This window comes from Paraplanobispora takensis, assembly GCF_016863195.1.
GTDB classification, from domain to species: Bacteria; Actinomycetota; Actinomycetes; order Streptosporangiales; family Streptosporangiaceae; genus Planobispora; species Planobispora takensis.
In genome coordinates, this window is sequence record NZ_BOOK01000031.1 from 55915 (window position 1) to 111693 (window position 55779).

Consider the following 55779-nt stretch of genomic DNA (forward strand, 5'->3'; position numbering starts at 1 on the left):
GCGCGTCTCCGCCACCGGGCGGCCCGACCGCTTCGCCGGCCTCGGCACCGAGGACAACCCGGCCTTCACCGGGGTGCACGAGGCCTCGGCGCTCATCGCCGGCGCCACGCTGGCCGCCGCCCGCACGGTGTGGACGGGCGAGGCCGAGCACGCGGCGAACGTGGCCGGCGGGCTCCACCACGCCATGGCGGCCACCGCGAGCGGCTTCTGCGTCTACAACGACCCGGCGGTGGCCATCGCGTGGATGCTGTCCCAGGGAGCCGAGAGGATCGCCTACGTGGACGTGGACGTGCACCACGGCGACGGGGTCCAGGCGCTGTTCTACGACGACCCCCGGGTGCTGACCGTCAGCCTCCACGAGAGTCCCAGGACCCTCTTCCCGGGCACGGGCTTCCCCAGCGAGACCGGGGCGGAGGGCACCGCGGCCAACGTCGCCCTGCCCGCCGGCTGCGGCGACGGCGGCTGGCTGAGGGCCTTCCACGCGGTGGTGCCGCCGCTGCTGCGGGAGTTCGCCCCGCAGGTCCTGGTCACCCAGCACGGCTGCGACAGCCACGCGCTGGACCCGCTGGCCCACCTGATGCTCAGCCTGGACGGCCAGCGCACCGCCTACGCCGCGCTGCACGAGCTGGCCCACGAGACCGCGGGCGGGCGGTGGATCGCGACCGGCGGCGGCGGGTACGAGCTGGTCCAGGTGGTGCCCCGGGCGTGGACCCACCTGCTGGCCGAGGTCTCCGGGCACCCGCTGGACCCGGCCACCGCCACCCCGCAGGCGTGGCGGCAGCTGGTCAGGGAGCGGACCGGCCAGACGCCGCCGCTGTCGATGACCGACGGCAGGAACCCGGAATTTCAGGACTTCGCCGATGGTTATGATCCAGCGGACCCCATCGACCGGGCCATCCTGGCGACCAGGAAGGCCGTGTTCCCCTTCCACGGACTGGACCCACTGCCGTGACGCCGTCGCCATCCCACGAAGACCTCAGACGACATCTGATCCGTACGCGGATCGCCGGTGACGTGGCGACCGGCAGAGAGAACAACCTGGACCACTACCGGTCGCTGGCCAACCGGGATCCCCACCACATGTTCGGCCTGAGCATGGGCGAGGGCTGGTCCTACCGGGACGTGCTGGAGCTGATGGCCAAGTCCGCCGGCGTCGTGGCCGACCCGGCGCACCGCGGGGGACAGGACACGATCGACCCGGATCGCACGATCGAGGCGACAGAGGCGATGGGCGACGTGATCGCCGAGGTGCTCCGGAGCGGGAGCCCGAGGATCCTGCTGGCCACCGGGCACCCCACCGGCCTGCTCACCGTCCACCTGGCGCTGGCCAGGCTGCTGCGGGAGCGGGGGGCGAGGCTGATGAGCCCGGCCGAGGGCTGGTCCTACTGGGGATCGGGGTTCGGCCGCAGGCGCAAGATCCGCTATCTGGACGACGTGGCCATGCTGGACGACAAGGGGGCCTTCGTCCACACCCACGACCCGGCCCCGATGGAGGCCATGATCGCCGAGATGGGCGGCGACCGGCCCGATCTGGTGATCGCCGACCACGGGTGGGCGGGGGCCGCGGGCGAGGCGGGGATCCTCACCGTCGGGTTCGCCGACAGTAACGACCCGGCTCTCTTCGTCGGGGAGGCGGAGGGGAAGATCGCTGTCACCGTGCCCCTCGATGACAACGTCTTGCCCAGGCATTACCTCCCCCTCACCCAGCACCTGGTCGAGAGGGTCCTGAGCGGCCTCTGAGACGGGGGTGGCGCCGATATGGGCGTCCCTATAGAGGGGTTTCGCGCCTGCATTCAAGGAGCCCCGACTACTGTTTGCCAACTTTTTGGCGATTAGAAGCGACTCTAATGGGAGACGGCTGGTCCGTTCCAAGATCAAGGCGAGGGGTAGGCTCAGGCTGCTGGCCAGCAAGTTTTCACGTTTTGCTGACATGGGACTGCGAAGACTGAGAAACTAGGGGGTTTGCGCGCTCGGAGTCCCGCCTTACGCTGACGACAGTAGACGTGCGTGAGCGATGGCACCAGTGGGGATAACCCGGAAACACGTGCGGAAGAGGCGTCCGATGGGTGCAGGCGAAAGACCTCTCAGCGAGGTGAAGTTCCTGACGGTGGCCGAAGTGGCCACGGTCATGAGGGTGTCCAAGATGACGGTGTACCGGCTCGTGCACTCGGGCGAGTTGCCGGCCATCAGGGTCGGCCGGTCCTTCAGAGTGCCGGAGCAGGCGGTTCACGACTATCTCCGGGATGCCTACATCGAGGCGGGTTGAAGCGATCCCTGAGTTCGGGCTCTCCGGTCAGGACCGGCGTGCGGCGGGCTCGCGCTTCACAGGAGTAGCGGCGTGAACACCACGCCGTGAGTTGGGATGCCCGGGGTCCCCCGGGGGCGATCCACAGTGGATCGCCGGTAGTCTGTTGAACCGGTGTGCGTTCGCGCTACCGGTTCGGCAATCCGCTACCAGCTAACCTGGGGGTCCCGTGGGCTCTGTGATCAAGAAGCGCCGTAAGCGCATGGCGAAGAAGAAGCACCGCAAGCTTCTCAAGAAGACCCGTATCCAGCGGCGTAACAAGAAGTAGCAACGCGGATCTGCGAGGCGTCGATGACCCATACCGTGCTTGTCACCGGGGTCTCGCGCCACATCGGCGCCCGAGTGGCGAGCGTTCTCGCGGCTGACCCGGACATCGACCGGGTCATCGGAGTCGACACGGTGCCGCCGCCCTCGCTATCACGTGATGGCGGCGTACCTCTCGGTCGAGTGGAGTTCGTCCGTGTCGATCTGCGCAGTCCCGACATCGCCCAGGTGATCGCGGCCGCCGACATCGACACCGTGGTCCACATGAGCCTGGTCAGCGCTCCCCCCCGGAGCGGCGGCCGCGCGCTCATGAAGGAGCACAACGTCATCGGCACCATGCAACTGCTCGGTGCCTGTCAGCGGTCCGCGACGGTCCGCCGTGTCGTCGTGCGTTCCACCAGCGCGGTCTACGGCTCCTCGCCGCGTGACCCGGCCGTCTTCGTCGAGGACGCCGAGCCCGGCGAGCCCCCGAGCCACGGCTACGCCAAGGACGCCGCGGAGGTGGAGGGCTACGTCCGCGGGTTCGCCCGCAGACGCCGCGACGTGAGCGTCTCGACGCTCAGGTTCGCCAACTTCATGGGACCGGGCGTCGACTCGCCGTTGACGCGTTACTTCTCCCAGCCGGTGCTCCCCACCGTGCTCGGCTTCGATCCCCGGCTGCAGTTCGTCCACGAGGACGACGCGGTCGAGGTGCTGCGCCGGATGGCGATGGAGGACCACCCCGGCACGTTCAACGTGGCCGGGGACGGCGTGCTGCTGCTGTCGCAGTGCATACGGCGGGCGGGCCTCACCTCGCTGCCGATCCCCTCGCCCGCCTTCCGCTTCCTGGGCGACTTCGCCCGGAGCGTGGGCGTGGTCGACTTCTCGCCCGAGCAGCTGCGCCTGATGTGCCACGGGCGCGCGGTCGACACCGGCCGTCTGGTGGCCGCTCTGGGATGGAAGCCCAAGTTCTCCACCGGCGCGGCATTCGAGGACTTCCTGCGCTCCCGGGGCATGCACGGCGGGCTCTCCGGCGCCGTGCTGGACGTTCTGTCCCATATGGTGACCAGATGAGCGAGACGGCAGGAGAGCGCGAGTCGCACGACGCCCAGGTGATCCCGATCTCCCGGGCCGGTTCCGCCTACGAGCCGGCCTTCGACTTCGACCTCGGCCCCGAGGACGACCGCCGGCTGGCCGAGTTCTTCGCCTTCCTGCGGCGTCGCCTGACCGGGGAGTACGAGGTCGACGAGTTCGGCTTCGACGCCGAGCTCACCGACAAGGTGCTCCTGGAGCTCATCCGCCCGCTCTACCGCCACTGGTTCCGCGTCGAGACCGTCGGCATCAAGAACGTGCCCGGCGACACCGGGGCCCTCGTCGTCGCCAACCACTCGGGCACCGTCCCGGTGGACGCGCTCATGCTCCAGGTCGCCCTGCACGACGACCACCCCGACCGCCGTGCCCTGCGTCTGCTCGGCGCCGACCTGGTCTACCAGCTCCCGCTGCTCGGCCACCTGTCGCGCAAGACCGGCCACACCCTGGCCTGCCGGGCCGACGCCGACCGGCTCATGCGCAAGGGCGAACTCGTCGGGGTCTTCCCCGAGGGGTTCAAGGGCGTCGGCAAGCCGTTCTCCGAGCGCTACAAGCTGCAGAGGTTCGGCCGCGGGGGTTTCGTCGCCTCGGCGATCCGGGCCGGGGCGCCCATCGTCCCGTGCGCGATCGTGGGGGCGGAGGAGATCTACCCCAAGATCGGTGACCTGCGCTTCCTCGCCCGGGCGCTGGGCCTGCCGTACCTGCCGGTCACCCCGCTGTTCCCCTGGCTCGGGCCGCTCGGGCTGATCCCGCTGCCGTCCAAGTGGCTGATCGGCTTCGGCGAGCCCATCCGGACCGACGAGTACGACCCGTCCGACGCCGACGATCCGATGCTGGTCTTCAACCTCACCGACCAGGTCCGCGAGGTCATCCAGCAGCTGCTGAACGAGCTGCGCCTGCAGCGGGGCCACGCCTTCCCGCCGTTCTTCTGAGCACGCCGTTCTTCTGAGTCACCGTTCTTCCGAGCACGCCGTTCTTCTGGGCGCGCAGGTCTTCTGAGTCGCCGACCTTTCGAGCCGCCCTTCCCGGGATCCGCTTTTCCTCCGCGCCCGCCGTCTTCTCGGTCACGGCGGGATCTGTCCGCGTCGCCGTACCGGGGGACGATTTTTTATTAGCTTCGGAGTCTAACAACGGGTGCTTTCGACCGATATGGTGTACTCGGCAGGGACTTCTGAGCACAGGGAGTGATCATGGGCGTACGCCGTACCGCGACGGGGGCGGCCATCGCCGGACTGGCACTGGGGGCGGCGCTGGGAGCCGCGACCCGGCGGCGCGGGAAGCGCGACTCCGAGGTACGGCTCGGCGGGCACCGGGGGCGGCCGGTCACCGTCGTCACCGACGACGGCGTCCAGCTGGCGGTGGACGTCGAGGAGGCCGAGGCGCCCGAGTTCGCCGTGGTGTTCGCGCACGGCTGGGTGATGAACCGCCACTGCTGGCACTTCCAGCGGGAGGCGTTCAAGGGCGGGGCCACCCTGGTCTTCTACGACCAGCGGGGGCACGGCGGCTCGTCGGCGGGGGTCTTCGACGCGTGCACGATCGACCGGCTGGGCGACGACCTGGCCGCGGTGATCGACCAGGCCGTGCCGGAGGGACTGCCGGTGGTGCTGGTCGGGCACTCCATGGGCGGAATGACGATCATGGCCTTCGCCGGGCGGCACCCCGGGAAGCTGGCCGCGAGGGTGGCGGGCGTGGCCCTGCTGAGCACCTCGTCGGGGCAGCTGGGGGAGAGCACGTTCGGGCTCCCGGGTCCCGTCGGACGGCTCGCGCCCGTCGTCACCTCGGCGATGTTCGAGCGCATGCGCGCCCGCGCCGCGCTCATCGACCGCAACGTCGCGCTCAAGACGCGCACCAACCTGCCGGTGACCCGCTATGTCGCCTTCGGCCCCGGCGCCCGCCGCGAGCACGTGCGGTTCGTCAACGCCATGGCCGCGGCCACGCCGACCGAGGTCATGGTCGGCTTCTACAACGACTTCCGCCTCCACGACAAGCTCAAGGCGCTGGCGGCGTTCGAGCCGGTGGAGACCCTGATCATGGTCGGCTCACGCGACCGCCTGACGCCGAAGGTCCACAGCCACCGCATCGCCGAGGCCCTGCCGGGCGCGCGCCTGCACGTCATCCCGGGCGCCGGTCACATGATCGGCCTGGAACGCCCCGAGATCGTGAACGAGGCCCTGTCCGAGCTGTTCCACCGCGCCTCCCGCCGTACGGCGGCGCCGGAATCCGCCTGACCGCTCCTCCGGGGTGGTCAGGTCGAGCGGTAGTGGCGGCGCAGGGCGATGGCGGCGGCGACGCCGCCGGCCACGGCTCCGGCTCCGGCGGCGATGGGGACGCCGATCATCGTGGCCTTGCGGCCGGTGCGGAAGTCGCGGATCTCCCACTTGTTCTCCCTGGCGTGCTCGCGCAGCTCGGAGTCGGGGTTGATCGCGGTGGGGTGGCCGACCAGGGACAGCAGCGGCAGGTCGTTGGCCGAGTCGCTGTAGGCCGAGCACCGGGTCAGGTCCAGGCCCTCCCGACGGGCCAGGGCCCGTACGGCCTCCGCCTTGGCCGGGCCGTGCAGCAGGTCGCCGACGAGACGGCCGGTGTAGACGCCGTCCACGGTCTCGGAGACGGTGCCCAGGGCGCCGGTGAGGCCGAGGCGCTGGGCGATCACGCGGGCGAGCTCGACCGGGGTGGCGGTGACCAGCCAGACGCGCTGACCGGCGTCCAGGTGGCCCTGGGCCAGCGCCCGGGTGCCCGCCCAGATGCGGTCGGCCATGGCCTCGTCGTAGATCTCCTCGCCGAGACGAACGATGTCCTCCACCTTGCTGCCCGCGACGAACGCCAGGGCGGTCTCCCTCGCCTCGGCGATGTGCTCGGGGTTCTCGTCGCCCCGGACCCGGAAGATCACCTGACCGACGGCGAACTTGACCAGGTCCTTGGTGGTGAACAGGCCACGGGAGGCGAGCCCGCGGGCGAAGTGGTAGATGGAGGCGCCGCGCATCATGGTGTTGTCGACGTCGAAGAAGGCGGCGGCGGTGGGGTCGGGATCGGCCATCGGCATGGCGACGGCCGCCGCGGCTGCCACCTCTCCGGCTGCCTGTGCCTCGCTTCGCCTTCGCATCAGCCGCTTCATAACATCTCAGCTTAACCGGCACAGGTGGCGGAAATCGGTATACATCACGTTAGTGGAGTGTGACGTTTAGCAAACCCCATCACCCAAGGATCCTTCCGTCACCCGGGTGGCGCCAGCCCCTCGATGTAGTTGAGGTAACCGTTGGCCCGGCGCTGGTCCTCCTCGTCCATCCTGGGGAGCATGCCCTCGATCTGGTTGCGCTGCTTCTGGACGAACCGCTTGAGGGTCCCGGCGGACTTCGAGTCGCGGCGCCGTACCCGGGTCAGAGACGTCACCGCGGACCTGGTGGTCTCCTCCATCGCCTTCAGGGTCTCGCCGACCAGGTTGCCGCCGGCCCGGCCGGAGGAGCCGAGCAGTTCCTCGACCTCGTCGGCCCGGGTGGAGGCGGACCGCAGCTCCCGGGTGGCCCGCTCGGTGTCGTCGGTGCTCAGCCGCAGGAGGGTGCTCTCGGCGGCCCGCTTGAGCGGATAGAGCGTGTCCCCGGGCACCGACTCGTAGGTGGCCAGGCCCGTGGCCAGCATGGAGACGGCCATCGTCAGGCTCAGTAGCCGGGGGAACAGCATGGACCGCGCGCGGTGGCGCGCCCGGGGCCTGCGGACGGTGACGGGCGGGGCGTCCCCGTCCGGGCCGTTCATGAGGCGCTCGCGCAGATCCTGGCGGAACTGCGGCCGGGGGGCTGCGGGCATGTGGACGCCGAGTCGCGACACGCGGTGCTGCGCACGCGCCCGCGACCTGCGCGAGATTCCGGGCAGCCACTTACCCATGAACGCTCCCTGCTGCCCCCGGAGGATGATCCATCGGTGCTATCTGCCTAACGACAGGCCGCCATGCGAGGTTACGCGACACCCCGATCCGCCACCCTGGCTTCGCCGTCGCGTCGCGCAGGGTCACCGGCGGCACGGTCAGCCCAGGTCGGAGGGGAGTGCACGGGCCAGCGCCCGGATCGCCCGGAACTGCAGGGCCTTGATGGCGCCGCTCTTCTTGCCCATGATGAGCGCGGTCTCGGCCAGGGACATCCCGTGCAGGAAGCGCAGGACCACGCACTCCTGCTGCTCGGGCCGGAGCGCGCGCACGGCGCTGAGCACCCGGTGGTTCACCATCGCGGTGACGACCGCGTTCTCGGGGATGTGCGGGCCGTCCAGCGGGACCTCGAACACCTCGGCGGTCGACACCTCCAGCCGGTAGCGCCCGGACTTGAAGTGATCGGTGACGAGGTTCCTGGCGATGGTCACGAGCCAGGCCCCGAAGTCACGTCCTTGCCAAGTGAAGTCGGCTATTCGGCGAAGCGCCCGGAGGAAGGTCTCGCTCGTGAGATCCTCGGCGAGGGGATGGGAGCCGACCCGGAGATAGATGTAACGGTAGACCAGGTCGAGATACCGGTCGTAGAGCGTGCCGAACGCCTCCGTGTCCCCCGTCTTGGCGCGGAGGACGAGCTTGCGCAGTTCATCCGAGACGTCTTCGTGGACGAGGATCTCTTTACTGCGGACGGTGTGGGTCACTCCGGTGGCGGAAGGGAGCGGCCCGGCGAACGGCCACGTGTCTGGCATCCGGTATCCCTGGGGAGGAAGGGTGCGGCGTGCCCGCCCACTCTAGAAATCATCAGGAAATTCCACAATCCACTTGGCGCTGTCGTGACTGCCGGTAGTCGGCGTATACGGTGTGGGGCCGGATGTCTCCGGGACCGTTCCGCGGAGCCGTCCCACCGGTTCGGCTACCGGTCGGAGGGCAAAGTCCGGCAGCATTGGAGACACCATGGAAGTCCTCGTCGCTGTTATCGCGTCCGCCGGAGCTCTGCTCGCCGCCATCGCCACGGTCGCTCTGGTCAACAGGCTCCGCAGCGAGCCCAAAGGCTGGCTGGTCGCCTGGAGCGTCACAACGGCGGCGCTGGGCGTGTCACTGGGCGTAGTCGCCGCAGGTCATCTCCTCGGATTCGGGACGACCACATTCCGGCTTTATCAGCTGGCCGGTTCGTTCCTGGCTCCGTTGTGGCTGGCGGTCGGGGTGATCCAGCTGCTGGCGCGCAAGCCCACGGCCAAGCTGGCCTCGTGGCTGCTGGGCGGTGGCCTCACCGTCATCGCCCTGGTGATCATCATGGTCGACCCGATCCTGCAGGCGGAGGACTTCACCAAGAGCCTTCCGGACGACGGCCTGAAGATAGGGCTCCCGCCCGCCTCCACGCACTGGGGCCTTCCGCCGACCACCCTCCTGCTGGTCGCCCACCTGATCGTCGCGCTGATCCTGGTGGCCGGCATCGGGCTCGCCTTCATGCGCTGGCGCGACGGTGACGACTACGACACCGACAACATGCACGCCCTCCTGGTCGTCGGCCCCACGGGTCTCGCCCTGGCCGTGGCCTTCACCTTCGGCGTCCCGGGGATGTTCACCGCGCTGCTGCTGACGGCCACCGCCGCCGCGGTCTGGTACGCCGTGCTGCGCCCCCTGGCGCCGTACGAGGACGACGAGGACGACGAGGACTTCGACGACGACTACGACGACTACGAGGAGCGCCGCCCGAGCCGTCCGGTGCCCGACCCGCCGCGGGACGTGCAGGTCGCCGGCCGCCGCGTCACGCCGGGACCGTCCGCGGCCGCGCTGCCCGAGCAGTCGTCGCGCCGCTCGGGCCTGGGCGATCTCGTGGCCGAATACCGCGCCGGCGAGCAGAACGTCGACTACGGGGCCCGCATGCAGCGGGGCGGCCCCGCCCTCGACGACCCGTTCGGCGGCCCCGCCTCCGACGACCCGTTCGGCGGCCCCGCCACCGGCACCTTCATGGCCGGCGAGTACGGCATGCCGCCGGCCGCCCGTCCCGCCGGCGACGACGACCGCGACCGCAACTTCCCGAGGACCGGGCAGTTCGGGATGCCGCCCGCCGGCAACGACCCGGGCGCCCCGGCGACCGGGCAGTTCGGCATGCCGCCCCTGGGCTACGACTCCGGCGGCCCGGCGACCGGCGAGTACAGCATCCCCCTCAACGAGTACGGCGAGCCCGACCCCTCCCGCGGCCGCCCCGGCCGTCCCCCCGAGGCTCTGCCGGACACCAGCCTGCGCCCCATGCCCGCCGACCAGGCGTTCGGCGGCGCCGCCCCGGCCGGGCGGACCGGCGGCGCGAACGGCTCCAGCCGCCCGTCACCGAGCATCTTCGGCCTGCTGACGGTGTTCACCCTGGTCGACGGGACCGGCGAGATGTTCGACCGGCTGGCCGAGGAGACGGTCGAGGCCGTGCGCACGAACGAGCCGGACACGCTGATCTACACCTGCCACTCGGTGAAGTCCGCCCCGCTCCAGCGCATCATCTACGCGATCTACCGCGACCAGGTCGCCTACGCCGAGCACCAGCGCCGGCCCCACGTGGAGCGGTTCGTCGCCCAGCGGCAGAACATGGTGCTCGCCACGAACGTCATCGAGCTCAACGTGAACGCGGCGAAGGTGCTGCCGTTGCCGACGGCGTTCATGATCTGAGCGCGGCGCGCAGGCGGTTCTCGTCGACGCGCCAGAAGTCGTGCTGGACGCCGTCGACGAGGGTGACCGGGATCATCTCCCAGTACTTCGCGTAGTCCTCCTCGGAGGCGGTGATGTCGCGTTCCTCCCAGGGGACGCCCAGCTCCGTGGCGACCCGCTCGATCACGGCCCGCGCGTCGTCGCACAGATGGCAGCCGGGCTTGCCGAGCAGTGTTATGCGGTGGTCCTGCGGTGACATGCCCGCAACGCTAGCCGTTCGCGCACACGGGGAGGTGCGGTGAAGACCCACTTTGTGCATCGGTTCACAAAGGGACTAACCTGGATGACAGTGACCTCACCTCGCCATCCGTCGCGTCCGGGCCGAGCCGGTCGCCTGTCCCCCTGGAGCTCCGGCACGTGATCCGCCGTCTGTCCCAAGCTCGTGAACGTGGTATCCCCGAGGCGACCGTCGCCCGGCTGCCGCTCTATCTGCGAGCACTGAACGGCATGTCCGAGCGGGGTCTGGCGACGGTGAGCTCGGAGGACCTGGCCCTGGCGGCGGGCGTGAACTCGGCCAAGCTCCGCAAGGACCTCTCGCATCTCGGCTCCTACGGCACGCGCGGGGTCGGCTACGACGTCGAATACCTCATCTACCAGATCTCCCGTGAGCTGGGTCTCACCCAGGATTGGGCCGTGGCGATCGTCGGAGTGGGTAATCTCGGTCGTGCGCTCGCCAACTACGGAGGCTTCGTCTCCCGCGGTTTCAGGGTCGCCGCGTTGCTCGACGCCGACCCCGAAGTGGTGGGCGACCGCATCGCGGGATTGAATGTGGAGCACATCGACGAGCTGGAAGCCGTGATAAGGCGGCGGGGTGTGTCGATCGTGGTGCTCGCGACGCCGGCCGCGGCGGCCCAGCAGGTGGCCGACCGGGTCATCGCCGAGGGGATCACCAGCATCTTGAACTTCGCCCCCGTCGTGCTTTCCGTGCCCGAAGGCGTCGATATCCGTAAGGTCGACCTATCGATCGAACTGCAGATCCTCGCGTTCCACGAGCAGCGCAAGACGGATCGGATGACTGGGGGGCCCGCGATGGCCGAGGAATGGCCCGAGGCGGTGGATCTGTGATCCCGCCGAGGACGACTGAGAGCCGCCGCGAGCCGGACGGGAACGACGGGCAGGCGGAGCCCCGCTCCCCGCGCGGGGGGCGGGCATGAGCATCCTCGCCATCGGCCTGAGCCACCGCACGGCCCCCGTGGCGCTGCTGGAGCGGGTGTCCGTCTCCGGCGACGCCCTGCTCAAGCTCCTGCACGATGTCCAGCAGGCCTCCTGCGTCGCCGAGACCATGGTGCTGTCCACGTGCAACCGGGTCGAGGTCTACGCCGTCGTCGACCGCTTCCACGCCGTGGTGAACGAGGTCTCCGAGCTGCTCAGCGTGCACTCGGGCGTCCCCGTCGAGCAGCTGGCACCGCACCTGTACGTGCACTACGAGGACCGCGCCGTCGAGCACCTGTTCTCGGTGGGCGCCGGTCTCGACTCCATGGTCGTCGGCGAGGGGCAGATCCTCGGCCAGATCCGGCAGGCGCTCAAGCTCGCGCAGGACCAGGGCACGATGGGCGCGACGCTCAACGAACTCGTCCAGCAGGCGCTGCGCGTGGGCAAGCGGTCCCACGCCGAGACGGGCATCGACCGCGCGGGCGCGTCCCTGGTCGGGGTCGGCCTCACCCTCGCCGAGCGCGCCCTCGGCCCGATCCGCGACCGGCGGGCGCTGGTGGTGGGCGCCGGCTCGATGAGCGCCCTGTCCGCCGCGACCCTGCAGCGCGCCGGGGTCACCGACATCGTGGTGGTCAACCGCACCCACGAGCGCGCCGTACGGCTGGCGCAGACGGTCGGCGGCCGGGCCGCCGAGTTCGGCGACCTGGCCGCGGAGCTGGCGGGCGCCGACCTGGTCATCTCCTGCACCGGCGCCACCGACCTGGTCATCACCGCCGACATGGTGAGGCCCCGCGAGATGTTCCTGCTGGACCTCGCGCTGCCCCGGGACATCGACCCCGCGGTACGGCGGCTGCCCGGCGTCACCCTCGTCGACCTGGAGTCCATGCAGGAGGGCGGGGCCGAGGCCGGCGCCGACGACGGCGGCCGGCTGGAGGCCGTCTCCGCGGTGCGCGGGATCGTCGCCGAGGAGGTCAGGGCCTACCTGTCGGCCGAGCGGGCCGCGCGCGTGACGCCGACCGTGGTCGCCCTGCGCAGCAAGGCGGCCGACGTGGTCGAGGCGGAGCTCGGCCGGCTCGTCGGGCGGGTCCCCGAGATCGAGGGGCGCATCCGCGACGAGGTCACGCAGACCGTCAGGCGCGTGGTCGACAAGTTGCTCCACGAGCCCACCGTGCGTGTCAAACAGCTCGCGGAGTCCCCGGCAGGCGATCATTATGCGGAAGCGCTGCGCGAGCTGTTCAATCTGGACCCGAAGGTGCCCGACGCGGTCAGGCGCACCGAGACGATCGACATGGAGGTGGACCGGTGACGGGCCCGCTGAGGATGGGAACGCGCCGGAGCCTCATGGCGACGACGCAGTCCGGGCTGGTGGCCGCCCGGTTCACCGAGCTGACCGGGCGGGCCGTGGAGCTCGTGGGCGTCACCACCTTCGGTGACGTGACCAAGGCCGACCTCACCCAGCTGGGCGGGACCGGCGTCTTCGTCAGCGCGCTGCGCGACAAGCTGATCGACGGCGAGGTCGACTTCGCGGTGCACTCGCTGAAGGACCTGCCGACCACGCCCGACCCGCGCATCGCCATCGCCGCGATCCCGGCGCGCGACGACCACCGGGACGCCCTGGTCGCCGGGGCGAAGCTCGCCGACCTGCCGCCCGGCGCGAAGATCGGTACGGGGTCTCCGCGACGAATCGCCCAGCTTCGCATGCTCCGTCCGGATCTCGAATGCGTGCCGATCCGCGGCAACGGGGAGACCCGGATCGGCAAGGTCACCTCCGGTGAGCTGCACGGCGTCGTGCTGGCCGCGGCGGGGCTGGCCCGGCTCGGCCGGGAGGCCGAGATCGCCCAGATCTTCGAGGTCGAGGAGATGCTCCCGGCCCCCGGGCAGGGGGCGCTGGCCGTGGAGGTCCGCTCGGACCGCACCGACCTGCTGGAGCTGCTGGGCGTGCTCGACGACCCCGTCACCCGCGCCGCGGTGACCGCGGAACGCGCGGTGCTCAACGCCCTGGAGGCCGGCTGCGCCGCTCCGGTCGGTGCGTACGCGACCGTCGACGGGCAAGATCTGAACCTGACCGCGGCCGTCGTCGCCATCGACGGCGCGCACGCGGTGCGCAAGTCCACCGCCGGGACCCTTTCGGCGGCCACTGATCTCGGGCGCGACCTCGCGGCCGAGATGATCGGCGAAGGGGCAGGCACGTTGATAGGGGAGCAGGCACATTGAGCTCCGGAAGTACCACCTTCGAGCACCCGGCCGGGTTCGTCGCCTTCGTGGGCGCGGGACCGGGCGACGAGGGCCTGCTCACGTTGCGCGGGGCCGACCTGCTGTCGAAGGCCGACGCCGTCGTGCTCGACAAGGAGGTCTACGGCCCGCTGCTGCGTCACTGCCGTGAGGACGTCGAGATCCTCGACGCGGCGGAGGAGGACGTCGTCTCGCTCAGAGCCGTCGCGGCCGCCAAGGAAGGGCGGTGCGTCGTACGGCTGTGCGCGGGCGACCCGATGTTCTTCTCCTCGATCACCGAGGAGGTCGCGGCCTGCGCCAAGGCGGAGGTGGACTTCGAGATCGTCCCCGGCGTCCCGCCGGCGACGGCGGTGCTGACCTACGCGGGCATCCCCGCCGCGGTCTCGGTGCCGGAGTTCCGGGTCGTGGACGCGACGATGGTCGAGGACTGGGGCGCGTACGCGACCGGAGCGGGCACCCTGGTGATCTACAACGGGATCGCCGAGGCCGTGGCCATCGGCAAGGCGCTCGTGGCCGCCGGCCGCCCCGACTCGACGCCGGTCGCGATCAGCAGCGCGGGCACCACCACCGAGCAGTACACCGTGGTGACCACGCTCGCCCGCATGGCGCCCGACCTCAAGCACGCCGGGATGACCGAGCCCGGGCTGATCGTGGTCGGCGAGGCCGTGAGCCTGCGCGACCGGCTGTCGTGGTTCGAGACCAAGCCGCTGTTCGGCTGGCGGGTGCTCGTGCCCAGGACCAAGGAGCAGTCCGCGGGCCTGGTCGAGCAGCTGCGCTCCTACGGCGCGGTGCCCGAGGAGGTCCCGACGATCTCCGTCGAGCCGCCCCGCACCCCGCAGCAGATGGACCGGGCGATCAAGGGCCTGGTCACCGGGCGCTACGAGTGGGTGGCCTTCACCAGCGCGAACGCGGTCAAGGCGGTCCGCGAGAAGTTCGAAGAGTACGGCCTGGACGCCCGCGCGTTCGCCGGGCTGAAGGTCGCCGCCGTGGGCGAGGCCACCGCGCGGGCCCTGGTGGAGTTCGGGGTCAAGCCGGACCTGGTCCCGACCGGCGAGCAGTCGTCGGAGGGCCTGCTGGAGGAGTGGCCGCCGTACGACTCGATGCTCGACCCGATCAACCGGGTCCTGCTGCCGCGTGCCGACATCGCCACCGAGGCGCTGGTGGCGGGCCTGACCGAGCTCGGCTGGGAGTGCGACGACGTCACCGCCTACCGGACCGTGCGCGCCGCCCCGCCGCCCGCGCCGATCCGGGAGGCGATCAAGGGAGGCGGCTTCGACGCGGTGCTGTTCACCTCCTCCAGCACGGTGCGCAACCTGGTGGGCATCGCCGGCAAGCCGCACAACGTCACGGTGATCGCCGCGATCGGCCCGCAGACCGCCAAGGCGGCCGAGGAGTTCGGCCTGCGCGTCGACGTCATGGCCGACAAAGCGTCGGCTTCGGCGCTCGCGGCGGCCCTTGCCGAGTATGGTGCCAAGCAGCGGCAGGCCGCGCTGGCGGCCGGAGACGTTCCCCGCAGGCCCTCCCAGAACAGGCGAGGGGCCCGGCGCCGCGCCAAGTGACCCCGAGTGGAGACATCATGACCGCCCAGTTCCCCGTGGCGCGCCCGCGCAGGCTCCGCCGTACCGCGCCGATGCGCCGGATGGTGGCAGGGACCAGGCTGCACCCGTCGGAGCTGATCCTGCCGATGTTCGTCAAGGAGGGCATCGGCGAGCCGAGCCCGATCGGCTCGATGCCCGGGGTGTTCCAGCACACCCGCGACTCGCTGCGCAAGGCCGCCCACGAGGCGGCCGAGGCGGGGGTCGGCGGGCTCATCCTGTTCGGCATCCCGCAGACGAAGGACGCCCGGGGCTCGGCGGGTGACGACCCGGCCGGGATCGTCCAGCAGGCGGTGGCCGACCTGGTCTCCGACGTCGGGGACACGATGGTCGTGATGACCGACACCTGCCTGGACGAGTTCACCGACCACGGTCACTGCGGCATCCTCACGCCCGGGGGCGAGGTCGACAACGACGCCACCCTGGAGCGCTACGCGGCCGTCGCGGTGGCCCAGGCACGGGCGGGGTCGCAGGTCATCGCGCCGAGCGGGATGATGGACGGCCAGGTCGCCGCCATCCGCGCGGCGCTGGACGCCGACGGCTTCGAGCAGGTCCCGATCCTGGCCTACTCGGTGAAGTACGCCTCGGCGCTCTACGGCCCGTTCCGCGAGGCCGCCGAGTGCGCGCCGCAGTTCGGCGACCGCAGCGCCTACCAGCAGGACCCCGCCGGCCCGGTCGGCGAGGCCCTGCGCGAGATCCGTCTCGATCTGGAGGAGGGCGCGGACGCGGTGATGGTCAAGCCGGCCATGCTCTACCTCGACATCCTGCGCCAGGTGCGCGACCTGGTGGACGTGCCGGTGGCGGCCTACCAGGTCAGCGGCGAGTACGCCATGATCGAGGCCGCGGCGGCGAACGGCTGGATCGACCGGAACCGGGCCATCACGGAGTCCCTGGTGGCGATCCGCCGCGCCGGAGCCGACATGATCCTCACCTACTGGGCCACCGAGGTCGCCAGGAGTATGTAAGCGGTACCCCTCGGGGGTGAGACTCTTCGCACATGCCCAGAACTGGGGGTTTGCCGCATGGAGGTGGGTTGTGTGCGTTAGAGTTCGATGACCGGTGCGGATGTGTCCGAGGTGGCGTGGACCTCTGAGTGTCTCCCTGATGTCAACCAGAAAGCGGATATATCACCGCATCCGGGTATGACGCGGGGCGCGCGGACAACGGAGGACGCAATGGTGGGGGTACCGCTGGCTCGTCGTACCAGGCGACGAGCTCATCCTAAGCAGCAGATCATCACGTCCGTTCTCGAGTACGCCTCGATGGGCTGGGCGAGCTGTCCCGGGGCACGCCCGCTCCGCAACGGACCGCGTGCCTGTTCCTGTGACCGCGTCGGCTGTCCCGACGCGGGCAGCCACCCGCTCTCGCGCGCCTGGCAGATGCAGGCCACCACCGACGCCGCGCTGCTCACCCACTGGTGGCAGGGCGAGCCCGAGGCGAACGTGGTCCTCCCCACCGGACGCGTCTTCGACGTCTTCGACGTACCCGTGGCCGCCGGGCTCACCGCCCTGGCGGCCATGGACTCCGCCGGGACGGCCTCGGGCCCGGTCGCCGCCAACGGCGACCGGGTCCTGTTCTATGTGGCCACCCGCAACACCTCCGACGACGAGGACGAGTGGTGGTCCTGCTCGCTGGACTACGGCCCCTCGACCATCGAGGAGATGCCCGGCCTGCGCTGGCACTGCCGCGACAGCTACGTCCTCGCCCCGCCCTCGATCCTGCCGACCGGCCAGCCCGCCTCGTGGCTGCGTCCCCCGGACGGCCGCCCGCTGCCCGACCCGCTCCGCGTCCTCGACGTTCTCGCCGACACCTGCGAATAGTCCGGGCACGTCACCCGCGGGCGTCATCGCGAGCCCGTGGCGGGGACCCGGCGTCCCCTCCCCGTAGGCTGGGACGGTGAGCCGTACCCAGAACTCCGAGGACCTGTTCGCCCGCGCCCGCGAGATCGTCCCGGGGGGTGTCAACTCCCCGGTGCGCGCCTTCGGCGCCGTCGGCGGCACGCCCCGTTTCATGGCCTCCGGCCAGGGGCCGTACATCACCGACGTCGACGGCAACCGCTACGTCGACCTGGTCTGCTCCTGGGGCCCGATGATCCTGGGGCACCGGCACCCGGCCGTGGTCGAGGCCCTGCAGGAGGCGCTGTCGCACGGCACCTCGTTCGGCACGGCGACGCCCGGCGAGGTCGAGCTCGCCGAGGAGATCGTCGCCCGGATGGCCCCGGTGGAGAAGGTCCGCCTGGTCAGCTCGGGCACCGAGGCCACCATGTCCGCCGTACGGCTGGCGCGCGGCTTCACCGGCCGGTCCAAGGTCGTCAAGTTCGCCGGCTGCTACCACGGTCACGTGGACGCCCTGCTCGCCTCGGCCGGGTCCGGCCTGGTCACCTTCGGCCTGCCCGACACCCCCGGGGTGACCGGCGCCTCGGCCGCCGACACCGTGGTCCTGCCCTACAACTCCGCCGAGGCCGTGACCGAGGCCTTCCGGACCTTCGGCGACGAGATCGCCTGCGTGATCACCGAGGCGTGCCCGGCCAACATGGGCGTCGTCCCGCCCGCGGACGGCTTCAACGCCACGCTCCGCGAGCTGTGCACCGCGCACGGCGCGCTGCTGATCGTCGACGAGGTGCTGACCGGCTTCCGCGTGTCGGCGGCCGGGTGGTACGGCCTCGACCCGGTGGACGCCGACCTGATGACCTTCGGCAAGGTGATGGGCGGCGGCCTGCCCGCCGCCGCGTTCGGCGGCCGGGCCGAGGTGATGGCCGGCCTCGCCCCCGAGGGCCCGGTCTACCAGGCCGGCACCCTGTCCGGTAACCCGCTGGCCTGCGCCGCCGGCCTGGCCACGCTGCGCGCCTGCGACGAGGAGGTCTACGACCGGGTGGACGCCGCCGCCCTGGTCGTCGGCCGCGCCGCCTCCGACGCGCTGGCCGCCGCCGGGGTGCCGCACCGCCTGCAGCGCGCGGGCAGCCTGTTCTCCGTCTTCTTCACCGACGACCCGGTGACCGACTTCGCCACCGCCCGGACCCAGGACACCGCCGCCTACCGGGCCTTCTTCCACGCCATGCTGGAGCAGGGCGTCTATCTGCCCCCGTCGGCCTACGAGGCGTGGTTCCTGTCGGCCGCCCACGACGACGAGGCGCTGTCGCGCATCGCCGAGGCCCTGCCGATCGCCGCCAAGGCCGCCGCCCAGGCCGGGTGAGGGGCCCTACGGCTTCTCCGCGACGGCCGCCACGGCCTCTCCCGGCCTCCCGCCGGGGGAGGCGGTACGGCGGCGCGGGCGGGTGCCGGCGTACAGGACGCCGGAGAGGATGAGGGCGGCGGCGATCAGTTTGGTGGCCGAGAGGGACTCGCCGGTGGCCAGGGCGGCCGACGACATGCCGAAGACCGGGACGAGCAGGCTGTAGGGCGCGACCACGGAGGCGTCGTAGCGCTTGAGCAGGAAGCCCCACACGCCGAAGCCGCCCACGGTGGAGATGAGCGCCACGTAGAGCACCGACAGGCCGCCCTCGACGGAGAGCTCCACCCGGGGAACGCCCTCGACCAGCAGGGACAGCGCCGTCATGGGCACCGCGGCGACCGCGCTCAGCCAGATCATGAAACGGAAGGGGTCGGGCGGCGCGGCCTTCCTGACCGCCACGTTCCCCGCGCCCCAGCCCAGGGCCGCCCCGATGACCAGGAGGAAGGCGCCGACCGGCACGCCGCCGCCCGCGCCCAGGTCGAGCGCCACCAGGGCCAGCCCGGCGAACGCGACCGCCATCCCCGTGACCTGGCGGCCGGTGATCCGCTCCCGCAGGAAGACGGTCGCCAGGATCGCGGTGAAGACGGCCTGGACCTGGACGACCAGTGAGGTGAGCCCGGCGGGCATGCCGGCGCGCATGCCCAGGAGCAGCAGGCCGTACTGCGTGACGCCGAGCGTGGCCCCGGCGACGAGGACGCGGCGCCAGGGCACTCCGGGTCCGCCCGCGAACAGCAGCGCGGGGAAGGCCGCCAGGGTGAACCGGAGCGCGACGTAGAGCAGCGGCGGGAAATACCTGAGCCCGACCTCCATGACGACGAAGTTGAACCCCCAGACGGCGGCGAGGCCGAGGGCGAGCAGAACGTGCCGAGTCCGCATCCGCTCAGGATGATCTCAGGGAACACTTCAGCACAAGCAAGAATTTCTGATGCCGGTCATTTAGAATCGCTACATGCTTGACCTCAACCGGTTGAAGGCCCTGCACGCCGTGTCCGTGTACGGATCGGTGGGCGCGGCGGCCGACGCTCTCATGGTGACCCCCTCGGCGGTCTCGCAGCAGCTGGCCAAGCTGGAGCGGGAGACCGGTGCGACCCTGCTGGAGCGCAACGGCCGGGGGGTGCGGCTGACCGACGCCGCCGGGTTGCTGGCCGACCACGCCGGGCGCATCCTCGCCCTGGTGGAGACCGCCGAGGCCGACTTCGAGGCGCTGCGCGGGGAGGTCGTGGGGCGGCTGAGCATCGGCGCGTTCCCCACGGCCGCGCGGGGGCTGATGCCGCAGGCGCTGCTGCGGCTGCGCGAGCACCACCCGGACCTGAGCCTCCAGCTCCACGAGCGCGAGCCGGAGCGGCAGCTGCGCGAGGTGGCGCGGGGCGAGCTCGACCTGGCGGTGATCCAGGACTGGGTGAACCGGCCGATGGCCGTCCCGGAGGGGCTGTCCAGGGCGACGCTCTTCGACGACATCGCCGACGCGATCCTGCCCGCGGACCACCGGCTGGCCGGCCGCCCCGAGATCGAGCTGTCCGAGCTGTCCGACGACCTGTGGATCAGCGGGTCGCCCGGGACGGTCTGCCACGACTGGCTGGTCTACACGCTGCGCGCGGCCGAGCTGGAGCCGGAGATCAGCTGCATGGCGGATGAGTATCCGACCCAGCTCACCCTCGTCGCCGCCCGGCAGGGATGCGCGATCATCCCCCGCCTCGGCCGCGACTTCATGCCCGAGGGGGTGCGGGCCGTGCCTCTCCGTCCCCGCCCGACCCGCAGGATCTACGCGGTCTGGCGGAGCGACGCGGCCCGCCGCCCGGCGATCCGCGCCGCCGTCGAGGCGCTCAAGGCCGTCTCCGCCGAGCGGCTGCAGCTTCAGGTCCCCGCGTGAGCACACGACGCGCCCCGTCTGACGGTGATCGCTGTGATAGCGATCGCTACCAATGGGTAGGCTGACGACACCATGGCTGAGACCACTGTCGTTCACCTCCTGCGCCACGGCGAGGTCCACAACCCCGCCAACGTCCTGTACGGCAGGCTGCCGGACTATCACCTGTCGGAGAACGGCAGGCAGATGGCCGAGACCGTCGCCAAGTCGGTCGCCGGCCGCGACGTCGTCGCCCTGTTCTCCTCCCCGCTGGAGCGGGCCCAGGAGACCGCCGAGCCGCTCGCGGAGACCTTCGGCCTGGAGGTCGTGCTCGACGAGCGGCTCATCGAGGCCGCCAACGTCTTCGAGGGCGTCTCCGTCGGCAACGGCGACGGCGTCTTCCGCAACCCCCGCTACTACCGCCACCTGTGGAACCCGATGCGCCCCTCCTGGGGCGAGCCGTACGCCCGGGTGGTCGCGCGGATGAGAGGGGCGATCCTGGCCGCCCGCGCCGCGGCGCGCGGCCACGAGGCGATCCTGGTCAGCCACCAGCTCCCCATCTGGATCATCAGGCTCGCGGCGGAGGGCCGGCGGCTCCCGCACGACCCGCGCCGCAGGCAGTGCGGGCTCGCCAGCCTCACCACCTTCACCTTCGAGGGAGATCGCCTGGCCAGCGTGGGGTACGGCGAGCCGGCGGCCGCGCTCGTCAGGCGCCCCACTGTGCCGGGCGCCTGACTGCGCCGGTAGAGTGACTGCTCTACCGCCTGTAGTACAGGGAGATCTTCCTCTGATGCGCGCCACACCGTTCGCCGCCGCCGTGCTCGCGCTCGTCGCCGTCGCCGGGTGCGCGGGGAGCCCGTCCTCACAGCCGCAGGCGGGCGACACCCGCTTCGTGGCCGGGGACGGGAAGGTCACCCTGTTCGAGGCGGGCGAGCGCAAGACCGCCCCCGCGGTGGAGGGCGAGACGCTCGACGGCGGCACCGCCTCGCTCGGCGCGCACAAGGGCAAGGTCGTCGTGATCAACTTCTGGGCGTCCTGGTGCGCGCCCTGCCGCGCCGAGGCTCCGGTGCTCAAGGACATCGCCGCCACGACCAAGGCGGACGGCGTGGAGTTCCTCGGCGTCGACTTCAAGGACCGCAAGGCCGACGCGCTGGCCTTCGAGCGCAGCCACCAGTCCGGCTACCCGAGCATCTTCGACCAGCCGGGCAAGGTGGCGCTCGCCTTCCAGGGCACGGTCCCCCCGGCGGCGATCCCCTCGACTCTGATCATCGACCGCCAGGGCCGCATCGCCGCCCGCGCCCTCGGCGCGGTCAAGTACAGCGACCTGCTCGACGCGGTCACCAAGGTCAGCGATGAGAAGTAGGAGCGCGCCACCGGAGCCGCGGCGATGAGCGCCGACCTGGCCGGCACGGTCGCCGGCGGCTCGCTCGCCCTGGCGCTGCCGATCGCGGTGGCGGCGGGGCTGGTGTCGTTCCTGTCGCCGTGCGTGCTGCCCCTGGTCCCCGGATACCTGTCGTACGTGACCGGGATGAGCGAGGACCCCAAGCGGGGCCGCATGGTCACCGGGATCGTGCTGTTCGTCCTCGGATTCGCCACGGTGTTCGTGGCCGGCGGGGCGCTCGCCGGGAGCCTCGGCGCGGTGCTGTTCGGCAACGCCGAGATCATCACCCGGGTGCTGGGCGTGCTCACCATCGTGCTGGGCCTGGCCTTCATGGGCGCGATCCCCGGCATCCAGCGCGATTTCCGCATCCACCGGCTCCCGGCCGCGGGGCTGGCCGGGGCGCCGCTGCTCGGCCTGGTGTTCGGCCTGGGCTGGACCCCCTGCATCGGCCCCACGCTCGCGGTGGTGCTCACCCTCGGGGTGAACGAGGGCAGCGCCGGTCGCGGCGCGCTGCTCGCCTTCGCCTACGCGCTCGGCCTCGGCCTGCCGTTCGTGGCGGCCGGACTGGCCTACCGCAAGGCCCTGCACACCTTCAAGGCGGTCCGCCGCCACTCCCAGCTGATCACACGGGTGGGCGGGGCCATGCTGGTCGCCGTCGGCCTGCTGCTCGTCACCGGGCTCTGGACGGAGCTGATCGCGGCGATGCAGGCGTGGATCGGCGGATTCCAGCCGGTGATCTGATGACCGTTACCGAAACCCCCGACACGACGGCCGAGGCGCGGCCCGCGAAGCTGGGCGCCGTGGGCTGGGCGCGCTGGTTCTGGCGCACGCTCACCTCGATGCGGACCGCGCTGATCCTGCTGTTCCTGTTCGCCCTGGCCTCGGTCCCCGGATCGATCTGGCCGCAGCGCGGCGTCTCCGACGCCAAGGTCGCGCAGTACCACACCGACAGCCCCGCGCTCGCCGAGTGGCTGGACCGGCTGTGGCTGTTCGACGTCTTCAAGGCGCCGTGGTTCGCGGCGATCTATCTCCTGCTGTTCATCTCCCTGATCGGCTGCGTGCTCCCGCGCACCGCGGCCCACCTGCGCGAGCTGCGCAGGAAGCCGCCCGCGGCGCCGCGCAACCTGTCGCGGCTGCCCCAGCACGCCGTGCTCGACGGCGACCTGACCGTCGAGGAGGCGGCCCGGAGACTGCGGAAACTGCGCTTCCGGGTCATCACCGGGCCCGGCTGGGCGGCGGGCGAGAAGGGCTATCTGCGGGAGAGCGGCAACCTGCTGTTCCACGTCGCGCTGCTGGGGCTGCTGATCTCGGTCGGCGTCGGCTCGCTGTACGGCTACCGCGGCAACGTGCTCGTCGTGGAGGGCGACGGGTTCGCCAACACCGTGGCCGCCTACGACCGCTACATGCCCGGCACGCAGGTCAACGCCGAGTCGCTGGAGCCGTTCTCCTTCACGCTGGAGGACTTCCAGGCCACCTACATCGCCAGGGGCGAGAAGCGCGGCCAGGCGCTCGACTACTCGGCCAGGCTCGCGGTGAGCGACCGGCCGGGAGCCGCGGAGCGGACCTACGAGCTGAAGGTCAACGAGCCGCTCGACGTGAACGGCACCCTGACCTACCTGATCGACCACGGGTACGCGCCGACCTTCAAGATCACTGACGGCAGCGGCCAGGTCGCCTTCGAGGGGGCGGTGCCGTGCCTGGTGGTCCAGCCGGCCACCTTCGCCTCCGAGTGCGTCATCAAGATCCCGGACGCCCGGCCCCGGCAGCTCGGTCTCATGATCGCCTTCCTGCCCAGCGCCGTGCCCACCCAGGACGGGGAGTGGACATCGGTCTTCCCCGGCGCCGCCAACCCGGCCGCGCAGGTGTACGGCGCCTTCGCCGGTGACCTCGGGATGAAGGACGGCCGCCCGCAGTCGGTCTACGAGATCCCCGCCGAGATCCTCAAGAAGATGACGCCGCTGGTCATGAAGGCCGATCCGCTGGAGGTGGGCCGGAAGCTCGACCTGCCGGGCGGTGCGGGCTCGATCGAGTTCACCGGCGTCAAGGAGTGGATGGCCCTCCAGATCACCCACGATCCCGGGCGGATGCCCGCGCTGCTGTCGGCCGCGCTGGCCACCGTGGCCCTGGTGTTCTCCCTGACGATCCGCCGGCGCCGCGTCTGGGTGCGCATCGGCGACGGCGGGGCCGAGGCCGGCGGTCTCACCCGCGCCGAAGGCGGTGACTTCGGCGAGGAGTTCGCCCGTGTCGTCGCCGCTCTGAACCACGGTCCGAACGATGGAGCCAAGAATGCCCGCTGAGGCCGATCCCACCCTCGCCGCGCTGAGCGACCAGCTCATCCTGGTGGCGGTGCTGTTCTACGTCGTCGCGATGCTCGGCTACGCCCTGGACCTGGCCTTCGGCCGATCCTCGACCCGCTCCTCCGAAGCCGCGGCGCCCGCGGAGGAGGCCGCCGCCGTACCGGCCGGAGCCGCGCTCGCCACCGTCGGCGGCGGCGTGACCACCGCGCCGGAGAAGGACGGGGACGCCGGCGCCGCCGTCACCGGTGACGCCGGTACGGGCACGGACGCTCCCGCCGGCGGGCGGGGGCCGTCCCCCTGGGTGCTGCGCGCGGGCCCGGCCGCCGTCGTGCTGAGCTGGATCGGCTTCGCCCTGAACCTCGGGTCCCTGCTCACCCGCGGCCTGGCCGCCGGCCGGTGGCCCTGGGGCAACATGTACGAGTTCGTGGTCGCGATGTGCCTGGCGGCCATGGGCGCCTTCCTGCTGATGCAGCTGCGCTATCCGATCCGGTTCCTGGGCGCCTTCGTCTCGGCCGCCGCGGCCCTCGGGCTCGGCTTCGCCGTACACTCCCTGCACGTGGAGACGGGGCCCGCGATGGTCGCCCTGAACTCCTACTGGATCGCGATCCACGTGTCGGCGGCCATCATCGCCAGCGGCCTGTTCATCGTCGCGGGAGCCTGCGGCGTCATCTATCTGATCAGGCACGACGCGGCGGCCCACCTGCCGACCCGGGAGGAGCTGGAGCGGGTCGCGCACCGGGCCATCGTGATCGGTTTCCCGATCTGGACCTTCGCCGTCATCGCCGGCGCGCTCTGGGCCGACAAGGCGTGGGGCCGCTACTGGGGCTGGGACCCCAAGGAGGTCTGGGCGTTCATCACCTGGGTCGTCTACGCGGGCTATCTGCACGCCCGGGCCACCGCGGGCTGGAAGGGCAAGGCCGCGATGGCCGTGCAGCTGGTCGCCTTCGCGTCCCTGCTGTTCAACCTCATCGGCGTGAACATCTTCTTCGAGGGCCTGCACTCCTACGCCGAACTCCCCGGGTAAGTTTCTGAGTCTATGGCCGTGCTGCGCACGGCGGCTCGGGGGCTCCTTGGTCCGGCTCCCGCCCTCGTCACGTCCTCGCTTCGCTGCGGGCGTTCCTCGGTTGGTTCCCCGGCGCCCCCTCGCAGATCGCGAACTTCGGCGCCGTCCGGGGCGTCACAACCCCGGGGGACGGGAGGGGCGGATGAGCTCTGGACTGATCGACGGGGATCCGCAGCGGCTGGGCGGCTACTGGCTGGCGGGGCGGCTGGGCGCCGGAGGCCAGGGGGTGGTCTACGAGGCGTACGACGCCGAGGGGCTGCGGGTCGCGGTCAAGGTGCTGCACGGGGACGCCGCCACCGACGCCGAGCTGCGTCAGCGGTTCGGCCGCGAGGCGACCGCCGCCAGGAAGGTCGCCTCGTTCTGCACCGCGGCCGTGATCGACGCCGACCTGGACGGCCCCCGGCCGTACATCGTCTCCGAGTACGTGGAGGGGCCCAGCCTGCGCCGGGCCGTGGGCGGGGGACGCCGCTTCGGCGGCGGTGACCTGCACCGGCTGGCGACCGCGGTGGCCACCGCGCTGACCGCGATCCACGACGCGGGAGTGGTCCACCGGGACCTGAAGCCGGACAACGTCCTGCTGGGACCGGACGGCCCCCGCGTGATCGACTTCGGGATCGCCCGCACCGCGGACATGTCGCTGACCGCTACCGGGATGGTCACGGGCACGCCCGCCTACATGGCGCCCGAGGTGTTCACGGGGGAGCGGGCGCAGCCCGCGGCGGACGTGTTCGCCTGGGGCGGGATCATGGTGTTCGCGGCGACGGGGGCGGATCCGTTCCAGGCCGAGACGCTGGGCGCGGTGATGCACCGGGTGCTCTCGTCCGAGCCGCGTCTGGACGATCTCCCCGAGGGGGTGCGCCCGCTGGTGGCCGCCGCGCTCGCCAAGGATCCCCGGGCCAGGCCGTCGGCCAGGGATCTGCTGCTCGCCCTGGTCAGCGGCGGCGGACTCGACACCACGGGCCTGCTCATGGCGGGCAGCGACGCCGGAGCCCGGATCCGCGGGGATTCGGGCGATCCCGCGCTGGGCACCCTCGCCGAGGACTGCTACGCCCTGCTGGGACCGGTCGAGCGGGAGCTGGCCCCCGAGGTGTTCCTGCGCCTGGTGACGGTGACCGACGACGGTCAGCAGATCCCGCGACGGGCCCAGTGGGCCGAACTCGTCGGCGGCCGGGACGAGGAGGAGACCGCCGCCGTCCGGCGGCTGCTGGAGGTCTTCGCCTACCTGGTCGGCCGGGACGATCGGGAGGTGTGGCTGTCGCGCCCGGCGCTCCCCCTGGCCTGGCCCCGGCTGCGCCAGTGGGTGCGGGCCAACTGGGACGGGCTGATGGCGCACCGGGAGATCCTCTCCGCCGCCTGGCGCTGGCACGCCCAGGGCCGCCGGGACGGGGACCTGTTCCAGGGCGGCAGCCTGCAGAACGCGATGACCTGGGCCGCCACCGGTAGGCGCGACATCACGCTCAGCACGGTGGAGCGGGACTTCCTGGAGGCCGCCGCCGCCCTCTCCCGGCGCCGTGCCCGCCGCAACCGGCTGCTCTTCTCGGCGCTGGTGGTCCTGCTGGTGGCGGCCCTGATCGCGGGGACGATCGCCGTACGGCAGAGCCGGGTGGCCGACGAGCGCGCCGTCACCATCGCCGCCCAGCTCACCGAGGCCCGGGCCCGCCAGCTGGCCGCCACGGCCGAGTCGCTGCGGGTCTCCGATCCGGTGCGGGCGATGCTGCTGAGCGTGGCCGCCTGGCGGCTGTCCCCGGTGACCGAGGCACGGGCGGCCCTGACCGGCTCGCTGACCCGGCGGGAGATCGCGGTCTTCCGGGACCCGGCCGTGGAGGTGCGGACGGTGCGGGCGCTGAGCCGGGACGGGCGCGTCCTCGCCAGCGCGAGCGGGGGCCGGGTGCGTCTCTGGGACGTGCGGACCGGCCGGCAGATCACGAGCTTCTCCGGCGTGGGCGACGACCTGCGCCAGATCGCGCTCAGCCCGAGCGGCAGGCTGCTGGTCACGGTCGGCGACGAGTGGATCCGGAGCTGGGACGCGGCGACCGGCAGGCCCGTCGGTCCCGGACGCGTCTACCCCGACCAGGCGGACACCGACCTGGGCGTCTCCTTCGGCCTGTCCGACGACTGGGTGGCCGTCCACGGCGGGCAGGGGACGGCGAGCATCCAGCACACCGGGACGGGCCGGGTGCGGAGGATGCCGACGTCCGTCTACGGGGTACACGCCGACATCTCCCCCGACGGGCGTCACTTCGCCACCGGCGGGTTCCTGACCCGTCCGGCGATCGTCGAGCACGGCACGCGGCGGGTCATCCCGCTGGGCGCCGCGTGCGAGTGCTCCGCACCGATCGCCTACAGCCCGGACGGCCGGACCGTCGCACTCGGCAAGGGCAGGCGGGTGGAACTGTACGACGCGGCCACCGGATCGATGAAGAGCCGGCTCTCCGGCAGGGACGACCAGGGGGACCTGGTCTTCAGCCCCGACGGGCGGCTCCTGGCCTCGGCGGGCCCGGCCGGCGTCACGGTGTGGCGGCTGGAGGACCGGCGGCCGCTGATGACGCACAGGACCGGTATGGACCTCTGGCCCGTGGTGGCGTTCGACCCGGACGGACGCACGCTCCGCTATCTCGTCGAGGACGGCGTCACGACCCTCGACCTCTCCCACGTGGCCGGCGCCCGCCGGGAGCCGCTCTACGGCGAGCCGGAGACGACGCTGAGCCCCGACCTGCGCCTGGCCGCCGTCAAGGAGTACGGGGAGAACCGGGTCCGGCTCCTGGACGTACGCGGGAACACCACTCTCGCCACCCTGGAGCTGGGGGCGGGAACGGCGCAGGAGTACGCCGAGACGGCCTTCAGCGCCGACGGCCGGTACTTGGCGGTCAACGCCGGCACGGGCGGCGGGATCACCGTCTGGGACACCGCGACCTTCCGGCGCGTCGCCGCCCTGTCCGCCGGCGGGGACGCCACCGTGCAGGGGGTGGCGGTCGACGCCGAGGGGAGCGCGGTGGCGGCTCACCTCACCACGTTCGCCGGCGAGACGTCGCGGGACGAGGTCCGGCTGTGGGACGTGCCCACCGGACGGCAGCGCTGGGCCCGGCGCGAGTCGAACCCCGACGATCTGGCGTTCACGCCGGACGGCCGGTCTGTGGCGATCACCTCCGGCGAGCGGCGGCTGCTGGACGCGGCGACCGGCCGTCCCTACGGCGCGCCGTACGGCCCGCCGCTCACAGAGAGCAGCATCACCGTCGCCTTCGACCGGGACGGCTCCCGCTTCGCCGTCGCCGACTCCCTGGGGCGGGTCTCGGTGTGGGGGACCGCGGCCAGGGACAGGGTGGGGCCGGTGCTGAGGATCGGCGCCGAGGAGGAGCGGGGCGCGCTGGCCTTCTCCCCGAAGGGGGACGTGCTCGCGGTGAGGTCCGGCACCAGGACGGTGGGACTGTGGGACATCGCCACCGGCACGCGGCTGGGAGGTCCCCTTCCCACGGGGAGCGGGCCGCTGCGCGGCATGGCGTTCACGGCGGACGGATCCCGGCTCGTCACCCTGGACGGCGACGGCGAGCGGATCGAGCATCCGGTCGACCCGGAGGCGACGGCCGTCGCGGTCTGCTCGCGGGCCGGGCGGACGCTGACTCCCGTCGAGTGGCGGGAGCACCTCCCCGGCCTGGCCTACCGGGACGTGTGCGCGGCCCGGCGCTGAGCCTCCGGCGGGGTGGCGGTCAGTCTTCGTCGCGCAGACGCCGGTCGAGGTCCCTGAGGAAGTCCGGGTCGTCGTCGGGGCCCCGCGGGGCGTCGGGGCGCTGGGGGAGGTCGGGGCGGAAGGTCGGGCGCGGGGGGCGGGAGCCGAGGGGGCGGCCGAGCAGCAGCCAGAACAGGCCGCCGACCACGAACGTCATCACGACGACGACCACCCACAGGAGCTTGGGAAGGTTTCGTGCCTTCTCGTCCGGCGTGGTGATGACGTCGAACAGGCAGTAGAGCCAGAAGGCGAGCGCGGTCAGGCCGAGAAGCACGGACATGCCCGAACTGTAAGCCATCGCGGAGACAGCTGCGGTCGTGACCGATGTTCGGGGTGACGCGGTGAAGATCGGCGTCGTACGGTGGAACCCGTTGCCGCTTTCCCAGGGGACGTGATGACGCAACCGTACGAGCGAGCGCGATGACCACCGACAAGGGCCGTCACCGGCGGCACTGGTGGCAGCGGGCGTCCCACCGCGCGGACCGCGCGGTCAGGGAGGCGCCGCGAGAGGTCCCCCGCGAGCCCGAACGGCGCAGGAGGGCGGTGCCCGCCCCCGCGGTCGACCGCCCGCAGTACAGCTGGCGGGACTTCGAGCTCGACGACGAGCGTCCGCGCGCGCAGCCCAACGCCCCCGACACCCCCGCCCTGGGCGACGGGCTGCGGCACTGCGGGCCGCTGGAGCGCGTCCTGCACCGTCAGTGGGACGTCCGGCAGGGGCCGCCGTCCCCCGAGGTGGTACGGGCGGTGGAGAGCCTCGCGCGGCTGCCCGACGGGCTCAAGGGCAAGCTGGCGGCGGAGCTGGGCGGCATCTACGTCGGCCAGGGCGGCGTGCCCGATCTGGACGACATGGGCTATCTGCGCGGCGCCCCGCTGCCCTCGGGCCGGGCGACGTGGGACGTCTGCGCCGGAGCGTACGGCGACCGCAAGGTCGTGGTGGGGGACCGGCCCTCACCGACCCCCGACGTGATGATGCACGAGATCGGTCACGCCCTCGACGACGTGGACGCCCCACGCGACGAGTGGGTCTCGGACTCCCCGGAGTTCGCCGCCCTCTACGAGCAGTGCGTGCCGGTCCTCGCCTCGGCCTTCCACCTCCAGCCGGGGAACCTGGGCCGCAAGGAGTTCTTCGCCGACGCCTTCGCCGCCATCGCCTCCCGGCAGCGGCCCGCCCTCGTGGACATGCTCGGCGGGGACACGCGGATGGCGCTCAATGTCATGCTGTTCTTCAACCGGCGCTACGGAATCTAGGTGATCTGGGATGTACGTCATCCGGCTCGCTGACGGGACCCTGCGCGTGCCGCAGAGCCTGTCCAGCGATGACGGGCGTCTGATAGGCAACGCGTACGTGGAACTCTCACCGGGGGACCCCGACTACGACCGCTGGCTGCCCGAGGCGCTGACCGAGGAGGAGATGGCCGCGCGCCGGCGCCGGTGGCGCGAGGAGAACGACGAACTTGAGCGCGAGTTCCTGGCCTTCAAGGCGGAACAGGACAGCTAGGGACGCCGGGGTGACTCCACGGTGACCCTGCGGCTTCCGGGTAGGGCGCGCAGGATCACCGATGGTGTGACGTCATAAGTCGTCAGACGCGGGGGGACTCGCCTGCCGGCCGTTCGGCCGTCAATACGTCCTCGCCGCGCAGAAGGGCGTGCACTTCCGACTCGCGGAAACGCCGGTGCCCTCCGGGGGTACGGATGCTGCTGATGCGGCCTGCCGCGGCCCAGCGCGTCACCGTCTTTGGGTCGACCCGGAAGAGGGCGGCAACCTCTCCGGGTGTCAGCAGACGCTCGCTGCTACTCTCCACAATCTCTCCCCCTCGCATCCCGCTTCCTGCCAGCGGGCGGACAGGTAACCAGTGTGCCGAGCGAAGCCTGATATATCCGTGCTTTTCAACAAAGATCACGGGTTGTTATCGACTGACTGCCCGATTGTTATATGATAGAGCCTCTTTGAGACTCTCGTGGGTGTTTCTTTACGTAACTGATGTGTTGGGCACACTAGCAGCGCTCGTGCTGGATGCGAAGAGCGCCACTCCCATACCACGCTCACTTCGTGGACGCAGTGGCGTAGCCTCGACGATGTGCATCCCGCCATCGTTTACACAGCGTCTCGGCTCGGCCTGCTGGCCGTGAGCATCGGCGTGCTCTATCTGCTCGGCCTGCGAGAGCCCTTCGTCCTGCTGGTCGTGGCGTTCCTCGTCAGCGGAGCGGCCAGCTACGTCCTGCTGTCCGAGCAACGTGACGCGCTCAGCGCACGAATCGCCAAGAATCGGGAGTGATCACGGCAGCGGGAACATGCCGATCCGGGCATGGTACTCGCGACCGAGCCGGATTGTGTCACTACCAACCAGTAGCCCCCGCGGATGGGCGAGAAATGCTTTGACGCCGATTCCGCGGTCTCTGGTGGGGTTCCACGACAGGGCCCTGCCGGTGGCCGGATTGATCGCCCCGATGCCCGGCCGTTCCACCGCGCCCGGTCCGGCCGAGTCGCTCCCCGCGGGGTTGTCGAGCCAGCGCTGGTGCCCCCCGACGTAGACGGCCGACCCGGTCACCGCGACCGCGTACAGCGAGTCGCCGCCGGTGTGGTTGACCCATGTGGGCCGGGTCTCGCCCCTTATATGGGTCTCGAAGCGCGCTGCGCTGTCGCACAGCTTGCGCGGGCCCCCCGGGCCTCCGCTGGTGACCACCACGAAGTAGCGGCCGTCAGGGGCGAAATCCAGGCCTCTGACGTAGCTCGGGAAGGCCGCGCTGCACGAGGGCGCGTAGGCGTCGGTCCGCCAGTCGGCGACCTTCGCGCGGGTGGCGCCCACGTCGATCAGGCCGAGCTGGGGACGGGACAGGCCGTCGAGGGTCGTGAAGCTGCCGTCGACCGCCAGCCGGCTCCCGCTCAGCGCCATGGCGTAGACCTTGGTGCGCGATCCCCGGGGCGTTCCCGGCGTGATCGCGAACTCCGGGTCCACTGCGCCGGTGACGGCGTCCACCCGGGCCAGGGCCGTACGGGGCGTGCGGCCGACGTGGGTGAAGTCGCCGCCCACGTAGAGCCGGGAGCCGCTCCGGACGAGGCTGGTGACCGAGCCGCCGAACGCGTGGGCGCGGAAGTCCGTCACCGGGGAGCCGTCGGACAGCCGCAGCCGGACCACCTTGCGGGTCACGACCCCGTCGGTGGCGGTGAACCCGCCGCCGGCGTAGACCGTGCCGTCGGCGCCCGCCGCCAGGGCGGTGACGGCGCCGTTGAGGTACGGATCGAAGCCGGGGACGATCCGCCCGGTGGCCAGGTCGTAGGCGAAGACGTTGGCGCGTTCCAGAACCGTGGAGTCCCGCGCCTCGCGCACCTCCGTGAACGAGCCGCCGACCACCACCGTGCCGCCCACCAGGGTGACGGCGTTGACGATGCCGTCGAGCACGTGGGGGGTGGTGTCCACCGGGTCGGCGGAGACGACCTGTCCGTGCGCGACGGAACCGGCGGCGGCGACGCCCGGCGGAGCGGCCAGCGTCGCGGCGACGGTCAGCGTCGTCGCGGCCAGCGTCACGGCCGGCACGGAAACGGTTCTGGCAAGCATTCACCAAGTCCTAGCAGACCCTTGGTAATCGCGTCGCTACTTTCCGTGGATTGCCCGCCCGGGCCTAGTCTTGTCCCCATGACGCGCGCTTCGCTGGACAAGCAACCGCACGAGGTCGCCTCGATGTTCGATCGCACGGCCCGGCGCTACGACCTGATGAACGATCTGCTGTCCCTCGGGCAGGACCGTTTCTGGCGCAAGGCCACCGCGGACGCGATCGACGCCGGGCCCGGCGAACTCGTGCTCGACCTGGGCGCGGGCACCGGCACCTCGACCGACGCCTTCACCACGCTCGGCGCCCGGGCGATCGCCTCCGACTTCTCCCTCGGCATGCTCCGCACCGGCGTCGAGAAGCGGGGCGGCTCGGGCATCTCCGGCGGCGGGGTGCGCGGGGTCAGTTTCATCGCGGGCGACGCCCTGAAGCTGCCGTTCGCCGACGAGTCCTTCGACGCGGTGACGATCTCCTTCGCCATCCGCAACGTCAACGACACCGAGCAGGCGCTGCGCGAGATGCTCCGCGTGGCCAGGCCCGGCGCCCGCCTGGTGGTCTGCGAGTTCTCCCGCCCGACGAACGGCGCCTTCGAGCGGGTCTACACCGAGTACCTGATGAGGATGCTGCCGGTCGTGGCCGGGGCGGTCAGCTCCAACCCCGACTCCTACGAGTACCTCGCCGAGTCGATCAGGTCCTGGCCGGCCCAGGCCGAGTTCGCCCGCGTCATCCAGCGGGCCGGCTGGAAGAAGGTCGCCTGGCGCAACCTCTCACTGGGCATCGTCGCCCTGCACCGCGCCTACAAGCCCGAGTCCTGAAGCCCTGATCCGGTTCCGACCCGGAGCGCCGTTGCCCCGGGTCCTTTCCGTACGGCTACCGCCGGAACTCGATGATGACGACGTGCCCCCATCGCGCGTGGGGGCGGACGGCCGCCCCGCCGGCGAAGCAGGCGGCCTCGATCTCGGGGATGTAGTCCTCGAAGAGTTCGAGGCTCATCCCCGACCTGCACCAGATGTACAGCTCCAGCCGCCCGTCCCCGTGCGGGACCGTCCCCATCACCAGGGGCAGCCATCCCTCCGGGGTCCGCAGCGAGGTCTTCTGGCACAACCCCTGGAAGCGGTGCCTGGCGACCAGCCCGCGGAACTGGTCACCCACCGCCCGCCGGGCCGGCGGGCAACCGATCGCGGCGACCAGCGGCAGCAGATAGACCGGCAGCCACGCGGGCTGTTCGGCCAGCTCGGACATCACCGGGACGATCCCCGAGCCGACGGCGATCTCGACACGCCACCGGATGATCCATCCCAGCCGGGCCAGCGGCCCCCGGGCGCGGGGAATGCGAGGGTGGTTCCTGGGGTGCCCCGACCATCCGGGAGGGTCATCGCCCATGGGTCCCTCCCGACCCCGCGGCGACGTTCTCCGCGCCGCCGTCCGGGTCCAGTCCGAGCCGGTCGAACCGGGGATCCCGGTACCGCCTGACGAAGAGACTCGCCTTGACGACCCGCCAGCCGTTGAGCTCGGCGAGCCTGTCGTTCTCGCTCCAGATTTTCCGCTCCGCCTTTTCGATAAGGCGGGTCCGTAACCCCTTGCGGGGTTGTCGTGACGGAGTAGCGTTGGACATGTTCCACGGCTCCTGTTCCCGTCGCTGATGAGATGAGGGGGGCTGCGGGATTCCGGGCGGATGGGTCGCAGCCATCCGCCCGCTTGCGTGGGTGCTCGCTTCTCCGGCCGTGGAGCTACGGAGGATGCGCTGTCGGGATTGCCGGATTCACCTGGATGTTTTCCCCTCGTCGCCTGGTATGGCGGGATAAACTCAGCATGTGCCGCCGGGATGCCCCGTGCAATTCCCGCAGGGATGACGCGCGGGAGTCCTGGCGGGATGAAAACCGACCTTCCCGGTGAGGGTTGCAAACCTCTCAAAAGGGGCATACCTGCAAGGTTTGCGAAAGGAGAGCCTGGGTGACCGGAACCGGAAGCCCGACACTCCGCCGCCGCAGGCTCGCCGCAGAGCTGCGCCGGTTACGCGAGGCTGCGGGCCTCAACGGGGTCCAGGTCGCGAAGGAACTCCGCTGGTCCACCTCCAAGGTCTCCCGCCTGGAGAACGGTCAGGTCGTCCCCCAGGAGGGGGATGTGGAAAAGCTGCTCCGGTATTTCAACGCTGACGCTGAGACGAGCGGCTTGCTACTCGGTCTCACGCGGGACGCTCACCGCAGGGGATGGTGGGAGGCCTACGCCGAGGACCTGCCGGAGCAGGTGATCACCCTCGCGGGCATGGAGGATGAGGCTCAGGAGATCCGTTCTTGGTACGCCAATGTTGTGCCGGGAATGCTCCAAACACGTGGCTATGCTTCAGTGATCAACGGTCTCTATCAGTCGCTCCAAGCTCTGCCTCTTGGGAAGATCAAGCGCCGGACCCAGTTCCGCCTGCGGAGACAGGAGCGGCTCACCTCTGGAAGCGGGCTTACTTACTCTACAATCCTTGATGAGGCGGTGCTCCGACGGCGCTATGGCAGCGAGGAGATCATGAAGGAGCAACTTCGCTGGTTGCTGGAGGTGTCAGAACTTCCCAACGTGAGTATCCGGGTCCTCCCTCTCGACGTCACTCACCCTGCTGACGGGAGCCACTTCCTCCTCATGCGGTTTCCGGAGGTCCCCGGACTTGGGACTCTCTACGACGAGCTTCTCTACACAGAGGATTTTCCCATTTCCAACCTCACTGAGGATGAGAGTGCTGTTTACATGTATTCCGCACTCTACGAAAATCTTGAGAAGGCTGCTCTCGACTGGCGGCGATCCAAGCATCTGATCGCATCACTCGCTCGGTGAGCGTGTTGCTTGTCTCGTGACCGCACTCGCGTAGCTTGGCATCCATGCGCTGGTGGCAGGTGCTATTTTGGCGCTTTCACATCTGTCACTTGCGACTCTGGAGCACCATGGAGCTGTCTCTTCCCTGCGATCAGAACCTTCCGTGGCAGAAGAGCACTTTTTGTATGAGCGATGGAGAGTGCGTCGAAGTCGCTCCGCTCGCTGGAGGCGGTGTCGCGGTCCGTGACTCCAAGGACCCGGCTGGGCCGGTGTTGACCTTCACTCCTGGGGAGTGGCGTGCCTTCGTGGCGGGGGTCAGGAACGACGAGTTCGACATCTGAGACAACCTGATCTTGAACCTCCGTGAGCCCTTTGCTGGCTTACGGGGGTTTTCGCATGTCGGATCCGGGCAACGGGGGATAGATCGCCGATCCCGCCTGACATCTGGGGTGGGGAAGGCGTTAGACTGCCGCCCGACAAGTTTGTGAAGACCTTCACAAAGGAACGAAAGGCCCCTTACCCCGAGGCCGTCGAAGCATGTAGGACAGGACGGGTCCCGTGACCGTGCCAGCCGCCCCACAGCGGAGTGTCGCTGAGGCTGACGCCGACGTCATCGTCGTCGGCGCCGGGCCCGCAGGGTCGACCACCGCTTTCCACCTCGCACAGGCCGGACTGAACGTCCTGCTGCTCGAGAAGACCACATTCCCCCGTGAGAAGGTGTGCGGCGACGGGCTGACGCCCCGAGCGGTCAAGCAGCTCATCGCGATGGGGATCGACATCAACGCCCCCGGATGGGTCAGGAACAAAGGCCTGCGCGTCGTCGGCGGGGGGCTGCGCTTCGAGCTGGACTGGCCGGAGCTGGCCAGCTATCCGGACTTCGGGCTGGTGCGCACCCGGCAGGACTTCGACGAGATCCTGGCCGCCAACGCGGTGCGGGGCGGGGTGCGCCTGCTGCAGGGCGTCAACGTCACCGCGCCGATCCTCGACGACCGCAGCGGCCACATCGTGGGTGTGACGGCCAAGAAGGACGGCGAGGAGGTCTCCTACCGCTCCCGTCTGGTGGTCGCCGCCGACGGCAACTCCACCCGGATCTCCCTGGCGATGGGGCTGCACAAGCGCGAGGACCGCCCGATGGGCGTGGCCGTACGCACCTATTTCACCAGCCCGCGTCACGACGACGACTATCTGGAGACGTGGCTGGAGCTGTGGGACGGCGACCAGCTGATGCCCGGCTACGGCTGGATCTTCGGCGTCGGCGACGGCACCTCCAACGTGGGCCTGGGGCTGCTGAACACCAGCGAGTCCTTCAAGGGCATGGACTATCGTGACCTGCTCAAACGTTGGGTCAAGAACATGCCCTCCGAGTGGGGTTACACCGAAGAGAACATGACGACCCCGATCAGGGGCGCCGCGCTGCCCATGGCCTTCAACCGGCAGCCGCACTACACGCGGGGCCTGGTGCTGGTCGGCGACGCGGGCGGGATGATCAACCCGTTCAACGGCGAGGGCATCGCGTACGCGATGGAGACCGGCCGGATCGCGGCCGAGACCATCGTCCAGGCTCTGGGCCGGACCACCCCCGCGCAGCGTGAGCGCGTGCTGCGCGCTTATCCCCAGATCCTCAAGGACGCCTATGGTGGGTACTTCACTCTGGGGCGCGGTTTCGTGGAACTCATCGGCCGCCGTGGCGTGATGAACTTCGCCACCCGCCACGCGCTGCACCATCCCGGGCTGATGCGCTTCGCGCTCAAGCTGCTTGCTAATCTCACCGACCGGCGAGGCGACGCATCCGACAGGATCATCAACGCTCTGTCGAAGGTCGCGCCACCGGCATGACCTCACAAAACACGCGGAACCCGGAGCGAGCCGAGATGATCGCCCTGCCTAGACTTGTGAAACACACCACTGTGACGAACTACGCGCCGGCGCGCGTGGAGATGGGAGAGGAGGCGTAGCGATGGAGCTGTACGCACCCATTCTGGTGCTCGCCGTACTCGCGGCGGGCTTCGCGGTCTTCTCGGTGACGATCGCGCCCTTCACCGGACCCAAGCGCTGGAACCGCGCGAAGCTCGACGCTTACGAATGCGGTATCGAACCCACCCCCCAGCCGGTCGGCGGCGGTCGCTTCCCGCTGAAGTACATGATCACCGCGATGCTCTTCATCGTGTTCGACATCGAGATCATCTTCCTCTACCCGTGGGCGGTCGCCTTCGACCAGCTCGGGCTGTTCGGGCTGGTCGAGATGGTGCTGTTCATCGTCACCGTGCTCGTCGCCTACGCGTACGTGTGGCGCCGCAAGGGTCTGGACTGGGATTAGGACTATGGGACTTGAAGAGAAACTCCCGAGCGGTTTCCTGCTGAGCACGGTCGAGCAGGTCGCCGGCTGGGCACGTAAGAACTCGGTCTGGCCGGCGACCTTCGGCCTGGCCTGTTGCGCCATCGAGCTGATGTCCACCGGCGGTCCCAAGCACGACCTGGCGCGCTTCGGCATGGAGCGCGCTTCGGCGTCTCCGCGGCAGGCCGACCTGATGATCGTCGCGGGGCGGCTGTCCCAGAAGATGGCCCCCGTCCTGCGGCAGATCTACGACCAGATGGCCGAGCCCAAGTGGGTCATCGCCATGGGAGTGTGCGCCTCCAGCGGGGGCATGTTCAACAACTACGCGATCGTGCAGGGCGTGGACCACGTGGTCCCGGTCGACATCTACCTGCCGGGCTGCCCGCCGCGGCCCGAGATGCTCATCGACTCGATCGTCAAGCTGCACGACAAGATCCAGAACATGAAGTTCGGCGCGCACCGCGCCAAGCAGATCGACGAGCTCGAACTGCAGGCGCTCCGGACGCTGCCGCTGATCGACCAGGGAAACGCCAAGTGAGCCGGAGCGACCGATAATGAGCACGGACAACCTTCCCGGGGTGCCGGAGGAGCCGATCGCGCGCCTGGGCATGTTCGGCGCCCAGGACTCCGGTGACACCTCCGGTTACGGCGGTCTGGTCGTACGGCGCGCGCCGCGGCTGTCGACCCCCCGTCCCTACGGCGGCTACTTCGACACCGTCGCCGACGAGCTGGAGCGCGCGCTCGGCGGCGACCTGGCCGACGCGGTCGAGCGCGTGGTCGTGGACCGCGGCGAACTGACCTTCCACGTCAAGCGCGAGCGCCTGCTGGAGGTTCTGCGCCACCTGCGGGACGACCCGGCGCTGCGTTTCGAGCTCTCGCTGGGCGTCTCCGGCGTGCACTACCCGCACCTGGAAGGTGAGGAACTGCACGCGGTGTACCACCTGTGCTCGATCACCCACAACCGGCGGCTGCGCGTGGAGGCGGCCTGCCCCGACACCGACCGGCACATCCCGTCCAGCGTGTCGATCTACCCGACGCACGACTGGCACGAGCGTGAGACCTGGGACTTCTTCGGGATCGTCTTCGACGGCCACCCGGCGCTGACCCGGATCATGATGCCGGACGACTGGGACGGGCACCCCCAGCGCAAGGACTACCCGCTCGGCGGCATCCCGGTGGACTACCGCGGCGCCGAGATCCCCCCGCCGGACCAGAGGAGGTCGTACAAGTGAGTGCTCCTTACGAGGAGGCCACGGAGGGCAAGGTCTACACGGTCTCCGGCAACGACTGGACCGAGCTGGTCGCCACGCTCAGCGGTCAGCAGGACGAGCAGCTCGTCGTCAACATGGGCCCGCAGCACCCGTCCACGCACGGCGTGCTCCGCCTGATCCTCAACCTGGACGGCGAGACGGTCACCGAGGCCCGCACGGTCATCGGCTACCTGCACACCGGCATCGAGAAGACCTGCGAGTACCGCACGTGGACCCAGGGGACCACCCTGGTCACCCGGATGGACTACCTCTCGCCGATCTTCAACGAGACCGCCTACTGCATGGCCGTGGAGAAGCTGCTGGGCATCACCGAGCAGATCCCCGAGCGGGCCCAGGCGATCCGCGTGCTGACGATGGAGCTCACCCGCATCTCCTCGCACATGGTGGCCATCGGCACCTTCGGCATGGAGCTGGGCGCGACCACGCCGTTCCTCTTCGGGTCCCGCGAGCGCGAGATGGTGCTCGACGTGATGGAGTACATCACCGGCCTGCGGATGAACATGGCCTACGTCCGGCCCGGCGGCGTCTCCGTCGACCTGCCGGCCGGCGCCGTGGACAAGGTCGGCGAGCTGCTGAAGGTCATGCCGAAGCGCATCAAGGACATGCGCAAGCTGCTCGACGCCAACCCGGTCTACCTGGCCCGCACCAAGGACGTCGCCTACCTCGACCTGACCGGCTGCATGGCGCTGGGCATCACCGGCCCGATGCTGCGGGCCGCCGGCCTGCCGTGGGACCTGCGCAAGTCGCAGCCGTACTGCGGCTACGAGACCTACGACTTCGACGTCCCGACCGAGAAGACCGGCGACGTCTACGGCCGCTACCTGGTCCGGGTCGCCGAGATGGAGGAGTCGCTCAAGATCGTCGAGCAGGCTCTGGACCGGCTGGCCGGCCCGCTCAAGGGCGGGCGCGTGATGGTGGACGACAAGAAGATCGGCTGGCCCGCGCAGCTCGCGCTCGGCCCCGACGGCCTGGGCAACTCGCCCGACCACATCGCCCACATCATGGGCGGCTCGATGGAAGCGCTGATCCACCACTTCAAGCTGGTGACCGAGGGCTTCCGGGTCCCGGCCGGTCAGGCGTACGCGAGCGTGGAGGGGCCGCGCGGCGAGCTCGGCGCCCACGTGGTCAGCGACGGCGGCACCAAGCCGTACCGGGTGCACTTCCGTGACCCGTCGTTCACGAACCTGCAGGCGGTGCCGGCGACGTGCGAGGGCGGCATGGTCGCCGACGTCATCTCGGCCGTGGCCTCGATCGACCCGGTCATGGGAGGTGTGGACCGATGAGTGGACCGATGAGCGGTTCGCAGAATGAGAGCCCCGCGGACTACGCGAGCCCCAAGGGCAGCACGACCCTGAACCCCTCCGAGGAGGGGGTCGCGGTCGTGAGCCCGGGTGAGGAGGGGCGTGTGACCGCGCGCGGGAGTTACTCGCCGGAGGTCCGCGAGCGGCTGGAGCGGGACGCCAAGGAGATCATCTCCCGCTACCCGAAGACGCGCTCGGCGCTGCTGCCGCTGCTGCACCTGGTGCAGTCGGAGGACGGCTACGTCTCGGACGCGGGCCAGGAGTTCTGCGCCGAGATGCTGGGCCTGACCAAGGCCGAGGTCGTGGGCGTGGCCACCTTCTACACGATGTACAAGCGCCGCCCGATGGGCGACTATCACGTCGGCGTGTGCGTCAACACGCTGTGCGCGGTCATGGGCGGCGACCAGATCTGGGACGAGCTCTCCGAGCACGTGGGCGTCGGTCACGATGAGACCAGCCCGGACGGCAGGGTCTCGCTGGAGCGGCTGGAGTGCAACGCCGCCTGCGACTTCGCCCCCGTGATGATGGTCAACTGGGAGTTCTTCGACAACCAGACCCCCGCCTCGGCCAAGCAGCTCGTCGACGACCTGCGCGACGGCAAGAACGTCTCGCCGACCCGCGGGCCGAAGAAGCTGTGCACCTTCAAGGAGGCCTCGCGCGTGCTCGCGGGCCTGCCCGACGACCTGGCCGGCGACGGCCCGTCCGCCGCGGGCGCCTCGCTGGAGGGCCTGAAGGTCGCCAAGGCCAACGGATGGAAGGCCCCTGAGGCATGACGACTCTCACTCCGGTCCTCACCGCGAACTGGGACCGGCCCGACTCCTTCACCCTGAACGGCTACGGGGAGTACAAGGCCGCCAAGAAGGCGCTGGGCATGGACCCCGACGCCGTCATCCAGGCGGTCAAGGACTCCGGTCTGCGCGGCCGCGGCGGCGCGGGCTTCCCCACCGGCATGAAGTGGGGCTTCATCCCCCAGGGTGACGGCAAGCCGCACTATCTGGTGGTCAACGCCGACGAGTCCGAGCCCGGCACGTGCAAGGACATCCCGCTGATGATGGCCAACCCGCACTCGCTGGTGGAGGGCGTGATCATCACGTCCTACGCCATCCGGGCGAACCAGGCCTTCATCTACGTGCGCGGCGAGGTCCTGCACGTCATCCGCCGCCTGCACGCGGCGGTCCGCGAGGCGTACGAGGCCGGCCTGCTCGGCAAGGACATCTTCGGCTCCGGCTACGACCTCGACCTGGTCGTGCACTCCGGCGCCGGCGCCTACATCTGCGGCGAGGAGACGGCCCTGCTCGACTCGCTGGAGGGCTATCGCGGGCAGCCTCGTCTCAAGCCTCCGTTCCCGGCGGTGGCTGGCCTGTACGCCTGCCCGACTGTGATCAACAACGTCGAGTCGGTCGCGAGTGTTCCCTCGATCATCACCAACGGCGCCGACTGGTTCGCGGGCATGGGCACGGAGAAGTCGACCGGCTTCGGCATCTTCTCGCTGTCCGGCCACGTCACCCGGCCCGGCCAGTACGAGGCGCCGCTCGGCATCACGCTGCGCGAGCTCCTCGACATGGCGGGCGGCATCCGCGCCGGCCACCGGCTGAAGTTCTGGACGCCCGGCGGATCGAGCACGCCGATCTTCACCGACGAGCACCTCGACGTGCCGCTCGACTTCGAGTCGGTCGGCGCCAAGGGGTCCATGCTCGGCACCCGCGCCCTGCAGATCTTCGACGAGACCACCTGCGTGGTGCGCGCGGTGATGCGGTGGACCGAGTTCTACGCGCACGAGTCCTGCGGGAAGTGCACCCCCTGCCGGGAGGGCACCTACTGGCTCAAGCAGGTGCTCATCAGGCTGGAGAAGGGTCAGGGCACCGAGGAGGACCTGACCACCATCACCGACATCGCCGACAACATCCTGGGCCGCTCCTTCTGCGCCCTGGGCGACGGCGCCACCAGCCCCATCCACTCCTCGGTGAAGTACTTCCGCGAGGAGTACCTCAAGCACTTCGAGATCGGCGGTTGCCCGTTCGACCACGCTCCGTCCACGGCCTGGGGGGACGCGAAGTGATCAGGGGAGCCAGCAAGCACATCACCGCTTCGGTCATGGGGCCGACGGAGGAGGCGCCATGACGGTAGAAGCGAGCACCCCGGCCCAGGCGCCGGTGGAACTGGTCACCCTGACCATCGACGGGTTCCAGGTCAGCGTTCCGAAGGGCACGATGATCATCCGGGCGGCGGAGCTGCTCGGCATCCAGATCCCGCGCTTCTGCGACCACCCGTTGCTGGTCCCGGCCGCCAACTGCCGCCAGTGCCTGGTGGAGATCCCGGACGCGGGCAACGGCCGCGGCTTCCCCAAGCCGCAGCCCTCCTGCGCCATCGAGGTCGCCCCGGGCATGGTGGTCCAGACCCAGCTCACCTCCCCGGTCGCCGAGAAGGCCCAGCGCGGTGTCATGGAGCTGCTGCTCATGAACCACCCGCTGGACTGCCCGGTCTGCGACAAGGGCGGTGAGTGCCCGCTGCAGAACCAGGCGATGTCCAACGGCCAGGGCGAGACCCGCTTCCAGGAGAAGAAGCGGGTCTTCGCCAAGCCGGTGCCGCTCTCGACCGAGGTGCTGCTGGACCGCGAGCGCTGCGTGCAGTGCGCCCGCTGCCTGCGCTTCTCCGAGGAGATCGCCGGTGACCCGCTCATCGAGTTCTTCGAGCGCGGGGCCAAGGAGCAGGTCGGAACCGCCAACGGCGAGCCGTTCATGTCCTACTTCTCGGGCAACACCATCCAGATCTGCCCGGTGGGCGCGCTGACCAGCGCCTCCTACCGCTTCCAGGCCCGCCCGTTCGACCTGGTCTCCACCCCCTCCGCGTGCGAGCACTGCGCCAGCGGCTGCTCGCTGCGCACCGACCACCGCCGCGGCCGGGTCACCCGCCGCCTGGCCGGCAACGACCCGGAGGTCAACGAGGAGTGGAACTGCGACAAGGGCCGCTTCGCCTTCACCTACGCCACGCAGCCCGACCGGCTGAAGACCCCGCTCGTCCGTAACGAGGAGGGCGTGCTCGTCCCGACCTCCTGGCCCGACGCGCTCGCCGTCGCGGCCCAGGGCCTGGCGGCCGCCCGCGGCCGCGCGGGCGTGCTGGTCGGCGGTCGCGTCACCGTCGAGGAGGCGTACGGCTACGCGAAGTTCGCCCGGATCGCCCTGGGCACCAACGACGTCGACTTCCGCTCCCGGCCGCACTCGGCCGAGGAGGCGCAGTTCCTCGCGCACGCCGTGGCGGGCAAGGGCATCGAGGTGCGCTACCGCGACCTGGAGAAGGCCCCGGCCGTGCTCCTGGTGGGCTTCGAGCCCGACGAGGAGTCGCCGATCGTCTTCCTGCGGCTGCGCAAGGCCTGGCAGCGCAACAAGCTGAGGATCTTCTCGATCGCCCCGTTCGCCACCGCCGGACTGGGCAAGATGAACGGCACGCTCATCCCGGCCACGCCGGGAACCGAGCCCGACGTCCTTCAGGACCTGGCCTCCGGCGACTCTCCGGCCGCCGAGGCGGTCAAGCTGCCGGGCGCCGTCATCCTCGCCGGCGAGCGGCTGGCCACCGTCCCGGGCGCGCTCTCGGCGCTCCTGCGGCTGGCCGAGGCCAGCGGCGCCCGCCTGGCCTGGATCCCGCGCCGCGCCGGTGAGCGCGGCGCCATCGAGGCCGGCGCCCTGCCGAACCTGCTCCCGATCGGCCGTCCGGTCGCCGACGAGACCGCCCGCGCCGAGGTGGCCCGGGCGTGGAACGTCACCTCGCTGCCCGAGACCCCGGGCCGCGACACGGCGGGGATCCTGGCGGCGGCGCGCAACGAGGAGCTGGACGCCCTCGTCGTCGCCGGCGTCGACCCCTACGACCTGGCCGACCCGGAGGCCGCCCTGGCGGCTCTGGAGAACACGCCGTTCATCGTCAGCCTGGAGCAGCGCGCCAGCGCGGTCACCGACCGCGCCGACGTGGTGCTCCCGGTCGCCGCGGTGGCCGAGAAGTCGGGCACGTTCGTCAACTGGGAGGGGCGCGGCCGTACCTTCGAGGAGGCCCTGCACGTCACCGGTGTGATGAGCGACCTGCGGGCCGTCTCCGCGATCGCCGACCACATGGACGTGCACCTCGGCCTGCCGGACTCGTCCGCCGCCCGCCGCGAGCTGGCCGCGATCGGCGCCTGGCGGGGCCCGCGGGCCGCCGCCCCGGCGACGGGCACCCGCGCGGTGCCGGCCCCGGCGGCCGGCGAGGCCATCCTCGCCACCTGGCACCGGCTGCTGGGCGAGGGCCGCCTGCAGGCCGGCGAGCCGTACCTCGCGGGCACCGCCCCGGCGGCCGAGGCGCTGGTGTCGCCGGCCACCGCGGCCGAGACGGGCCTCGTCGACGGCAGCAAGATCACTGTCAACTCCGGGCGGGGTTCGGTGAGCCTGCCGGTGCGCATCGCCGATCTGCCCGACCGGGTGGTGTGGCTGCCCGCCGGCTCCGACGGCTGCTCGGTGACCCGCGATCTGCGTGCCGCGGCCGGTGACATCGTCAAGATCGGAAGTGCCTCATGAGCGGGAGAGAACCCGGCGCAGTGAGCGAAGCGGCCCGCGAAGCACCGGCGGCCCGCGCAGCGAATGGGGAGCGGTGAACGACTTATGAACTCGTGGTCTCTTCTGGCGGCCGCGCCGGCCGGGCCGGCCCTTCCGAGCCTCGACGACTTCGGCAAGGATCCCATCGGGATCATCATCCTCAAGGCCGCGGTCATCTTCATCGTCCTGATGCTGGGCGTGCTGTTCGGCGTGTGGTTCGAGCGCAAGCTCATCTCCCGCATGCAGAACCGGTACGGCCCCAACCGGGCGGGTAAGTTCGGCCTCCTGCAGTCGGTGGCCGACGGCCTGAAGATGGGTCTGAAGGAAGACCTGATGCCGCGGACCGTGGACAAGGTGATCTACTTCATCGCCCCGGTCGTGCTGTCGGTCCCCGCCTTCATGGCCTTCTCGGTCATCCCGATGGGCCCGAAGGTCGACATGTTCGGCGTCGAGACGCCGCTGCAGCTGACCGACCTGCCGGTCGCGGTGCTGCTGGTGCTGGCCATGGCCTCCATCGGCGTCTACGGCATCGTGCTGGCCGGGTGGGGCTCCCGCTCGCCGTACGCGATGCTGGGCGGTCTGCGCGCGAGCGCCCAGGTGGTCTCCTACGAGATCGCGATGGGCCTGTCGTTCGTGGGCGTCTTCCTGTTCGCGGGCACGCTGTCCACCTCGGGCATCGTCGCGGCGCAGGCCAAGGGCAGCACGTTCTCGCTGGGCGGCCTCGACATCCCGATGCCCTCCTGGTACATGATCCTGCTGCTCCCGTCCTTCCTGATCTACATCGTCACGATGCTGGGCGAGACCAACCGGGTCCCGTTCGACCTGCCGGAGGGCGAGGGCGAGCTGGTCGGCGGCTTCCAGACGGAGTACTCCAACTCGCTGAAGTTCGCCGTCATCATGCTCGCCGAGTACGTCAACGTCTTCGTGGTGTCGGCGGTCTCCATCACCCTGTTCATGGGCGGCTGGCAGGCCCCGTGGCCGATCTCCCTGTGGGACGGCGCCAACACCGGCTACTGGCCGCTGCTGTGGTTCTTCGGGAAGATGGTGCTGCTGTTCGCCTTCTTCATCTGGTGCCGCGCCTCGCTGCCCCGCGTGCGCTACGACCAGCTCATGGCCCTCGGCTGGAAGATCCTCATCCCGGTCAACCTGGCCTGGATCCTGCTGGTGGCCACCATGCGGGCCCTGCGCCTGGACACCGCCGACCGCACCATGGTGATGATCCTGGGCGCCGTCGTGCTCGTCGCGTGCCTGGCCATCTGGCTGCGTTTCGACACCGTCCTGCAGCGGCGCAGGGAGGCCAAGGCCGAGCAGGTCGAGGCCGAGTTCAAGACGCTCGAAGCCGAGCCCGCCGCCGGCGGCTTCCCGGTGCCTCCGCTCGACCTGCCGCACTACCGCGGGGCGACGGCCGTGGAGGCGCGCGCAAACACGACTGCGGAGGTTCCCAGTGGGAGCAACTGATTGGTTGAACCCCATCAAGGGGTTCGGCGTGACCTTCCACACGATGTTCAAGAAGGTCGAGACGGTCAACTACCCCGAGGAGAAGCGGCCCACGGCTCCGCGCTTCCACGGCCGGCACCAGCTCAACCGCTGGCCCGACGGCCTGGAGAAGTGCGTCGGCTGTGAGCTGTGCGCCTGGGCGTGCCCGGCCGACGCGATCTACGTGGAGGGCGGCGACAACACCGAGACGGAGCGCTACTCCCCGGGCGAGCGCTACGGCCGCACCTACCAGATCAATTATCTGCGCTGCATCCTGTGCGGCCTGTGCATCGAAGCGTGCCCGACGCGCGCGCTGACCATGACCAACGAATACGAGCTCGCCGACACGACCCGTGAGAGCCTGATCTACACCAAGGAGATGCTTCTCGCGCCGCTCGGCCCGGGCATGGAGGCTCCGCCTCACGCCATGCGTCTCGGCGAGACCGAAGAGGACTACTACCGGCTGGGACGCAACAATGGGTGAGACCATCACGTTCTGGGTGCTGGCGGTCACCTCCGTGGCCGCGGCGCTCGGGCTCGTCTTCAGCCGCAAGGCGGTCTACTCGGCGCTGATGCTCGGCGTGGTCATGCTCTCGCTGGCCGTTCTGTACGCCGTCCAGGACGCGCCCTTCCTCGCCGCGGTGCAGATCATCGTCTACACCGGCGCCGTCATGATGCTCTTCCTGTTCGTGCTCATGCTCGTCGGCGTGGACTCCTCCGACTCCCTGGTCGAGACGATCAAGGGGCAGCGTTTCTGGGCGGTCATCGCCGGCCTGGGCTTCGCGGTCCTGCTGGCCCTGGCGGTCGGCAACGTGGCCTTCAGCCCCGCCACGGGCCTGGGGCAGGTCGTGGCGAGCAGGGACGGCAACGTCCCGACCCTGGCCGCCTCGATCTTCACCCGGCACGTCTTCGCCTTCGAGGTCACCTCGGCGCTGCTGATCACCGCCGCGCTCGGCGCGATGGTGCTGGCCCACCGCGAGCGGGTCCGGCCCAAGGCCACCCAGCGCGACCTGGCCCGCGCCCGGTTCGCCGGTCCGCAGCCCTCGCCGCTGCCCGGCCCCGGCACCTACGCCCTGCACAACGCCATCGACATGCCGGCCCTGCTGCCGGACGGCACGGTGGCGGTCACCTCGATCAACCGGGTGCTCGCCCGGCACGAGATGGAGGAGGGCTTCGAGCCGACCGATCCGGAGAAGGCCGCGCTCATCAAGCAGGTCCTGCAGAAGGACGACGCCCGGGACGCCGAGCCGGTGGAGGGCGACAAGCCCATCCAGGTGAAGGACGCGCTCCAGGACGAGAACGCGCTTTCCGAGGAGGACGGCAAGTGACCACCCACTATCTGGTGCTCTCCGCGCTGCTCTTCGCTATCGGCGGTGTCGGCGTGCTGGTGCGGCGCAACGCGATCGTGGTGTTCATGTGCGTGGAGCTCATGCTCAACGCCTGCAACCTGGCGTTCGTCACCTTCGCCCGGCAGCACGGCAACCTGGACGGCCAGCTCATCGCCTTCTTCGTGATGGTCGTGGCCGCGGCGGAGGTCGTGATCGGCCTCGCCATCATTGTGATGATCTTCCGAACCCGCAGGTCGGCGTCTGTGGACAACGCCAACCTGCTGAAGTACTGAGGAGTGCCAGGTGCAATCTCCTGCTGAGATCGTCCAGCACTCCGGTGGGGTGATCGGGGTCTCCTGGCTGATGATCGCGCTGCCGCTGCTGGGCGCCGCGATCCTGCTGCTGGGCGGCCGCCGTACCAACAAGTGGGGCCACTTCCTCGGCGTCGCCATGTCGCTGGGCGCCTTCGTGGTCGCCGTGCTCTCCTTCGTGGAGCTGACCGGCCTGGACCCGGACCAGCGCCGCCGGGCGTTCGAGCTGTTCGAGTTCATCCCCGGCATGGTGAACATGGGGATGCTGATCGACCCGCTGTCGATCAGCTTCGCCCTGCTGATCACGGGTGTCGGATCGCTGATCCACATCTACTCGATCGGCTACATGTCGCACGACCGCGACCGCCGCCGGTTCTTCGCCTACCTCAACCTGTTCGTCGCGGCCATGCTCCTGCTGGTCCTGTCGGACAACTACGTCGGCCTGTTCATCGGCTGGGAGGGCGTGGGTCTCGCGTCCTACCTGCTGATCGGGTTCTGGCAGCACAAGCCCAGCGCGGCCACCGCCGCCCAGAAGGCGTTCATCGTCAACCGCGTCGGCGACTTCGGCCTGCTGATCGGCATCTTCACGATCTGGACGACGTTCGGCTCGCTGGCCTTCGCCGACCTCACCCAGCAGGTGACGGGCCAGGCGTCGGAGGGCACGCTGACCGCGATCGGCCTGCTGCTCCTGCTCGGCGCCTGCGGCAAGTCCGCCCAGCTGCCGCTGCAGTCCTGGCTCCTGGACGCGATGGAGGGCCCGACCCCGGTCTCCGCCCTCATCCACGCCGCGACCATGGTCACCGCCGGCGTCTACCTGGTGGTCCGCTCCGGGGCCTTCTTCGAGCAGGCCCCGACCGCGCAGCTGGTCGTCACCATCGTCGGCGTCGCCACGCTGCTCGCCGGTGCGATCATCGGTTGCGCCAAGGACGACATCAAGAAGGGCCTGGCCGGTTCGACGATGTCGCAGATCGGCTACATGATGCTCGGCGCGGGCCTCGGCCCGGCGGGCTACGCCTTCGCGATCGGCCACCTGATCACGCACGGCTTCTTCAAGGCCAACATGTTCCTCGGCGCCGGCTCGGTCATGCACGCCATGAACGACGAGGTCGACATGCGCCGCTACGGCGCGCTGTTCCCGGTCATGAAGGTCACCGCGGTCACCTTCATCATCGGCTACCTCGCGATCATCGGCTTCCCGATGCTCTCCGGTTACTACACCAAGGAGGGCATCATCGAGACGGCCATGGAGCACAACGCGATCCTCGGCTGGCTCGCCGTGCTGGGCGCCGGTCTGACCGGCTTCTACATGTCGCGGATGATCTTCATGACCTTCTTCGGCAAGAAGCGCTGGGCCGACGACGCGCACCCGCACGAGTCGCCCGCGGTGATGACCTGGCCGCTGGTGATCCTGTCGATCGGCTCGATCGGCCTGGGCGCCTTCCTGATCCTGGGCAACCGGTTCATGAACTTCCTGTCCCCGGCCGTCGGCCTGCCGCAGGAACTGCCCGAGACCCACGTCTTCGGGTTCGGCCCCGCGGCCCTGGCCACGCTCGCCCTGGTCGCCGCCGGCGCCGCGCTCGCCTGGTTCCGGTACGGCGCCGCCGAGGTGCCCGCCGTGGCCCCGCGCGGCTCCTTCCTCACCACCTTCGCCCGCCGCGACCTGTACGGCGACGCCCTGAACGAGGCGCTGCTCATGCGCCCCGGCCAGTGGCTGACCCGCATCGCGGTGTTCTTCGACAACCGCGGCGTCGACGGCCTCGTCAACGGGCTGGCCGCGGGCATCGGCGGAACCTCCGGGCGGCTGCGCCGCGTGCAGAACGGCTACGTCCGCTCGTACGCGCTGTCCATCCTCTTCGGTGCCGCCGCCGTCGTTGGCGCGCTGCTCTACGTAGGGAACATGTGATGCCCTGGCTCTCGATCCTGATCGCCGTGCCCGTGCTGGGCGCGGTCGGGGTGGCACTGCTCCCCAAAGGCAGTGACAAGCTCGCCAAGCAACTGGCCCTGGTGGTCTCGCTGGTGGTGCTGGGACTGACCGTCGCGATGGCGGTGCAGTTCAGCCCCAACGGCAACCGCTTCCAGTTCGAGGAGAAGTACTCCTGGATCCCCAGCTTCGGGGTCCACTACGGCGTCGCGGTGGACGGCATCGCGCTCGTGCTGATCGCGCTGTCGGCGATCCTCGTGCCGATCGTCATCCTGGCCTCCTGGCACGACGCCGAGGGCCGGCCCGACGCCACCGGGCTCGCGCCCAAGCGCTCCGCGAAGACCTACTTCGCGCTGCTGCTGGTGCTGGAGGCCATGATGATCGGCGTCTTCGCGGCGACCGACATCTTCCTCTTCTACGTCTTCTTCGAAGCCATGCTGATCCCGATGTACTTCATGATCGGGTCGTACGGCGGCGTGCAGCGGTCCTACGCGGCCGTGAAGTTCCTGCTCTACTCGCTCTTCGGCGGCCTGCTCATGCTGGTCGCGGTGATCGCGCTCTACGTGGTCGCCGAGAAGAACACCTTCATGTTCCCCGAGCTGATCGGGGCCATCCAGGACCCGACCACGCAGAAGTGGCTGTTCGCCGGCTTCTTCATCGCCTTCGCGATCAAGGCCCCGCTGTGGCCGTTCCACACCTGGCTGCCCGACGCCGCCGCGCAGGCCCCGGCCGGCGCCGCGGTCCTGCTGGTGGGCGTGCTGGACAAGGTCGGCACCTACGGCATGCTCCGCTTCTGCCTGGAGCTGTTCCCGGAGGCGTCGAAGTTCTTCACCCCGCTGGTGATCGTGCTCTCGGTGGTCGGCATCATCTACGGCGCGATCGTGGCCATCGGCCAGACCGACATGAAGCGCCTGATCGCCTACACCTCGATCTCGCACTTCGGCTTCATCGCGCTGGGCGTCTTCGCGATGACGCAGAACGCCCAGTCGGGCGCCACGCTCTACATGGTCAACCACGGCTTCTCGACTGGCGCGCTGTTCCTGGTCGCCGGGTTCCTGATCTACCGCCGCGGTTCCGCCCAGATCGCCGACTACGGCGGCGTGCAGAGCGTCGCCCCGCTGCTGGCGGGCGCCTTCCTGATCGCCGGCCTGTCCGGGCTCTCGCTGCCCGGCCTGGCGCCGTTCGTCAGCGAGTTCATGGTCCTGATCGGCACCTACGAGCGCTACGCGGTCCCGGCCATCATCGGCGCGACCGGTGTGATCCTGGCGGCCATCTACATCCTGTGGATGTACAAGCGCACCATGAACGGTCCCACCGCCGAGCCGGTCAAGGGCTTCACCGACCTCAACGGCCGGGAGAAGTGGGTGGTGGCCCCGCTCATCGCACTGATCGTCGCGTTCGGCTTCTTCCCGAAGCCGCTGCTCGACGTGATCAACCCGGCGGTGGACAAGACCCTGACCAACGCCCAGGTGACGGACAAGCAGCCCGTCTCCACCGTCGCTGAGAAGAAGGGGGCCGGCCAGTGAACGGCGGCACCATCGAGGCGCCAACGATCGAATACGCCCTGCTCGCGCCGATGCTGCTGGTCTTCGGCGCGGCGATCGTCGGCGTGCTGGTCGAGGCGTTCGCGCCCCGCTATCTGCGCAAGTCGATCCACGTGCCGCTGACCCTGCTGGCTCTGCTCGGCGGGTTCCTGCTGACGATCCTCCAGGTGGTCAGGGACGGCGTGCCGACCACGCCGGCGGCCATGGGCGCCGTCGCGGTGGACGGGCCCGCCCTGTTCATCTGGGCGATCATCCTCATCCTCGCCTTGGTCAGCACGCTGCTGATCAACGACGACGAGCAGTTCGTCGCGCAGGCGGCGGCCGTACCGGGAAGCAGCGACGAGGAGGAGGCGGTCCGCAGCGGCTACGCCCAGACCGAGGTCTACCCGCTGCTGCTGTTCTCGGTCGGCGGCATGCTGCTCTTCCCGGCGGCCAACGACCTGCTGGTCATGTTCGTGGCCCTGGAGGTCCTGTCCCTGCCGCTGTACCTGCTGTGCGGCCTGGCCCGCCGGCGCCGCCTGCTGTCGCAGGAGGCCTCGGTCAAGTACTTCCTGCTGGGCTCGTTCTCCTCGGCCTTCTTCCTGTACGGCACCGCGCTGCTGTACGGCTACGCCGGGTCGCTCGACCTGAAGGCCATCAGCGCCGCGCTGGGCACGGTCGCCGGCCAGGACACCCTGCTGTTCGTCGGCATGGCGATGCTCGGCGTCGGCCTGATGTTCAAGATCGGTGCCGCGCCGTTCCAGGCATGGAAGCCCGACGTCTACCAGGGCGCGCCCACCGCGATCACCGCCCTGATGGCCTCCACCGTCCTGGTGGCCGCCTTCGGCGCCGTGCTGCGGGTGTTCTGGGTCGCCCTGGGCAACCTCGACTGGGACTGGCGCCCGGTCATGTGGGGCGTCGCGATCCTGACGATGGTCGTCGGCGCGGTCCTGGCCATCACCCAGACCGACATCAAGCGCATGCTGGCCTACTCCTCGATCGCGCACGCGGGCTTCCTGCTCACCGGTGTGATCGCCACGGGCGCCTTCGAGCAGAACCGGGACGCCCTGTCGGCCATCCTGTTCTACCTGGCGGCCTACGGCTTCACCACGGTCGGCGCCTTCGCGGTGGTCACCATGGTCCGCGACGCGGGCGGCGAGGCCGGGCACCTGTCCCGGTGGGCCGGTCTCGGCAAGCGGGCGCCGGTGCTGGCGGGCATCTTCGCGTTCTTCCTGCTGGCCTTCGCCGGCATCCCGCTGACCAGCGGATTCTTCGGGAAGTACGCCGTGTTCTCAGCCGCGGTGGCCGGTGACGCGCTGCCGCTGGTCGTGGTGGGTGTGGTCACCTCGGCCATCGCCGCGTTCTTCTACGTCCGCGTGATCGTGCTGATGTTCTTCAGCGAGCCGGCCGCCGACGGCCCGACGGTCGCGATGCCCACCATCGGCACCTCGGCTGTGGTGGCCCTGGCCGCTGCGGCTACCGTAGTGCTCGGGGTCTTCCCGGAGCCGGTGCTGAACCTGGCTGACCAGGCCGCGTCCGCGTTGTTCATTCGCTAGGGAGTCGGATACTCATGGCTGCGCCACCGGTTGTTGATCTGCCGCTCGTCGACGAACGGCTGGCGCAGGACCTGGCGGCAGGCCTGGCCCAGGTCGAGAAGCTGCTGCGGTCCTCGGTGGAGAGCGAGGACGCCTTCGTCACGGAGACGTCCAAGCACCTCATCGAGGCCGGCGGCAAGCGGTTCCGGGCGATGCTCGTACTGCTGGCCGCCCAGTTCGGCTCGCCGCAGGCCCCGGGGGTCGTGCCCGGGGCCGTGGTCATCGAGCTGACCCACCTGGCGACGCTCTATCACGACGACGTCATGGACGAGGCCCCCGTCCGCCGGGGCTCGCCCTCGGCCAACGCGCGGTGGGACAACACCGTGGCCATCCTGACCGGCGACTACCTGTTCGCCCAGGCCTCGGAGATCCTCGCCGACCTCGGTTCGGAGATCATCCGGATCCAGGCCCAGACCTTCTCCCGCCTGGTCCGCGGCCAGATCCGTGAGACCATCGGCCCCCGCGAGGGGGAGGACGCGGTACGGCACTACATCGACGTGCTGGCCGACAAGACCGGTTCGCTGATCGCGACCTCCGGCCGGTTCGGCGCGATGCTGAGCGGGGCCGCCCCCGAGGTGGTCGAGCGGGTGACCGGCGCCTGCGAGGCCATCGGCGTCGCCTGGCAGCTCAGCGACGACCTGCTGGACGTCGCCTCCGAGTCCGCGGAGTCGGGCAAGACCCCCGGCACCGACCTGCGCGAGGGAATCCGCACGCTGCCGGTGCTCTACGTCCTGGCCGGGAACGACCCGGCCGACGCGCGGCTGCGCGAATTGCTGGCCGGTCCCGTGGCCGAGGAGGACGTCGAGGAGACCCTCCGCCTGCTGCGCGCCAACTCCGCCATGGAGCGGGCCCGCGCCGAACTGATCTCCTGGGCCGACCGCGCCCGCGCCGACCTGTCCGGCCTGCCGGACATCCCGGCCCGCGCCGCCTATCTGGCGCTGTGCGACTACGTGGTGGAGCGCTCGGGCTGATCCCGGAGGCTTGTTGCGCGTGCATTTTTTGCGCGTGCACGTATACTCCGGGGTGAGTGGCTCATCACAGAAGGAACTCACAATGACGTGGGATCTGTTCGCACTGCTGTACGCCCGGGTGGAAGCCGAGCTGGCCAAGAACCTGCAGCGAGGCCACGGCCTCGGGCTGTCGGAGTACCGCGCGCTCAGGCAGCTGGCCGGTTCCTCCTGCGGTGAGCTGCGGATGCAGGAGCTGGCCGAGGCCGTGGGGCTCAACCAGAGCTCGGTGACCCGCCTGATCGCCCGGCTGGAGGAGGCGGGGCTGACCCGCCGGACGCTCTGCTCCGACGACCGCCGCGGCGTCTACTCCGTGATCACCGATGCGGGCCGGGCCCGCCTGGCCGAGGCCGGGCCCACGTACGAACGCTCGCTGGAGGCCGCCCTGGAGCGGGCGGAGGGGGATCCTGCGCTCAAGCCGCTGGTCGCGGCGGTACGGGGAGCCGGGACCCCTTCCGCGTAGGGACGGCTCGCTCAGGCCGGGACGGGCTCGCTCTCCCGGAGCCTCTCGGCGCGGCGGGTCTCGCGGGCCGTACACAGGCTGTCCCAGGTGAAGACCGACAGGGCCAGCCAGACGATGGCGAAGCCCGCCCACCGGCTGGCGGGCATGACCTCGTGGGCGATGAGCACGCCGCACAGGAACTGCAGCACCGGCGCGATGTACTGCAGCAGCCCGATCGTGGTGAGCGGCACCCGGATCGCGGCGGCGGTGAAGCAGAGCAGCGGGACGGCGGTGACCACGCCGGCCCCGGCCAGCAGCAGGGCGTGCCCGGCGCCCGCGGTGCCGAATGTGCTCTCGCCCTGCACGCCCAGATAGGCCAGATAGCCCAGCGCGGGCACGAGCAGCACCAGCGTCTCGATCGCCATGCTCTCGGCCGCGCCGACCTGCGCGATCTTCTTGACCAGGCCGTAGGTGCCGAAGCTGGCGGCCAGGACCAGGGCGATCCAGGGCAGCCGGCCGTAGTCGACGGTGAGCACGACGACGGCCAGGGCGCCCAGGCCGACCGCCGCCCACTGCAGGCGCCGCAGGCGCTCCTTGAGGAGGAAGACCCCGAACAGGACGCTGACCAGCGGGTTGATGAAGTAACCGAGGGAACTCTCGACGACGTGCCCGGTGTTCACCGCGTAGATGTAGACGCCCCAGTTGACCGTGATGATCACCGCGGCGAGGACCAGCAGGCCGAGCTTGCGGGGAGTGCGCACGAGCTCGCGGATCCAGCCCCAGTGCCGCCGTACCGCCAGGATGGCGAGGACGGCGACGAGTGACCACGCCATGCGGTGCGCCAGGATCTCCAGGGCCCCGGAGGGCTTGAGGAGCGGCCAGTAGAGGGGAAACAGACCCCACATGGCGTAGGCGGCGACGCCGTACAGGACCCCATGGCGTGATTCAGGCATGTCATCTATTTTGACTACTTACCCGATTTAATACAAATTAGCAGTGCTTGTCCAATGGTTAAGGAATCCTTACGGGAACATCGCCGACCCGTACACGGTTGCAGAGATCTGAGAAGGTGTCAGGAGGAGGTTCGCGATGGGCTGGCTGTTCGGCAAGGACAAGACTTCCATGGTGTCCCGGGAGAACGCGCTCCCGGGACGTGAGGCGCGCATGCCGGTGCCCGGCCACCACATGGTCCTCGACGCCCCGCTCGCCCCGCCGTACCCCGAGGGCACCGAGATCGCCGACTTCGGCCTCGGCTGTTTCTGGGGCGCCGAGCGCAAGTTCTGGCAGACCCCCGGCGTGGTGTCCACCTCGGTCGGCTACGCGGGCGGCCACACCCCCAACCCGACCTACGAAGAGGTCTGCACCGGCCTGACCGGCCACACCGAGGTCGTCCGCGTCGTCTTCGACCCCGCCAAGGTCTCCTACGAGGAACTGCTCCGGGTCTTCTGGGAGGCCCACGACCCCACCCAGGGCATGCGCCAGGGCAACGACGTCGGCACCCAGTACCGCTCGGCGATCTACACCCACTCCCCCGAGCAGGAGAAGTCCGCCCTCGCCTCACGCGACGCCTACCAGAAGGTGCTCACCGAGTCCG

The 55779-nt window shown here is 70.4% G+C and carries 56 protein-coding genes (2 of these 56 cut by a window edge); 46 read left to right on the forward strand and 10 right to left on the reverse strand.

Annotation, left to right across the window (positions count from 1 at the left end; all coding sequences use genetic code 11):
• The 7 genes from Pta02_RS20965 to Pta02_RS20995 all read left to right on the forward strand — a co-directional run.
• A protein-coding gene (locus Pta02_RS20965) for an acetoin utilization protein AcuC (RefSeq protein ID WP_203876588.1) crosses the window boundary here: on the forward strand, positions 1 to 952 show its 3' portion. Its footprint begins 212 nt before the window's first position; only the last 952 of its 1164 coding nucleotides appear in the window; the start codon falls outside the window, past its left edge; its stop codon occupies positions 950 to 952.
• Entirely contained in the window at positions 949 to 1740 is a 792-nt protein-coding gene (locus tag Pta02_RS20970; protein WP_203876589.1) for a phosphatase, read from the forward strand. The genes Pta02_RS20965 and Pta02_RS20970 overlap by 4 nt, the downstream gene beginning before the upstream one ends.
• Positions 1741 to 2062: 322 nt before the next feature.
• Positions 2063 to 2266: a helix-turn-helix domain-containing protein gene (locus Pta02_RS20975; RefSeq protein ID WP_012887307.1), complete on the forward strand. Its 204-nt coding sequence runs from the start codon at positions 2063 to 2065 to the stop codon at positions 2264 to 2266.
• Between the two features lie 208 nt (positions 2267 to 2474).
• The gene (locus Pta02_RS20980) at positions 2475 to 2573 is read left to right on the forward strand and encodes a 30S ribosomal protein bS22 (protein ID WP_018654693.1); all 99 of its coding nucleotides are present in this window, start codon (positions 2475 to 2477) and stop codon (positions 2571 to 2573) included.
• A 23-nt stretch (positions 2574 to 2596) separates the two neighbouring features.
• Positions 2597 to 3622 carry an NAD-dependent epimerase/dehydratase family protein gene (locus Pta02_RS20985; RefSeq protein ID WP_203876590.1) on the forward strand — a complete coding sequence of 342 codons (1026 nt, stop codon included), beginning with the start codon at positions 2597 to 2599 and terminating at the stop codon, positions 3620 to 3622.
• Positions 3619 to 4569, forward strand: a complete 951-nt coding sequence (locus Pta02_RS20990; protein ID WP_203876591.1) for a lysophospholipid acyltransferase family protein — start codon at positions 3619 to 3621, stop codon at positions 4567 to 4569. Before Pta02_RS20985 ends, Pta02_RS20990 begins: the two co-directional genes overlap by 4 nt.
• Positions 4570 to 4827: 258 nt before the next feature.
• A complete protein-coding gene (locus Pta02_RS20995; protein ID WP_203876592.1) occupies positions 4828 to 5865 on the forward strand; it encodes an alpha/beta fold hydrolase in 1038 nt (345 codons plus the stop codon).
• 17 nt (positions 5866 to 5882) lie between these two features.
• Here the strand turns inward: Pta02_RS20995 and Pta02_RS21000 are convergent, their stop codons facing one another.
• The 3 genes from Pta02_RS21000 to Pta02_RS21010 form a co-directional block, all read right to left on the reverse strand.
• Positions 5883 to 6749 (reverse strand): HAD family hydrolase, encoded by an 867-nt coding sequence (locus tag Pta02_RS21000; RefSeq protein WP_203876593.1) that lies wholly within the window; start codon positions 6747 to 6749, stop codon positions 5883 to 5885.
• Positions 6750 to 6847: 98 nt separating this feature from the next.
• Positions 6848 to 7513, reverse strand: coding sequence for a DUF5667 domain-containing protein (locus Pta02_RS21005; RefSeq protein ID WP_203876594.1), 666 nt, complete (start codon positions 7511 to 7513; stop codon positions 6848 to 6850).
• 138 nt (positions 7514 to 7651) lie between these two features.
• The gene (locus Pta02_RS21010) at positions 7652 to 8296 is read right to left on the reverse strand and encodes a sigma-70 family RNA polymerase sigma factor (RefSeq protein ID WP_203876595.1); all 645 of its coding nucleotides are present in this window, start codon (positions 8294 to 8296) and stop codon (positions 7652 to 7654) included.
• 205 nt (positions 8297 to 8501) lie between these two features.
• Here Pta02_RS21010 and Pta02_RS21015 point away from each other — a divergent pair, with 205 nt between their 5' ends.
• Positions 8502 to 10208 carry an antibiotic biosynthesis monooxygenase gene (locus tag Pta02_RS21015; RefSeq protein WP_203876596.1) on the forward strand — a complete coding sequence of 569 codons (1707 nt, stop codon included), beginning with the start codon at positions 8502 to 8504 and terminating at the stop codon, positions 10206 to 10208.
• Here the strand turns inward: Pta02_RS21015 and Pta02_RS21020 are convergent.
• Positions 10198 to 10446 carry a glutaredoxin family protein gene (locus Pta02_RS21020; RefSeq protein ID WP_203876597.1) on the reverse strand — a complete coding sequence of 83 codons (249 nt, stop codon included), beginning with the start codon at positions 10444 to 10446 and terminating at the stop codon, positions 10198 to 10200. The genes Pta02_RS21015 and Pta02_RS21020 overlap by 11 nt on opposite strands.
• A gap of 158 nt (positions 10447 to 10604) precedes the next feature.
• Here Pta02_RS21020 and Pta02_RS21025 point away from each other — a divergent pair, with 158 nt between their 5' ends.
• The 7 genes from Pta02_RS21025 to hemL all read left to right on the forward strand — a co-directional run bounded on the left by Pta02_RS21025 (position 10605) and on the right by hemL (position 18418).
• Positions 10605 to 11312, forward strand: a complete 708-nt coding sequence (locus tag Pta02_RS21025) for a redox-sensing transcriptional repressor Rex (protein ID WP_203876598.1) — start codon at positions 10605 to 10607, stop codon at positions 11310 to 11312.
• 85 nt (positions 11313 to 11397) lie between these two features.
• Positions 11398 to 12705 carry a glutamyl-tRNA reductase gene (locus Pta02_RS21030; protein ID WP_203876599.1) on the forward strand — a complete coding sequence of 436 codons (1308 nt, stop codon included), beginning with the start codon at positions 11398 to 11400 and terminating at the stop codon, positions 12703 to 12705.
• Between the two features lie 35 nt (positions 12706 to 12740).
• Positions 12741 to 13613: a hydroxymethylbilane synthase gene (gene hemC, locus Pta02_RS21035; RefSeq protein ID WP_239131117.1), complete on the forward strand. Its 873-nt coding sequence runs from the start codon at positions 12741 to 12743 to the stop codon at positions 13611 to 13613.
• Entirely contained in the window at positions 13610 to 15190 is a 1581-nt protein-coding gene (locus tag Pta02_RS21040) for a bifunctional uroporphyrinogen-III C-methyltransferase/uroporphyrinogen-III synthase (RefSeq protein ID WP_203876600.1), read from the forward strand. The genes hemC and Pta02_RS21040 overlap by 4 nt, the downstream gene beginning before the upstream one ends.
• Positions 15191 to 15207: 17 nt before the next feature.
• On the forward strand, positions 15208 to 16191 hold the full coding sequence (gene hemB, locus Pta02_RS21045; protein ID WP_203876601.1) for a porphobilinogen synthase: 984 nt from the start codon (positions 15208 to 15210) through the stop codon (positions 16189 to 16191).
• 210 nt (positions 16192 to 16401) lie between these two features.
• Positions 16402 to 17046, forward strand: a complete 645-nt coding sequence (locus tag Pta02_RS21050; RefSeq protein ID WP_203876602.1) for a bifunctional DNA primase/polymerase — start codon at positions 16402 to 16404, stop codon at positions 17044 to 17046.
• A gap of 76 nt (positions 17047 to 17122) precedes the next feature.
• On the forward strand, positions 17123 to 18418 hold the full coding sequence (hemL, locus tag Pta02_RS21055; RefSeq protein ID WP_203876603.1) for a glutamate-1-semialdehyde 2,1-aminomutase: 1296 nt from the start codon (positions 17123 to 17125) through the stop codon (positions 18416 to 18418).
• Positions 18419 to 18424: 6 nt separating this feature from the next.
• Here the strand turns inward: hemL and Pta02_RS21060 are convergent, their stop codons facing one another.
• The gene (locus tag Pta02_RS21060; RefSeq protein ID WP_203876604.1) at positions 18425 to 19333 is read right to left on the reverse strand and encodes an EamA family transporter; all 909 of its coding nucleotides are present in this window, start codon (positions 19331 to 19333) and stop codon (positions 18425 to 18427) included.
• 73 nt (positions 19334 to 19406) lie between these two features.
• Here Pta02_RS21060 and Pta02_RS21065 point away from each other — a divergent pair, with 73 nt between their 5' ends.
• From Pta02_RS21065 to Pta02_RS21095, 7 genes are all read left to right on the forward strand, one after another.
• Positions 19407 to 20327 carry a LysR family transcriptional regulator gene (locus Pta02_RS21065; protein ID WP_203876605.1) on the forward strand — a complete coding sequence of 307 codons (921 nt, stop codon included), beginning with the start codon at positions 19407 to 19409 and terminating at the stop codon, positions 20325 to 20327.
• Positions 20328 to 20399: 72 nt separating this feature from the next.
• On the forward strand, positions 20400 to 21038 hold the full coding sequence (locus tag Pta02_RS21070; protein WP_203876606.1) for a histidine phosphatase family protein: 639 nt from the start codon (positions 20400 to 20402) through the stop codon (positions 21036 to 21038).
• A gap of 55 nt (positions 21039 to 21093) precedes the next feature.
• A complete protein-coding gene (locus tag Pta02_RS21075; RefSeq protein ID WP_203876607.1) occupies positions 21094 to 21666 on the forward strand; it encodes a TlpA family protein disulfide reductase in 573 nt (190 codons plus the stop codon).
• A gap of 24 nt (positions 21667 to 21690) precedes the next feature.
• Complete coding sequence (locus Pta02_RS21080) at positions 21691 to 22425, forward strand: cytochrome c biogenesis CcdA family protein (RefSeq protein ID WP_203876608.1); 735 nt, start codon at positions 21691 to 21693, stop codon at positions 22423 to 22425.
• The gene (resB, locus tag Pta02_RS21085) at positions 22425 to 23981 is read left to right on the forward strand and encodes a cytochrome c biogenesis protein ResB (protein ID WP_203876609.1); all 1557 of its coding nucleotides are present in this window, start codon (positions 22425 to 22427) and stop codon (positions 23979 to 23981) included. Before Pta02_RS21080 ends, resB begins: the two co-directional genes overlap by 1 nt.
• Entirely contained in the window at positions 23971 to 25005 is a 1035-nt protein-coding gene (gene ccsB / locus Pta02_RS21090) for a c-type cytochrome biogenesis protein CcsB (RefSeq protein ID WP_203876610.1), read from the forward strand. Before resB ends, ccsB begins: the two co-directional genes overlap by 11 nt.
• Positions 25006 to 25186: 181 nt before the next feature.
• Complete coding sequence (locus Pta02_RS21095; protein WP_203876611.1) at positions 25187 to 28729, forward strand: WD40 repeat domain-containing serine/threonine protein kinase; 3543 nt, start codon at positions 25187 to 25189, stop codon at positions 28727 to 28729.
• Positions 28730 to 28748: 19 nt separating this feature from the next.
• Here the strand turns inward: Pta02_RS21095 and Pta02_RS21100 are convergent, their stop codons facing one another.
• On the reverse strand, positions 28749 to 29048 hold the full coding sequence (locus Pta02_RS21100) for a PLDc N-terminal domain-containing protein (protein ID WP_239131118.1): 300 nt from the start codon (positions 29046 to 29048) through the stop codon (positions 28749 to 28751).
• 140 nt (positions 29049 to 29188) lie between these two features.
• On the opposite strand from Pta02_RS21100, the gene Pta02_RS21105 reads away from it, so the two are divergent.
• Both Pta02_RS21105 and Pta02_RS21110 read left to right on the forward strand, forming a co-directional pair.
• Positions 29189 to 30016, forward strand: a complete 828-nt coding sequence (locus Pta02_RS21105) for a hypothetical protein (RefSeq protein WP_203876613.1) — start codon at positions 29189 to 29191, stop codon at positions 30014 to 30016.
• A 10-nt stretch (positions 30017 to 30026) separates the two neighbouring features.
• Positions 30027 to 30266, forward strand: coding sequence for a hypothetical protein (locus Pta02_RS21110; RefSeq protein WP_203876614.1), 240 nt, complete (start codon positions 30027 to 30029; stop codon positions 30264 to 30266).
• A gap of 82 nt (positions 30267 to 30348) precedes the next feature.
• On the opposite strand, the gene Pta02_RS21115 is transcribed toward Pta02_RS21110, so the two are convergent.
• The gene (locus tag Pta02_RS21115; RefSeq protein ID WP_012887349.1) at positions 30349 to 30588 is read right to left on the reverse strand and encodes a BldC family transcriptional regulator; all 240 of its coding nucleotides are present in this window, start codon (positions 30586 to 30588) and stop codon (positions 30349 to 30351) included.
• Between the two features lie 258 nt (positions 30589 to 30846).
• Here Pta02_RS21115 and Pta02_RS21120 point away from each other — a divergent pair, with 258 nt between their 5' ends.
• Positions 30847 to 31044: a DUF4229 domain-containing protein gene (locus Pta02_RS21120; RefSeq protein ID WP_203876615.1), complete on the forward strand. Its 198-nt coding sequence runs from the start codon at positions 30847 to 30849 to the stop codon at positions 31042 to 31044.
• On the opposite strand, the gene Pta02_RS21125 is transcribed toward Pta02_RS21120, so the two are convergent.
• A complete protein-coding gene (locus Pta02_RS21125) occupies positions 31045 to 32304 on the reverse strand; it encodes a hypothetical protein (RefSeq protein ID WP_239131119.1) in 1260 nt (419 codons plus the stop codon).
• 99 nt (positions 32305 to 32403) lie between these two features.
• Between Pta02_RS21125 and Pta02_RS21130 the strand changes: the two genes are divergently transcribed.
• On the forward strand, positions 32404 to 33132 hold the full coding sequence (locus Pta02_RS21130) for a demethylmenaquinone methyltransferase (RefSeq protein WP_203876617.1): 729 nt from the start codon (positions 32404 to 32406) through the stop codon (positions 33130 to 33132).
• 55 nt (positions 33133 to 33187) lie between these two features.
• On the opposite strand, the gene Pta02_RS21135 is transcribed toward Pta02_RS21130, so the two are convergent.
• On the reverse strand, positions 33188 to 33700 hold the full coding sequence (locus Pta02_RS21135; protein ID WP_203876618.1) for a hypothetical protein: 513 nt from the start codon (positions 33698 to 33700) through the stop codon (positions 33188 to 33190).
• A gap of 570 nt (positions 33701 to 34270) precedes the next feature.
• Between Pta02_RS21135 and Pta02_RS21140 the strand changes: the two genes are divergently transcribed.
• The 19 genes from Pta02_RS21140 to Pta02_RS21230 all read left to right on the forward strand — a co-directional run bounded on the left by Pta02_RS21140 (position 34271) and on the right by Pta02_RS21230 (position 54206).
• Positions 34271 to 35137: a helix-turn-helix domain-containing protein gene (locus tag Pta02_RS21140; protein WP_203876619.1), complete on the forward strand. Its 867-nt coding sequence runs from the start codon at positions 34271 to 34273 to the stop codon at positions 35135 to 35137.
• Between the two features lie 107 nt (positions 35138 to 35244).
• Complete coding sequence (locus Pta02_RS21145) at positions 35245 to 35457, forward strand: DUF397 domain-containing protein (RefSeq protein ID WP_203876718.1); 213 nt, start codon at positions 35245 to 35247, stop codon at positions 35455 to 35457.
• Between the two features lie 217 nt (positions 35458 to 35674).
• On the forward strand, positions 35675 to 36952 hold the full coding sequence (locus Pta02_RS21150; RefSeq protein WP_203876620.1) for a geranylgeranyl reductase family protein: 1278 nt from the start codon (positions 35675 to 35677) through the stop codon (positions 36950 to 36952).
• A 121-nt stretch (positions 36953 to 37073) separates the two neighbouring features.
• Positions 37074 to 37433, forward strand: coding sequence for an NADH-quinone oxidoreductase subunit A (locus Pta02_RS21155; protein ID WP_203876621.1), 360 nt, complete (start codon positions 37074 to 37076; stop codon positions 37431 to 37433).
• A gap of 4 nt (positions 37434 to 37437) precedes the next feature.
• Positions 37438 to 37989 (forward strand): NuoB/complex I 20 kDa subunit family protein, encoded by a 552-nt coding sequence (locus Pta02_RS21160; protein WP_184937870.1) that lies wholly within the window; start codon positions 37438 to 37440, stop codon positions 37987 to 37989.
• A 16-nt stretch (positions 37990 to 38005) separates the two neighbouring features.
• Positions 38006 to 38683, forward strand: coding sequence for an NADH-quinone oxidoreductase subunit C (locus Pta02_RS21165; RefSeq protein WP_203876622.1), 678 nt, complete (start codon positions 38006 to 38008; stop codon positions 38681 to 38683).
• Positions 38680 to 40005, forward strand: a complete 1326-nt coding sequence (locus tag Pta02_RS21170) for an NADH-quinone oxidoreductase subunit D (protein WP_203876623.1) — start codon at positions 38680 to 38682, stop codon at positions 40003 to 40005. Before Pta02_RS21165 ends, Pta02_RS21170 begins: the two co-directional genes overlap by 4 nt.
• A gap of 8 nt (positions 40006 to 40013) precedes the next feature.
• Positions 40014 to 40796, forward strand: coding sequence for an NADH-quinone oxidoreductase subunit NuoE (gene nuoE, locus Pta02_RS21175; RefSeq protein ID WP_239131120.1), 783 nt, complete (start codon positions 40014 to 40016; stop codon positions 40794 to 40796).
• On the forward strand, positions 40793 to 42082 hold the full coding sequence (gene nuoF / locus Pta02_RS21180) for an NADH-quinone oxidoreductase subunit NuoF (protein WP_203876624.1): 1290 nt from the start codon (positions 40793 to 40795) through the stop codon (positions 42080 to 42082). Before nuoE ends, nuoF begins: the two co-directional genes overlap by 4 nt.
• Positions 42083 to 42140: 58 nt before the next feature.
• Positions 42141 to 44564: an NADH-quinone oxidoreductase subunit G gene (locus Pta02_RS21185; RefSeq protein ID WP_203876625.1), complete on the forward strand. Its 2424-nt coding sequence runs from the start codon at positions 42141 to 42143 to the stop codon at positions 44562 to 44564.
• A gap of 84 nt (positions 44565 to 44648) precedes the next feature.
• Positions 44649 to 46040, forward strand: a complete 1392-nt coding sequence (gene nuoH / locus Pta02_RS21190) for an NADH-quinone oxidoreductase subunit NuoH (RefSeq protein WP_203876626.1) — start codon at positions 44649 to 44651, stop codon at positions 46038 to 46040.
• Complete coding sequence (nuoI, locus tag Pta02_RS21195) at positions 46027 to 46542, forward strand: NADH-quinone oxidoreductase subunit NuoI (RefSeq protein WP_203876627.1); 516 nt, start codon at positions 46027 to 46029, stop codon at positions 46540 to 46542. The genes nuoH and nuoI overlap by 14 nt, the downstream gene beginning before the upstream one ends.
• Positions 46535 to 47386, forward strand: coding sequence for an NADH-quinone oxidoreductase subunit J (locus tag Pta02_RS21200; RefSeq protein WP_203876628.1), 852 nt, complete (start codon positions 46535 to 46537; stop codon positions 47384 to 47386). The genes nuoI and Pta02_RS21200 overlap by 8 nt, the downstream gene beginning before the upstream one ends.
• Positions 47383 to 47679, forward strand: coding sequence for an NADH-quinone oxidoreductase subunit NuoK (gene nuoK / locus Pta02_RS21205; protein ID WP_203876629.1), 297 nt, complete (start codon positions 47383 to 47385; stop codon positions 47677 to 47679). Before Pta02_RS21200 ends, nuoK begins: the two co-directional genes overlap by 4 nt.
• Before the next feature lie 70 nt (positions 47680 to 47749).
• Positions 47750 to 49600: an NADH-quinone oxidoreductase subunit L gene (gene nuoL, locus Pta02_RS21210; RefSeq protein WP_203876720.1), complete on the forward strand. Its 1851-nt coding sequence runs from the start codon at positions 47750 to 47752 to the stop codon at positions 49598 to 49600.
• Positions 49600 to 51144 carry an NADH-quinone oxidoreductase subunit M gene (locus Pta02_RS21215; protein ID WP_203876630.1) on the forward strand — a complete coding sequence of 515 codons (1545 nt, stop codon included), beginning with the start codon at positions 49600 to 49602 and terminating at the stop codon, positions 51142 to 51144. Before nuoL ends, Pta02_RS21215 begins: the two co-directional genes overlap by 1 nt.
• Positions 51141 to 52697: an NADH-quinone oxidoreductase subunit NuoN gene (gene nuoN / locus Pta02_RS21220; RefSeq protein ID WP_275423598.1), complete on the forward strand. Its 1557-nt coding sequence runs from the start codon at positions 51141 to 51143 to the stop codon at positions 52695 to 52697. Before Pta02_RS21215 ends, nuoN begins: the two co-directional genes overlap by 4 nt.
• A 14-nt stretch (positions 52698 to 52711) precedes the next feature.
• Positions 52712 to 53707 carry a polyprenyl synthetase family protein gene (locus Pta02_RS21225; protein WP_203876631.1) on the forward strand — a complete coding sequence of 332 codons (996 nt, stop codon included), beginning with the start codon at positions 52712 to 52714 and terminating at the stop codon, positions 53705 to 53707.
• Positions 53708 to 53789: 82 nt separating this feature from the next.
• Positions 53790 to 54206, forward strand: coding sequence for a MarR family winged helix-turn-helix transcriptional regulator (locus Pta02_RS21230; protein ID WP_203876632.1), 417 nt, complete (start codon positions 53790 to 53792; stop codon positions 54204 to 54206).
• 11 nt (positions 54207 to 54217) lie between these two features.
• Here Pta02_RS21230 and rarD read toward each other — a convergent pair whose 3' ends face one another.
• A complete protein-coding gene (gene rarD / locus Pta02_RS21235) occupies positions 54218 to 55138 on the reverse strand; it encodes an EamA family transporter RarD (protein WP_203876633.1) in 921 nt (306 codons plus the stop codon).
• A 136-nt stretch (positions 55139 to 55274) separates the two neighbouring features.
• On the opposite strand from rarD, the gene msrA reads away from it, so the two are divergent.
• On the forward strand, positions 55275 to 55779 hold the 5' portion of the coding sequence (gene msrA, locus Pta02_RS21240; protein ID WP_203876634.1) for a peptide-methionine (S)-S-oxide reductase MsrA. The gene runs 158 nt beyond the window's last position; only the first 505 of its 663 coding nucleotides appear in the window; the start codon lies at positions 55275 to 55277; its stop codon lies off the right edge, out of view.

Excerpts from the sequence above, each read along its gene's own strand:
- Pta02_RS20975 (WP_012887307.1), top strand. The coding sequence starts at position 2,063 with ATGGGTGCAGGCGAAAGACCTCTCAGCGAGGTGAAGTTCCTGACGGTG.
- Pta02_RS20985 (WP_203876590.1), top strand. The coding sequence starts at position 2,597 with ATGACCCATACCGTGCTTGTCACCGGGGTCTCGCGCCACATCGGCGCC.
- Pta02_RS20990 (WP_203876591.1), top strand. The coding sequence starts at position 3,619 with ATGAGCGAGACGGCAGGAGAGCGCGAGTCGCACGACGCCCAGGTGATC.
- Pta02_RS20995 (WP_203876592.1), top strand. The coding sequence starts at position 4,828 with ATGGGCGTACGCCGTACCGCGACGGGGGCGGCCATCGCCGGACTGGCA.
- Pta02_RS21000 (WP_203876593.1), bottom strand. The coding sequence starts at position 6,749 with ATGAAGCGGCTGATGCGAAGGCGAAGCGAGGCACAGGCAGCCGGAGAG.
- Pta02_RS21005 (WP_203876594.1), bottom strand. The coding sequence starts at position 7,513 with ATGGGTAAGTGGCTGCCCGGAATCTCGCGCAGGTCGCGGGCGCGTGCG.
- Pta02_RS21010 (WP_203876595.1), bottom strand. The coding sequence starts at position 8,296 with ATGCCAGACACGTGGCCGTTCGCCGGGCCGCTCCCTTCCGCCACCGGA.
- Pta02_RS21015 (WP_203876596.1), top strand. The coding sequence starts at position 8,502 with ATGGAAGTCCTCGTCGCTGTTATCGCGTCCGCCGGAGCTCTGCTCGCC.
- Pta02_RS21020 (WP_203876597.1), bottom strand. The coding sequence starts at position 10,446 with ATGTCACCGCAGGACCACCGCATAACACTGCTCGGCAAGCCCGGCTGC.
- Pta02_RS21030 (WP_203876599.1), top strand. The coding sequence starts at position 11,398 with ATGAGCATCCTCGCCATCGGCCTGAGCCACCGCACGGCCCCCGTGGCG.
- hemC (WP_239131117.1), top strand. The coding sequence starts at position 12,741 with ATGGCGACGACGCAGTCCGGGCTGGTGGCCGCCCGGTTCACCGAGCTG.
- hemB (WP_203876601.1), top strand. The coding sequence starts at position 15,208 with ATGACCGCCCAGTTCCCCGTGGCGCGCCCGCGCAGGCTCCGCCGTACC.
- Pta02_RS21050 (WP_203876602.1), top strand. The coding sequence starts at position 16,402 with ATGGTGGGGGTACCGCTGGCTCGTCGTACCAGGCGACGAGCTCATCCT.
- Pta02_RS21060 (WP_203876604.1), bottom strand. The coding sequence starts at position 19,333 with ATGCGGACTCGGCACGTTCTGCTCGCCCTCGGCCTCGCCGCCGTCTGG.
- Pta02_RS21065 (WP_203876605.1), top strand. The coding sequence starts at position 19,407 with ATGCTTGACCTCAACCGGTTGAAGGCCCTGCACGCCGTGTCCGTGTAC.
- Pta02_RS21070 (WP_203876606.1), top strand. The coding sequence starts at position 20,400 with ATGGCTGAGACCACTGTCGTTCACCTCCTGCGCCACGGCGAGGTCCAC.
- Pta02_RS21075 (WP_203876607.1), top strand. The coding sequence starts at position 21,094 with ATGCGCGCCACACCGTTCGCCGCCGCCGTGCTCGCGCTCGTCGCCGTC.
- Pta02_RS21080 (WP_203876608.1), top strand. The coding sequence starts at position 21,691 with ATGAGCGCCGACCTGGCCGGCACGGTCGCCGGCGGCTCGCTCGCCCTG.
- resB (WP_203876609.1), top strand. The coding sequence starts at position 22,425 with ATGACCGTTACCGAAACCCCCGACACGACGGCCGAGGCGCGGCCCGCG.
- ccsB (WP_203876610.1), top strand. The coding sequence starts at position 23,971 with ATGCCCGCTGAGGCCGATCCCACCCTCGCCGCGCTGAGCGACCAGCTC.
- Pta02_RS21095 (WP_203876611.1), top strand. The coding sequence starts at position 25,187 with ATGAGCTCTGGACTGATCGACGGGGATCCGCAGCGGCTGGGCGGCTAC.
- Pta02_RS21100 (WP_239131118.1), bottom strand. The coding sequence starts at position 29,048 with ATGTCCGTGCTTCTCGGCCTGACCGCGCTCGCCTTCTGGCTCTACTGC.
- Pta02_RS21105 (WP_203876613.1), top strand. The coding sequence starts at position 29,189 with ATGACCACCGACAAGGGCCGTCACCGGCGGCACTGGTGGCAGCGGGCG.
- Pta02_RS21110 (WP_203876614.1), top strand. The coding sequence starts at position 30,027 with ATGTACGTCATCCGGCTCGCTGACGGGACCCTGCGCGTGCCGCAGAGC.
- Pta02_RS21115 (WP_012887349.1), bottom strand. The coding sequence starts at position 30,588 with ATGCGAGGGGGAGAGATTGTGGAGAGTAGCAGCGAGCGTCTGCTGACA.
- Pta02_RS21130 (WP_203876617.1), top strand. The coding sequence starts at position 32,404 with ATGACGCGCGCTTCGCTGGACAAGCAACCGCACGAGGTCGCCTCGATG.
- Pta02_RS21135 (WP_203876618.1), bottom strand. The coding sequence starts at position 33,700 with ATGGGCGATGACCCTCCCGGATGGTCGGGGCACCCCAGGAACCACCCT.
- Pta02_RS21145 (WP_203876718.1), top strand. The coding sequence starts at position 35,245 with ATGGAGCTGTCTCTTCCCTGCGATCAGAACCTTCCGTGGCAGAAGAGC.
- Pta02_RS21155 (WP_203876621.1), top strand. The coding sequence starts at position 37,074 with ATGGAGCTGTACGCACCCATTCTGGTGCTCGCCGTACTCGCGGCGGGC.
- Pta02_RS21160 (WP_184937870.1), top strand. The coding sequence starts at position 37,438 with ATGGGACTTGAAGAGAAACTCCCGAGCGGTTTCCTGCTGAGCACGGTC.
- Pta02_RS21165 (WP_203876622.1), top strand. The coding sequence starts at position 38,006 with ATGAGCACGGACAACCTTCCCGGGGTGCCGGAGGAGCCGATCGCGCGC.
- nuoE (WP_239131120.1), top strand. The coding sequence starts at position 40,014 with ATGAGCGGTTCGCAGAATGAGAGCCCCGCGGACTACGCGAGCCCCAAG.
- nuoF (WP_203876624.1), top strand. The coding sequence starts at position 40,793 with ATGACGACTCTCACTCCGGTCCTCACCGCGAACTGGGACCGGCCCGAC.
- Pta02_RS21185 (WP_203876625.1), top strand. The coding sequence starts at position 42,141 with ATGACGGTAGAAGCGAGCACCCCGGCCCAGGCGCCGGTGGAACTGGTC.
- nuoH (WP_203876626.1), top strand. The coding sequence starts at position 44,649 with ATGAACTCGTGGTCTCTTCTGGCGGCCGCGCCGGCCGGGCCGGCCCTT.
- Pta02_RS21200 (WP_203876628.1), top strand. The coding sequence starts at position 46,535 with ATGGGTGAGACCATCACGTTCTGGGTGCTGGCGGTCACCTCCGTGGCC.
- nuoL (WP_203876720.1), top strand. The coding sequence starts at position 47,750 with ATGATCGCGCTGCCGCTGCTGGGCGCCGCGATCCTGCTGCTGGGCGGC.
- Pta02_RS21215 (WP_203876630.1), top strand. The coding sequence starts at position 49,600 with ATGCCCTGGCTCTCGATCCTGATCGCCGTGCCCGTGCTGGGCGCGGTC.
- Pta02_RS21225 (WP_203876631.1), top strand. The coding sequence starts at position 52,712 with ATGGCTGCGCCACCGGTTGTTGATCTGCCGCTCGTCGACGAACGGCTG.
- Pta02_RS21230 (WP_203876632.1), top strand. The coding sequence starts at position 53,790 with ATGACGTGGGATCTGTTCGCACTGCTGTACGCCCGGGTGGAAGCCGAG.
- rarD (WP_203876633.1), bottom strand. The coding sequence starts at position 55,138 with ATGCCTGAATCACGCCATGGGGTCCTGTACGGCGTCGCCGCCTACGCC.